The organism is Flavobacterium niveum, from assembly GCF_055231775.1.
In genome coordinates this window covers 403,700-461,370 of record NZ_JBUYSX010000002.1, presented here as the reverse complement: position 1 = coordinate 461,370, position 57,671 = coordinate 403,700, and the positions used below count along the sequence as shown (strand labels likewise).

General features: G+C 45.2%; 56 protein-coding genes (2 of these 56 running past the window's edge). 35 read left to right on the top strand and 21 right to left on the bottom strand.

Features of this window, described 5'->3' with window-relative positions; genetic code table 11:
- The 3 genes from ACZIX4_RS07475 to ACZIX4_RS07465 all read left to right on the top strand — a co-directional run.
- Positions 1–891 carry the 3' portion of a sodium/sugar symporter gene (locus ACZIX4_RS07475; RefSeq protein WP_463334995.1) on the top strand. It extends 783 nt beyond the left edge of the window, so only the last 891 of its 1,674 coding nucleotides appear in the window; its start codon lies beyond the left edge, outside the window; its stop codon occupies positions 889–891.
- A gap of 359 nt (positions 892–1,250) precedes the next feature.
- Entirely contained in the window at positions 1,251–3,020 is a 1,770-nt protein-coding gene (locus ACZIX4_RS07470) for a 1-deoxy-D-xylulose-5-phosphate synthase (protein ID WP_463334994.1), read from the top strand.
- Between the two features lie 63 nt (positions 3,021–3,083).
- The gene (locus ACZIX4_RS07465; RefSeq protein ID WP_463334993.1) at positions 3,084–4,037 is read left to right on the top strand and encodes a DUF3078 domain-containing protein; all 954 of its coding nucleotides are present in this window, start codon (positions 3,084–3,086) and stop codon (positions 4,035–4,037) included.
- Between the two features lie 113 nt (positions 4,038–4,150).
- On the opposite strand, the gene ACZIX4_RS07460 is transcribed toward ACZIX4_RS07465, so the two are convergent.
- The 5 genes from ACZIX4_RS07460 to ACZIX4_RS07440 all read right to left on the bottom strand — a co-directional run bounded on the left by ACZIX4_RS07460 (position 4,151) and on the right by ACZIX4_RS07440 (position 7,824).
- Positions 4,151–5,491, bottom strand: a complete 1,341-nt coding sequence (locus ACZIX4_RS07460; RefSeq protein WP_463335186.1) for a deoxyguanosinetriphosphate triphosphohydrolase — start codon at positions 5,489–5,491, stop codon at positions 4,151–4,153.
- A 73-nt stretch (positions 5,492–5,564) separates the two neighbouring features.
- Positions 5,565–6,113 (bottom strand): hypothetical protein, encoded by a 549-nt coding sequence (locus tag ACZIX4_RS07455; RefSeq protein WP_463334992.1) that lies wholly within the window; start codon positions 6,111–6,113, stop codon positions 5,565–5,567.
- Positions 6,113–6,688 carry a hypothetical protein gene (locus ACZIX4_RS07450; protein ID WP_463334991.1) on the bottom strand — a complete coding sequence of 192 codons (576 nt, stop codon included), beginning with the start codon at positions 6,686–6,688 and terminating at the stop codon, positions 6,113–6,115. Before ACZIX4_RS07450 ends, ACZIX4_RS07455 begins: the two co-directional genes overlap by 1 nt.
- Positions 6,689–6,808: 120 nt before the next feature.
- The gene (locus ACZIX4_RS07445) at positions 6,809–7,264 is read right to left on the bottom strand and encodes an RDD family protein (protein ID WP_463334990.1); all 456 of its coding nucleotides are present in this window, start codon (positions 7,262–7,264) and stop codon (positions 6,809–6,811) included.
- Between the two features lie 65 nt (positions 7,265–7,329).
- A complete protein-coding gene (locus ACZIX4_RS07440; protein ID WP_463334989.1) occupies positions 7,330–7,824 on the bottom strand; it encodes an RDD family protein in 495 nt (164 codons plus the stop codon).
- A 219-nt stretch (positions 7,825–8,043) separates the two neighbouring features.
- Here ACZIX4_RS07440 and ACZIX4_RS07435 point away from each other — a divergent pair, with 219 nt between their 5' ends.
- From ACZIX4_RS07435 to ACZIX4_RS07380, 12 genes are all read left to right on the top strand, one after another.
- On the top strand, positions 8,044–8,325 hold the full coding sequence (locus ACZIX4_RS07435; protein ID WP_463334988.1) for a DUF7674 family protein: 282 nt from the start codon (positions 8,044–8,046) through the stop codon (positions 8,323–8,325).
- 41 nt (positions 8,326–8,366) lie between these two features.
- Complete coding sequence (locus ACZIX4_RS07430) at positions 8,367–8,444, top strand: potassium-transporting ATPase subunit F (RefSeq protein ID WP_411428405.1); 78 nt, start codon at positions 8,367–8,369, stop codon at positions 8,442–8,444.
- A 3-nt stretch (positions 8,445–8,447) separates the two neighbouring features.
- Complete coding sequence (gene kdpA / locus ACZIX4_RS07425) at positions 8,448–10,151, top strand: potassium-transporting ATPase subunit KdpA (RefSeq protein ID WP_463334987.1); 1,704 nt, start codon at positions 8,448–8,450, stop codon at positions 10,149–10,151.
- 12 nt (positions 10,152–10,163) lie between these two features.
- Positions 10,164–12,203: a potassium-transporting ATPase subunit KdpB gene (gene kdpB, locus ACZIX4_RS07420; RefSeq protein ID WP_463334986.1), complete on the top strand. Its 2,040-nt coding sequence runs from the start codon at positions 10,164–10,166 to the stop codon at positions 12,201–12,203.
- A gap of 327 nt (positions 12,204–12,530) precedes the next feature.
- Positions 12,531–13,121, top strand: a complete 591-nt coding sequence (locus ACZIX4_RS07415; protein ID WP_463334985.1) for a K(+)-transporting ATPase subunit C — start codon at positions 12,531–12,533, stop codon at positions 13,119–13,121.
- Positions 13,122–13,244: 123 nt separating this feature from the next.
- Positions 13,245–14,564, top strand: coding sequence for an outer membrane beta-barrel protein (locus tag ACZIX4_RS07410; RefSeq protein WP_463334984.1), 1,320 nt, complete (start codon positions 13,245–13,247; stop codon positions 14,562–14,564).
- Between the two features lie 4 nt (positions 14,565–14,568).
- Positions 14,569–15,693, top strand: a complete 1,125-nt coding sequence (locus tag ACZIX4_RS07405) for a sensor protein KdpD (protein ID WP_463334983.1) — start codon at positions 14,569–14,571, stop codon at positions 15,691–15,693.
- A 2-nt stretch (positions 15,694–15,695) separates the two neighbouring features.
- Complete coding sequence (locus tag ACZIX4_RS07400) at positions 15,696–17,420, top strand: HAMP domain-containing sensor histidine kinase (RefSeq protein WP_463334982.1); 1,725 nt, start codon at positions 15,696–15,698, stop codon at positions 17,418–17,420.
- A 107-nt stretch (positions 17,421–17,527) separates the two neighbouring features.
- Positions 17,528–18,490 (top strand): SDR family oxidoreductase, encoded by a 963-nt coding sequence (locus ACZIX4_RS07395; RefSeq protein WP_463334981.1) that lies wholly within the window; start codon positions 17,528–17,530, stop codon positions 18,488–18,490.
- A gap of 150 nt (positions 18,491–18,640) precedes the next feature.
- Positions 18,641–19,429: a helix-turn-helix domain-containing protein gene (locus ACZIX4_RS07390; protein WP_463334980.1), complete on the top strand. Its 789-nt coding sequence runs from the start codon at positions 18,641–18,643 to the stop codon at positions 19,427–19,429.
- A 76-nt stretch (positions 19,430–19,505) separates the two neighbouring features.
- Positions 19,506–20,063: a hypothetical protein gene (locus ACZIX4_RS07385; protein WP_463334979.1), complete on the top strand. Its 558-nt coding sequence runs from the start codon at positions 19,506–19,508 to the stop codon at positions 20,061–20,063.
- 12 nt (positions 20,064–20,075) lie between these two features.
- A complete protein-coding gene (locus tag ACZIX4_RS07380; protein WP_463334978.1) occupies positions 20,076–20,615 on the top strand; it encodes a hypothetical protein in 540 nt (179 codons plus the stop codon).
- Between the two features lie 50 nt (positions 20,616–20,665).
- On the opposite strand, the gene ACZIX4_RS07375 is transcribed toward ACZIX4_RS07380, so the two are convergent.
- The 3 genes from ACZIX4_RS07375 to ACZIX4_RS07365 all read right to left on the bottom strand — a co-directional run bounded on the left by ACZIX4_RS07375 (position 20,666) and on the right by ACZIX4_RS07365 (position 25,031).
- Positions 20,666–23,071, bottom strand: coding sequence for a ribonucleoside-diphosphate reductase subunit alpha (locus tag ACZIX4_RS07375; protein WP_463334977.1), 2,406 nt, complete (start codon positions 23,069–23,071; stop codon positions 20,666–20,668).
- Between the two features lie 87 nt (positions 23,072–23,158).
- Positions 23,159–24,136, bottom strand: a complete 978-nt coding sequence (locus ACZIX4_RS07370) for a ribonucleotide-diphosphate reductase subunit beta (protein WP_463334976.1) — start codon at positions 24,134–24,136, stop codon at positions 23,159–23,161.
- A gap of 307 nt (positions 24,137–24,443) precedes the next feature.
- Positions 24,444–25,031 carry a DUF3109 family protein gene (locus ACZIX4_RS07365; RefSeq protein WP_463334975.1) on the bottom strand — a complete coding sequence of 196 codons (588 nt, stop codon included), beginning with the start codon at positions 25,029–25,031 and terminating at the stop codon, positions 24,444–24,446.
- A gap of 228 nt (positions 25,032–25,259) precedes the next feature.
- Between ACZIX4_RS07365 and ACZIX4_RS07360 the strand changes: the two genes are divergently transcribed.
- From ACZIX4_RS07360 to ACZIX4_RS07350, 3 genes are read left to right on the top strand one after another with little or no spacing between them, the layout of a single operon-like run.
- Positions 25,260–25,835, top strand: a complete 576-nt coding sequence (locus ACZIX4_RS07360; RefSeq protein WP_463334974.1) for a MarC family protein — start codon at positions 25,260–25,262, stop codon at positions 25,833–25,835.
- Positions 25,836–25,889: 54 nt separating this feature from the next.
- The gene (locus tag ACZIX4_RS07355) at positions 25,890–26,090 is read left to right on the top strand and encodes a hypothetical protein (protein ID WP_463334973.1); all 201 of its coding nucleotides are present in this window, start codon (positions 25,890–25,892) and stop codon (positions 26,088–26,090) included.
- A complete protein-coding gene (locus ACZIX4_RS07350; protein WP_463334972.1) occupies positions 26,090–26,701 on the top strand; it encodes an FAD-dependent oxidoreductase in 612 nt (203 codons plus the stop codon). Before ACZIX4_RS07355 ends, ACZIX4_RS07350 begins: the two co-directional genes overlap by 1 nt.
- A gap of 289 nt (positions 26,702–26,990) precedes the next feature.
- On the opposite strand, the gene ACZIX4_RS07345 is transcribed toward ACZIX4_RS07350, so the two are convergent.
- From ACZIX4_RS07345 to ACZIX4_RS07335, 3 genes are read right to left on the bottom strand one after another with little or no spacing between them, the layout of a single operon-like run.
- On the bottom strand, positions 26,991–28,571 hold the full coding sequence (locus tag ACZIX4_RS07345) for a S41 family peptidase (protein WP_463334971.1): 1,581 nt from the start codon (positions 28,569–28,571) through the stop codon (positions 26,991–26,993).
- The gene (locus tag ACZIX4_RS07340; protein ID WP_463334970.1) at positions 28,561–29,007 is read right to left on the bottom strand and encodes a deoxycytidylate deaminase; all 447 of its coding nucleotides are present in this window, start codon (positions 29,005–29,007) and stop codon (positions 28,561–28,563) included. The genes ACZIX4_RS07345 and ACZIX4_RS07340 overlap by 11 nt, the downstream gene beginning before the upstream one ends.
- A 48-nt stretch (positions 29,008–29,055) precedes the next feature.
- Entirely contained in the window at positions 29,056–29,643 is a 588-nt protein-coding gene (locus ACZIX4_RS07335) for a HupE/UreJ family protein (protein ID WP_463334969.1), read from the bottom strand.
- 156 nt (positions 29,644–29,799) lie between these two features.
- Between ACZIX4_RS07335 and ACZIX4_RS07330 the strand changes: the two genes are divergently transcribed.
- Both ACZIX4_RS07330 and ACZIX4_RS07325 read left to right on the top strand, forming a co-directional pair.
- A complete protein-coding gene (locus ACZIX4_RS07330; RefSeq protein WP_411408196.1) occupies positions 29,800–30,231 on the top strand; it encodes a tellurite resistance TerB family protein in 432 nt (143 codons plus the stop codon).
- 121 nt (positions 30,232–30,352) lie between these two features.
- A complete protein-coding gene (locus ACZIX4_RS07325) occupies positions 30,353–31,660 on the top strand; it encodes a pentapeptide repeat-containing protein (protein WP_463334968.1) in 1,308 nt (435 codons plus the stop codon).
- An 82-nt stretch (positions 31,661–31,742) separates the two neighbouring features.
- On the opposite strand, the gene fbp is transcribed toward ACZIX4_RS07325, so the two are convergent.
- The gene (gene fbp, locus ACZIX4_RS07320; RefSeq protein WP_463334967.1) at positions 31,743–32,765 is read right to left on the bottom strand and encodes a class 1 fructose-bisphosphatase; all 1,023 of its coding nucleotides are present in this window, start codon (positions 32,763–32,765) and stop codon (positions 31,743–31,745) included.
- A 112-nt stretch (positions 32,766–32,877) separates the two neighbouring features.
- Between fbp and ACZIX4_RS07315 the strand changes: the two genes are divergently transcribed.
- The 10 genes from ACZIX4_RS07315 to ACZIX4_RS07270 all read left to right on the top strand — a co-directional run bounded on the left by ACZIX4_RS07315 (position 32,878) and on the right by ACZIX4_RS07270 (position 43,233).
- Positions 32,878–33,369, top strand: coding sequence for an N-acetyltransferase family protein (locus ACZIX4_RS07315; RefSeq protein ID WP_463334966.1), 492 nt, complete (start codon positions 32,878–32,880; stop codon positions 33,367–33,369).
- A 25-nt stretch (positions 33,370–33,394) separates the two neighbouring features.
- On the top strand, positions 33,395–34,654 hold the full coding sequence (locus ACZIX4_RS07310; RefSeq protein WP_463334965.1) for an aspartate kinase: 1,260 nt from the start codon (positions 33,395–33,397) through the stop codon (positions 34,652–34,654).
- 1,850 nt (positions 34,655–36,504) lie between these two features.
- Complete coding sequence (locus ACZIX4_RS07305; protein ID WP_463334964.1) at positions 36,505–36,918, top strand: response regulator; 414 nt, start codon at positions 36,505–36,507, stop codon at positions 36,916–36,918.
- A 14-nt stretch (positions 36,919–36,932) separates the two neighbouring features.
- Positions 36,933–37,469 (top strand): heme NO-binding domain-containing protein, encoded by a 537-nt coding sequence (locus ACZIX4_RS07300; RefSeq protein WP_463334963.1) that lies wholly within the window; start codon positions 36,933–36,935, stop codon positions 37,467–37,469.
- 9 nt (positions 37,470–37,478) lie between these two features.
- The gene (locus ACZIX4_RS07295; RefSeq protein ID WP_463334962.1) at positions 37,479–39,410 is read left to right on the top strand and encodes a PAS domain-containing protein; all 1,932 of its coding nucleotides are present in this window, start codon (positions 37,479–37,481) and stop codon (positions 39,408–39,410) included.
- Positions 39,410–40,546 carry an FIST signal transduction protein gene (locus ACZIX4_RS07290; protein ID WP_463334961.1) on the top strand — a complete coding sequence of 379 codons (1,137 nt, stop codon included), beginning with the start codon at positions 39,410–39,412 and terminating at the stop codon, positions 40,544–40,546. Before ACZIX4_RS07295 ends, ACZIX4_RS07290 begins: the two co-directional genes overlap by 1 nt.
- Before the next feature lies 1 nt (position 40,547).
- On the top strand, positions 40,548–41,597 hold the full coding sequence (locus ACZIX4_RS07285) for a sensor histidine kinase (protein ID WP_463334960.1): 1,050 nt from the start codon (positions 40,548–40,550) through the stop codon (positions 41,595–41,597).
- Positions 41,570–41,887 (top strand): Hpt domain-containing protein, encoded by a 318-nt coding sequence (locus ACZIX4_RS07280; protein ID WP_463334959.1) that lies wholly within the window; start codon positions 41,570–41,572, stop codon positions 41,885–41,887. The genes ACZIX4_RS07285 and ACZIX4_RS07280 overlap by 28 nt, the downstream gene beginning before the upstream one ends.
- Before the next feature lie 14 nt (positions 41,888–41,901).
- On the top strand, positions 41,902–42,663 hold the full coding sequence (locus ACZIX4_RS07275; RefSeq protein ID WP_463334958.1) for a LytR/AlgR family response regulator transcription factor: 762 nt from the start codon (positions 41,902–41,904) through the stop codon (positions 42,661–42,663).
- A 156-nt stretch (positions 42,664–42,819) separates the two neighbouring features.
- Positions 42,820–43,233, top strand: coding sequence for a response regulator (locus tag ACZIX4_RS07270; RefSeq protein ID WP_463334957.1), 414 nt, complete (start codon positions 42,820–42,822; stop codon positions 43,231–43,233).
- Positions 43,234–43,432: 199 nt separating this feature from the next.
- On the opposite strand, the gene ACZIX4_RS07265 is transcribed toward ACZIX4_RS07270, so the two are convergent.
- The 4 genes from ACZIX4_RS07265 to ACZIX4_RS07250 all read right to left on the bottom strand — a co-directional run bounded on the left by ACZIX4_RS07265 (position 43,433) and on the right by ACZIX4_RS07250 (position 46,800).
- Entirely contained in the window at positions 43,433–44,374 is a 942-nt protein-coding gene (locus tag ACZIX4_RS07265) for a transporter family protein (protein WP_463334956.1), read from the bottom strand.
- Between the two features lies 1 nt (position 44,375).
- On the bottom strand, positions 44,376–45,413 hold the full coding sequence (locus ACZIX4_RS07260; RefSeq protein WP_463334955.1) for a cytochrome-c peroxidase: 1,038 nt from the start codon (positions 45,411–45,413) through the stop codon (positions 44,376–44,378).
- A gap of 4 nt (positions 45,414–45,417) precedes the next feature.
- Positions 45,418–46,221 carry an MbnP family protein gene (locus tag ACZIX4_RS07255; protein ID WP_463334954.1) on the bottom strand — a complete coding sequence of 268 codons (804 nt, stop codon included), beginning with the start codon at positions 46,219–46,221 and terminating at the stop codon, positions 45,418–45,420.
- Between the two features lie 210 nt (positions 46,222–46,431).
- Positions 46,432–46,800: a hypothetical protein gene (locus ACZIX4_RS07250; RefSeq protein WP_463334953.1), complete on the bottom strand. Its 369-nt coding sequence runs from the start codon at positions 46,798–46,800 to the stop codon at positions 46,432–46,434.
- Positions 46,801–46,910: 110 nt separating this feature from the next.
- Here ACZIX4_RS07250 and ACZIX4_RS07245 point away from each other — a divergent pair, with 110 nt between their 5' ends.
- Positions 46,911–47,444, top strand: coding sequence for a Spy/CpxP family protein refolding chaperone (locus tag ACZIX4_RS07245; protein ID WP_463334952.1), 534 nt, complete (start codon positions 46,911–46,913; stop codon positions 47,442–47,444).
- An 82-nt stretch (positions 47,445–47,526) separates the two neighbouring features.
- Positions 47,527–47,907, top strand: coding sequence for a hypothetical protein (locus ACZIX4_RS07240; RefSeq protein WP_463334951.1), 381 nt, complete (start codon positions 47,527–47,529; stop codon positions 47,905–47,907).
- A gap of 140 nt (positions 47,908–48,047) precedes the next feature.
- Here ACZIX4_RS07240 and ACZIX4_RS07235 read toward each other — a convergent pair whose 3' ends face one another.
- The 4 genes from ACZIX4_RS07235 to ACZIX4_RS07220 all read right to left on the bottom strand — a co-directional run bounded on the left by ACZIX4_RS07235 (position 48,048) and on the right by ACZIX4_RS07220 (position 52,331).
- Entirely contained in the window at positions 48,048–49,976 is a 1,929-nt protein-coding gene (locus ACZIX4_RS07235; RefSeq protein WP_463334950.1) for a T9SS type A sorting domain-containing protein, read from the bottom strand.
- Between the two features lies 1 nt (position 49,977).
- Entirely contained in the window at positions 49,978–51,324 is a 1,347-nt protein-coding gene (locus tag ACZIX4_RS07230) for a hypothetical protein (RefSeq protein ID WP_463334949.1), read from the bottom strand.
- A 152-nt stretch (positions 51,325–51,476) separates the two neighbouring features.
- On the bottom strand, positions 51,477–51,758 hold the full coding sequence (locus ACZIX4_RS07225; protein WP_463334948.1) for a hypothetical protein: 282 nt from the start codon (positions 51,756–51,758) through the stop codon (positions 51,477–51,479).
- 42 nt (positions 51,759–51,800) lie between these two features.
- A complete protein-coding gene (locus tag ACZIX4_RS07220; RefSeq protein WP_463334947.1) occupies positions 51,801–52,331 on the bottom strand; it encodes a YciE/YciF ferroxidase family protein in 531 nt (176 codons plus the stop codon).
- Positions 52,332–52,555: 224 nt separating this feature from the next.
- On the opposite strand from ACZIX4_RS07220, the gene ACZIX4_RS07215 reads away from it, so the two are divergent.
- Positions 52,556–53,047 carry a hypothetical protein gene (locus ACZIX4_RS07215; RefSeq protein ID WP_463334946.1) on the top strand — a complete coding sequence of 164 codons (492 nt, stop codon included), beginning with the start codon at positions 52,556–52,558 and terminating at the stop codon, positions 53,045–53,047.
- Between the two features lie 208 nt (positions 53,048–53,255).
- A complete protein-coding gene (locus tag ACZIX4_RS07210; RefSeq protein ID WP_463334945.1) occupies positions 53,256–54,104 on the top strand; it encodes a hypothetical protein in 849 nt (282 codons plus the stop codon).
- 177 nt (positions 54,105–54,281) lie between these two features.
- Here ACZIX4_RS07210 and ACZIX4_RS07205 read toward each other — a convergent pair whose 3' ends face one another.
- Positions 54,282–54,794: a hypothetical protein gene (locus ACZIX4_RS07205; RefSeq protein ID WP_463334944.1), complete on the bottom strand. Its 513-nt coding sequence runs from the start codon at positions 54,792–54,794 to the stop codon at positions 54,282–54,284.
- Positions 54,795–54,951: 157 nt separating this feature from the next.
- Here ACZIX4_RS07205 and ACZIX4_RS07200 point away from each other — a divergent pair, with 157 nt between their 5' ends.
- Positions 54,952–57,671, top strand: partial view of a 2-oxoglutarate dehydrogenase E1 component gene (locus ACZIX4_RS07200; protein ID WP_463334943.1) — the 5' portion only. It continues 85 nt past the right edge of the window; 2,720 of the gene's 2,805 nt are visible here — the first part of the coding sequence; the start codon lies at positions 54,952–54,954; its stop codon lies off the right edge, out of view.

Below are 57,671 nucleotides of genomic sequence, written 5' to 3'. Positions count from 1 at the left end.
TACTGGGGATGTAACCAGTACATAACACAGCGTGCACTGGGCGCCGACCTTAAAACCGCACGTGGCGGGCTACTGTTTGCTTCGTTCCTGAAGCTGATGATGCCGCTTATTGTGGTAATACCGGGTATCGCGGCCTACGTGCTGTACCAAAACGGCAGTTTCCAGAGTGAGATGATGCAGGCCGGTGAACTGAACCCTGACCGTGCATATCCTGTACTGCTAAACCTGCTGCCTGCGGGCCTTAAAGGGCTTTCGTTTGCAGCGCTTACGGCAGCTATTGTGGCTTCGCTTGCGGGTAAGGCAAACAGTATTGCAACCATTTTTACGCTGGATATTTACAAGAAGCGCATCAATGAAAATGCCGACGAAAAGAAACTGGTAAACGTGGGCAAAATCACCGTGGTTGCGGCTATGGTTATTGCTATCGTTATATCTCCGTTCCTTGGTATTGACAAAAAAGGAGGCTTCGAATTTATACAGGAGTACACAGGCTTCTTCAGTCCGGGTATCTTCGCCATGTTTATCCTGGGCTTCTTCTGGAAGAAAACCACCAGCAACGCAGCGTTGTTTGCTACAGTGGGCGGTTTTATCTTCTCGTGCTTCCTAAAGGCGCTGCCGGGGCTTATGGACCTATCGTTCCTGTACCCTATAGGATGGGCGGTACCAAATGCAGAGGGCATATACGAAATACCGTTCCTGGACAGGATGGCGCTGGTATTTGCGCTGTGCGTTATCGGTATGTTCTTTATCAGCGTTAAAGAAAACCAGAAAGGTGTTAAACCTAACGGACTTGAAATAGATACCACAATGTTTAAGGTAACACCGGCGTTTACCGTAGGTGCGCTTATTGTTACCGGCATTACAGCAGCACTCTATACCATATTTTGGTAGATTGTTTAATAAATGTTTTTTTACACACACAGAAGCGCGGCCTGCAAGCCGCGCTTCTACTTTTTTAGAGGAGGAAGCAATTGTAAAAAGTTTTACCACAAGGTTCACAAGGCTTTGTGGATAATGGCTTGTTCCAAGCTACCAAGGTCACGAAGCTTTGCGTGCCAGCCTTGTGTCCCTCAATCCCGATAATCGGGATTGAAACCTTTATCCAATAATTGTAAGCCTTGCCCCGTGTACTTCGCGAAAATACTTAGTGTACCTTGTGGTAAAATTATAAAGTCCCAAACTAAAACGTATTTATATGGACTCCTTTTAAAGGCCGATTATTTCGTGCAAAATATTCATAAATTTGCCCTATGGAAAACACGCTGCTCAGCACTGTAAATTCGCCTGCCGATTTGAGGAAACTCAGCCCGCAACAACTGCCGCAACTGGCTGCCGAACTGCGCGATTTTATTATTGACGTAGTATCGGTTAAGGGTGGCCACCTAGGTGCCAGCCTGGGCGTGGTAGAGCTTACCATAGCGCTGCACTACGTGTTTGACACGCCTGATGATCTGCTCGTTTGGGATGTAGGCCACCAGGCGTACGGGCACAAGATACTTACCGGCCGCCGCGATGTGTTTGCCTCCAACCGCGAGTTCGGAGGCATAAGCGGTTTCCCGAAACGCAGCGAAAGTGAACACGACACTTTTGGTACCGGCCACAGCAGTACCTCCATATCGGCGGCACTGGGTATGGCCATTGCCTCTAAACTACAGGGCGACACTGCGAAAAACCACATAGCCGTTATAGGCGATGCCAGCATAGCATCGGGTATGGCCTTTGAAGGGCTTAACCATGCAGGCGTAACGGATGCCAACCTGCTGGTGGTGCTAAACGACAACGCCATAGGCATAGACCCGAGTGTGGGGGCGCTGAAGCATTACCTTACCGAAGTAAAGGAAGGCCGCAACCCAAGGCAGAACAACATGATAAGTTCGCTTAACTTTGACTATACCGGTCTTATAGACGGGCATGATTTTACCGCACTGATACGCGAACTGGAGCGCCTGAAGCAGATACCGGGCCCTAAATTCCTGCATATAATTACCACCAAAGGCAAAGGACTGAAACAAGCCGAGGAAAACCAGGTGAAATACCACGCACCGGGCAAATTTGACAAACTTACGGGTGAGGTTTTGGCTATAGCCGAAAGCCACCTCCCACCTAAATACCAGGATGTTTTTGGCCTTACACTTACCGAGTTGGCTGCGCAAAACGACAAAATAGTAGGCATTACCCCCGCCATGCCATCGGGCAGTTCCATGAAGTTTATGATGGATGCCTTCCCCAAAAGGGCCATAGATGTGGGCATTGCAGAACAGCACGCTGTAACCCTTGCCGCAGGTATGGCTACACAGGGTATGGTGGTGTATTGTAATATTTACTCCACATTTTTACAGCGCGCTTACGACCAGGTTATACACGATGTAGCGTTGCAAAACCTGCCGGTTATCTTTTGCCTGGACCGTGCAGGGCTTGTGGGCGAAGACGGCGCTACCCACCACGGGGTGTTCGACATTGCGTACCTGAACTGCATCCCGAACATGATACTGTTTGCACCCCTAAACGAAACTGAATTGCGCAACATATTATATACAGCCCAACTTGGCCTGCCCCACCCTATTGCCATACGCTACCCACGCGGGCGCGGTGAGGGTACCGACTGGCAGCGCCCTTTTGAACCTATAGCTATTGGCAAGGCAAAACAGCTGAAGCACGGCAACAGGATAGCCATACTGAGCACCGGGACAATCGGCAATAATGTAACCAAAGCGCTCCACAATCTGGGGAATGAAGCGGTATTTTCGCACTGGCATTTCGGGTTTATAAAACCACTTGATGAAACGGCCTTGCACAGCATATTTTCGGCGCATAAAACTGTAGTTACCATTGAGGACGGAAACGTTGTAGGAGGCTTCGGCACAAACATTAACACTTTTGCCACAACGCACAATTATACTTTGAAAATCAAAAACTTAGGCATCCCAGATAGCTTCATTGAACACGGTTCGGTGAAAGAATTGCAACAAACCTGTAAAATAGACGTTAATTCTTTAAAGGATTTCTTTTCCGGCTTATAGTAAATGACGATTTTTGCACGATTTTTGCGCAGTTTTGCACGAACCGAAAAAACCTCAGGATCAATGATGAAGATTAAAGCCTGCTTTAGCGCTGTACTGCTTGTGTTGCTTTTCCAGCAAGGCCATGCACAGGCGCTGATAACGACTACCCTGCCCGACACCATTTCGCACTGGGAAAAAACCAATGCCGTGGGGCTTGACATTAACGAAATTGCTTTTGTAAACTGGAGCGTGGGTGGTAACAACTCTGTTACCCTGCTGGGCAAAGGGAACTTTACCCGCAAGTACACCAAGAAAAATGTAAACTGGCTGAATGAGCTTATAGTACGCTACGGCCACAACGCACAGGAGGGCCAGATGCCCCGAAAAACGGACGACCAGTTTCAGTTTAACTCCACTTTCGGATACAAAAAAGACAGCATATCGAACTGGTATTACAGTGCCAAGTTCAACTTTAACACGCAGTTTGCCAACGGTTATAACTACCCGAACAAAACACACGAAATATCGGCGCCGTTTGCCCCTGCTTACATCTTTCTGGGTGTCGGTGGTGAATACATCCGCAAGGACTGGGGCTTTAATGCCTATTTTTCTCCGCTAACCGATAAGACAACTTTGGTACTGGACCAATACCTTGCCGACCAGGGTGCTTTTGGTGTGGACAAAGCAGTAACCGACGCGGATGGCAATGTTATAAAACACGGTAAAAAATCACGTACGGAACTGGGTATACTGATGACAAACCAGCTGAAAAGGCAGATTTTTAAGAATATAATGCTGGACAACCGCCTTACGCTGTATACCGACTACCTGAACAGTTTTGGGAATGTTGACGTTAACTGGCAGTTTACCCTGGATATGACCGTAAACCAATACGTAAAGGCCAACATAGGTGCTAACGTGATTTACGACGACGATATTAAAGCCACCGAAGAACGCGACGGACAGGTGGTTACCGTAGGCCCTAAACTACAACTGAAGCAAATGCTGGGCGTGGGACTTAGTTATACTTTTTAAGATTAGTTAGATTTTTAGAACTTTAGATTATTGGATTTTTAGATTGGAACAACAAGATATTATGCCGTTCTAACAATCTAAAAATCCAATAATCTGACTAATCCAATTTAAAATCACTTCCCTCCCGTAACCGTATTATAGAGCAACACAGCATTGCCGTCGGTAAGGGTACTTACAAAATGGCTTATGTGCAGCAGGCGCTCGTATACCGTCATTTTATCGGTAATAAATTTCTCCGGCAGCAGCTTCAGGATAAGCTTATCGTAATTGCTTTCAACGCCCTCAAACTTGTTATTGTAGGCAGTACAAAACGCATCGAGCAGGGTATTGATAATGCGGTAACCCATTACCTCCTTTTCCACTACTTCGCGGCTTTGGTAAATGTTTTTTATGCTGATGTTAATAATGTCCTTCATCTGGGCGGTATAGCTACCCCTGTCGGTAAGCGCATACGGAAATTTACCCGCCAGTATGGCCTCTTCGTTTTCCATAAAAACACTCACGGCATCATTAATCAGCGAACCTATGGCCAGTGCCCGCAGGTAGCTTATGCGGTCTTCCTTAGTGGTAAGGCTCTTGTATTTTTCTACCTGTACATTGTCTTTGACCAGCTTTATAAGGTATTCCAGCGCATAATCTTCAGAGATAAGCCCAAGGTTGATACCGTCTTCAAAATCGATTATGGTATAGCAAATATCGTCGGCAGCTTCTACAAGGTAGGCCAACGGGTGGCGTTCAAAGCCTATATCATCCCCGGTTTTGTTAGGTATCAGGCCCATGTCCTCTGCTACATCCTGAAAGGATTGCTTATCCGCCTGAAAGAAACCGTACTTTTTATCGGCAATATTGCTTGTCGGCTTTTTCGGTAGCGACTCTTTAGGATATTTCATGAACGCACCCAGCGTAGCGTAGCTTATGCGCAGGCCGCCTTCTATGCCCGGGCGCGTGGCTGTAAGCAGGCTGAAGCCGTTTGCATTACCTTCAAACTCTACCAGGTCCTGCCACTCCTTATCGTTAAGGTGTGCGCGGTATTTAAAACCGTTGCCGTTTTTAAAGTATTCGCCTATCGCCTTTTCGCCGCTATGGCCAAAGGGAGGGTTGCCTATATCATGTGCCAGTGCAGCCGCAGCTACTATGGCACCAAAATCGTTCATGTGATAACCGTGCACTTCGGCAAGGTACGGGTGTTTCTCTATAATTTTTTTACCCACAAGGCGCCCCAAAGAACGCCCCACTACGCTTACCTCAAGGCTGTGCGTAAGACGGGTATGTACAAAGTCGGTTTTGCTTAGGGGTATCACCTGCGTTTTGTCCTGCAGGCTACGGAAAGCCGATGAAAATATAATACGGTCGTAGTCTACCTCAAAGCCAAGGCGTGTATCGTCCTGCTCGCGGCGGAGCCTTTTGGTGGTATCGCCCTGCCTTTTCAGCGAGAGCAGCTGTTCCCATTGCATCATTGCGTAGTGGTTATTTTACCCCAAAAGTACGCAATAAGGTTTAAAGGTAAAATGTTAAATCTGCTCCACGCTATTCAAACCCAAAAATGCCTGATATGTTCTTGCACGGGTCATTAGGGTCGCAATAAAATGTTTCTACAACCAATGATGTCCATCTCTTTTTACCACTTCTATATACCAATTGTGGAAAACAATTTTCATTACTCCCATAGCAAAGTAAAAACCTACGGCTATATCCAGCATCTGCTTTATGATAATTTTTATCATTTGAAAAGAGAATAAATTTATTATCAATCATTTGAAGTTCAATTGCAAGCTTTAGTTTTTTAGAAAAATTCCTACATAAAACATAGTAGTAATCTTTCTCCTTATCCGGAACATCGTGTCTGGTTACAACACCCTTTTCAATCGAAATTTTATCGAAAATAATCTTTTCATTTTCTCCGGCATCCGCTAACACGCCTGATATCTGCTGTTCAAGAAATGTTTTCAATTTAATCGTATCGGTAACAACAATAGGTTGCCCCTTTTGGAGGCAACCTATTTCAGCATTTATATAATTCTGAGAATATCCTAAAAAGGCAATCAACAGAAAACTTATTATAAATAAAAATTTCATTAATTCTGACTTATTTGTAACGGTGATTTTGTTGTTACTGTAACTTCTTTGGTACAGCCACTTCCGGTACCTGAAACACACGAAGTACAGCGCCATAACTTTTTACCATCTTTCTCGTACTCTTCGGGGTCACAGCCTTCACGGCAACCGCCATGACACACGCAGGTACCTACAGATAATAGATTTCTTGCAGAGTCATAAACAAAATTTACGTAAAAACTGTTCTGATTTAAGACAAGATCAACACCCACTTTAACACTTTCGTCAGTACTCATGCCAACAAGCTTATATAAGCCGGGAGTGTCTGCAGATGCCTGGATTGAGAAATTCTTTATTGTTTGTGTAACACCGAGGTTCCTAACAGCTGAGTTAATTGAATCTTTTAGTACAGATATATTTTCTGTTATAACAAAACTTCCATTTATTACTTCTCCTACTTTATCCTCAGGCACAATCCTTTGGAATAAAGATGAATTTGTATTTTGGTTATCACTTTGAGTCGAGCTATCTGAAGTACAACTTGCAACCCAGGCTACTAAAAATAAGAAGGACGCTAATATGAATATTTTTTTCATATTGAATTGATTTTTAATGTTAATAATTAATTTGATTGGATATCCAAGCCGAATTAACAAAAAAAAAAAAACGCCGTTTATCCCTATAAGTAGTGATTAACAAACTTTTAACACAGGCAGTTAAGTCCTTTTCCCCGTGCGCACCACAAAGGTTTTGCTCAAGCTGTCGTGCAGGCCAAAAGGCACAGGCCCCAGGAACGACAATGGTTCAAAGGGTATAAACCTCAGCAGGCTGCGCAGCAGTATATTCCATTCGGTAGGTACGGAACCATCAAAGCGTATTACACGCGTACCGGTAATGAACTTGCCAGGCGTACGTTGTAAAAACGATTCAAACAGGCCGTAATACATAATGCTTACCAGCCCATAGAATAATCCCAACCGGGGGTTAGGTACATCGGGGCTTATATTGCCTACGGTTAAAAAATCATATCCATAGGTTTTGGCTGCCCAGTTGCCGGCATCCATAACCAGGGTAAGTATAAAAATAATAAGTACAAAATCTATAAACCAGTTCAGCAACCTTTTGCCAAAGGGTGCCAGTAAAAAAGGCTGCGTGTTTTTGGGTTCTTCCATCCTTGCAGGTTAAAGCCGCAAAGGTAACGATTTCCCCGATGATTTATGCCAAAGCTGTTTTTGGCTTATAGCTCCTGCTGGCCTATCTGGTCGAAATCGTTGTTAAGGCTTAGCGATTCCTTAAGCTTTTTTACATCTACCACATACGTATTCGGGATGCTGTCGTGCCATCCGCGAGACGGCGTACCGAAAAACGAAAACACCTCAAAAGGGATAAGGCGGCTAAAGGTACGCCCCAGTGCCTGCCCTATTGAAAGCTTTTCGCCATACTCATTTACCACCGTAGTACCGGTAATAAACTTGGCAATGGTGCGGCCGGTAAGGGCTTCAAATATAAAATAGTAAAGCAGGAACAAAGAGATACTAACCACGCTACCCCCCAGGCCTTCATCGGTTAAAATCTCGTAAGGCTTGTGGACACCCACGCGTGTAAGGAATGCCGAAATTAAAATAAGGACAAAAAGGATTATGTAAAAAAACACAAGATCCAGCAGGTAGTTTAAAAAACGCTTGCCGGATGTAACCATAATGCTCTCATCGATTCTGTAGTACGTTGACATAATTAAAAATTTTATAATTGGTTCCAACAAATATAACGAAAAGGCTTTTGCATACACATTATCATTTTGGAATACACACCTTATCATTTTGATACGGTTTTCCACTTTGGCATAAAACCTTAAAACTGCAACCACCAATAAAACAAACACTTACCTCACTACTTTCACTTTAGGCATTCATTTTGGCATATACAGACAAAACGCAAATAGTTCCACAAAATGAAAAACCATGTAAAGACCGTTTCTACCAGGGCGGTACAGTTTGCAGAGCTTACTAAAGGTTTTATACGCAACGGGCAGATAAGCAGGGCAAAAAAATGCCTGGATATGGCCGAACTGCTCTTTAAAAACGGCAATGCCGAAACCCGAAACGCCATAGGCAATATCTACGTATCGTCTGTTTCCACCTTTATGGAGATACGCAACTGCTCTATAGCAAAGCTGTTTCCGCCGATGCTGAAAAAAGAATACGTAATGCAGGTTAATGCATCGGGCGTTTAATTTTTCAATCCTTCAATTTTTAAATCTTTCAATAAAGAATCATGACTGCACTTTTTATTATAGCCCTGCTGGTTTTTGCCTACATGTGCTACGTACTTGTAAAACCCGAAAAATTTTAACCCATGAACAGCGAAATCATAGGTATTGTAGTAATGTATGCACTGGTGCTGGCACTGGCTCTGCCGCTGGGCCGCTACATAGGCAAAATATTCAACTACGAACCTACCTGGGCCGACACGATTTTTAATCCGATAGACAAATTATTCTACAAGCTGGGCGGTATTAATGACACGGTGGAAATGACCTGGAAACAGCACCTGGCCGCACTGCTTACCATAAACGGGGTGTGGTTTTTACTGTCCATGTTTGTATTGCTTAATATGGACTGGCTGCCCCTGAACCCCGACGGCAACCCGGCTATGAGCATGGACCTGGCTTTTAACACCACAGTAAGTTTTATTACCAACACCAACCTACAGCACTACAGCGGCGAAACCGGGCTTTCTTACCTGGGACAGCTTACACTGATGCTGTGGCAGTTTATCAGCGCGGCCTGCGGTATGGCGGTGTGTGCCGTGGTATTTAAGGCCATGCAGGAAAAAACACAGCTTACGTTGGGCAACTTTTACAGCTATTTTGTACGCTCGGCTACCAGGGTACTGCTCCCGCTGTGCCTTGTAGTAGCTGCTATACTAGTATTTAATGGTACCCCGATGACCTTTGAGGGCAAGGACCATATTACCACCCTTGAGGGCAAAACTCAGGATGTAAGCCGTGGCCCGGTAGCGGCATTTGTTGCCATAAAACAACTGGGCACTAACGGTGGCGGTTTTTACGGCCCTAACAGTGCCAATCCCATGGAAAACCCCAACTACCTTACTAACCTTGTAGAAAACCTGAGCATAGTACTGATACCTATGGCGCTGGTTTTCGCACTGGGTTATGTACTGAAACGCAAAAAACTCGCGTGGACCATATACGGTGTAATGACCGTAGGTTTCCTGCTGCTGCTTATACCAACCATAATTGGCGAAGCGGGCGGCAACCCGGCCATTGATAAAATGGGCATTGCCCAGCCTACAGGGAGCATGGAGGGAAAGGAAGTACGCTTTGGTGCGGTGGCATCGGCCAACTGGGCTACGTACACTACTTGCACCAGTAACGGTTCGGTTAATGCCATGCACGACAGCTTTACCCCGCTGGGTGGCGCCACTACCCTGCTGGGCATGATGGTAAACTGCTTTTACGGCGGTATAGGCGTAGGGTTCCTTAACTTTTACATCTTCATCATACTCGCGGTATTCATCAGCGGGTTGATGGTAGGCCGTACACCGGAGTTCCTTGGCAAAAAGATAGAAGCCAGGGAAATGAAAATAGCCATGATGGTGGCACTACTGCACCCACTGCTTATCCTTGCAGGTACGGCACTGGCAAGTTACCTGTATGCAGGCAACCCCGAAGCTTATGCCGGTTGGCTCGCCAATCCCGGTTACCACGGCTTCAGTGAAATGCTGTACGAGTTTACCTCATCATCGGCCAATAACGGCAGCGGCTTTGAAGGCCTGGGCGATAATACCCCGTTCTGGAACATAGCCACCGGTATTGTAATGCTGCTGGCGCGCTACCTGCCTATTATAGGCCCCGTAGCCATAGCCGGTATACTGGCTGCCAAAAAGTACGTACCCGAAAGCGCCGGTACCCTTAAAACCGATACTTCAACCTTTGGTTTTATGGTGTTTGCCGTAATATTCATTGTGGCGGCACTGTCGTTCTTCCCGTCGCTTACACTGGGGCCTATAGCCGAGTATTTTTCACTATACCATTAATTTTCGAGATAAATGAAAAGCCAGAATACAAGCCTGTTCCAGAAAGACCTGGTACAGCAGGCATTGAAACAATCGTTTATAAAGCTGAACCCGTCTTCGCTCATAAAAAACCCGGTAATGTTTACCGTAGAGGTAGGCACGCTCATTATGCTCTTTGTATGCGTATGGGTACTGGTGGGCGAAAAGAGCCAGGGCAGCTTCGCATATAACTTTACGGTATTTATCATACTGTTAGTAACGTTACTGTTCGCCAACTTTGCTGAAGCCATAGCAGAGGCCCGCGGTAAGGCGCAGGCCGACAGCCTGCGCAAGACCCGCGAGGAAACCCCTGCCAAAAAAGTGGAACCCGTAGGCGAAATGTACGTAGACGAAATACAGGTAGTACCTTCATCTACACTAAAAAAAGGCGATGTATTTATCTGCGAGGCAGGTGATGTTATCCCTACCGACGGTGAAATCATAGAGGGCCTTGCCACCATAGACGAAAGCGCCATAACCGGCGAAAGCGCACCTGTAATACGTGAAGCCGGTGGTGATAAAAGCTCAGTAACGGGCGGTACCAAAGTATTATCGGACAAGATAAAAGTACAGGTTACCACCAATGCAGGCGAAAGCTTCCTGGATAAGATGATTGCCCTTGTGGAAGGTGCCAGCCGCCAGAAAACCCCGAATGAAATAGCACTTACCATACTTTTGGCGGGCTTCACGCTGGTGTTCATCATCGTGTGTGTAACGCTGAAACCCTTTGCCGATTACGCCAACATCCCCATTACTATAGCGGCGTTCATTTCGTTGTTTGTGTGCCTTATACCTACCACTATAGGGGGGTTGTTGTCGGCCATCGGTATTGCGGGTATGGACAGGGCGTTGCGTGCCAATGTGATTACCAAATCAGGTAAGGCCGTAGAAACCGCAGGCGATATCGACGTGCTGCTGCTGGACAAAACCGGTACCATAACCATAGGCAACCGTAAGGCCACACACTTTCATGCTGCTGCCGGTGTAGACGAACGCGATTTTATAAAAGCCGCCGTACTCAGCTCCATGAGCGATGATACCCCTGAAGGCAAATCCATTATAGAGTTGGCCGGAATTGAAGCCAAAGCCTTTAAGGTAGAAAACCCGCGCTTTATAAAGTTCACCGCCGAAACCCGCAGTTCGGGTATCGATTTTGCCGATGTACGCATCCGCAAAGGAGCCTTTGATGCCATTAAGAATTTAGTGGAAAAAGCAGGCAACCCGTTTGCCGATGAAGTAACCGAAGTGGTGAAGAAAGTGTCGGGCAATGGCGGTACACCACTGGTGGTTTCACAAAACGAAAAAGTACTGGGCGTAATAGAGCTGCAGGATATTATAAAAACAGGCATTGCCGAGCGTTTTGAGCGCCTGCGTAAAATGGGCGTGAAAACCGTAATGGTTACCGGCGACAACCCGCTTACCGCAAAGTTCATTGCCGAAAAGGCCGGGGTGGATGATTTTATTGCCGAAGCCAAGCCTGAGGACAAAATGAACTACATAAAATCCGAACAACAACAAGGCAAGCTTGTAGCCATGATGGGCGACGGTACTAACGATGCACCCGCCCTTGCCCAGGCCGATGTGGGTGTAGCCATGAACAGCGGTACACAGGCCGCCAAGGAAGCCGGTAACATGGTAGACCTGGACAACGACCCAACCAAGCTGATTGAAATTGTGGAAATAGGCAAGCAACTGCTCATGACCCGTGGTACGCTGACCACCTTTAGTATAGCGAATGACGTGGCGAAATACTTTGCCATAATCCCCGCGTTGTTCATTACCGCCATACCGGCATTACAGGGACTGAACATCATGAACCTGCACAGCCCTGAAAGTGCCATACTATCGGCAGTGATATTTAATGCCATCATCATCCCGATACTGATTCCGCTGGCGCTGAAAGGTGTGGCTTATAAACCGATAGGAGCTTCGGCACTGCTGCGCCGTAACCTGTTTATCTACGGCCTTGGCGGGGTAATAGTACCGTTCATTGGTATTAAACTGATTGATATACTGGTTTCTGTATTCTTCTAACCTTTAGTCAAATCTATAAAAAATGTCATGATTTAAAAGACACACCCCTAACCCCTCTCAAGAGGGGAATAGCTTCACTCTTGCTGATAAAATGACTGTGTTTTACAAGTCTGAGTAAGCACATCTGAGTGTTCCCCTCTTGAGAGGGGTTAGGGGTGTGTTATGTAGAAATGATTCAACTATAATGTAATCCAATGCGCATTCCATTCCGACTGGAGCGCAGCGGAACGGAGGAATCTCCTAAACAGTTTAAAATTGAGATTTCTCGACTCCGCTGCGCTGCGCCCGAAATGGAAGAACAGTACGCAACATTAAAAATAAACAAAAATGAAAACACATATTGTTCCCGCTATACGGTTAACCCTGTTCTGCGCCCTGTTTTTTTCAGGTATCTATACCATGAGTATTTTGGGCCTTGCCCAACTAACACCAAACCAGGGTAAGGGTTTCATAACCGAACACAACGGAAAGCGCTACCACACCTATGTGGCGCAGGGCTTTACCCAGGATAAGTACTTCTGGCCGCGCCCCAGTGCGGTAGACTATAACGCAGCCGGATCTGGGGGCAGCAACAAAGGCCCATCGAATCCGGAATACCTTGCCACCGTGCAAAGCCGTATCGATACCTTTTTGCTTAAAAACCCCGGTGTTGCCAAAAAAGACATCCCTGCCGAGCTGGTTACTGCCAGTGGTGCCGGGCTGGATCCGGATATTTCACCCGAAGCTGCAACCATACAGGTAAAGCGTGTAGCCAAAGCGCGTAACCTACCCGAAGCCGAAGTGGCAAAAGCTATTGAAGAAAACACCAAACAACCGCTGCTGGGCTTCATGGGGCCTGCAACGGTAAATGTCCTGAAGCTGAACCTGGCTTTAGACAACCAAGCCTCTCCCCAGCCCTCTCCAAGGGAGAGGGAGTAGCTTCACTCGCACGTTCCGTCATTGCGAGGAACGAAGCAATCTTATTAAAAATGAAGGTTTTAAAGCTGAACAGGCTTTAGACACCCTACGCAATTAACAAACAAATTTTAATACAAACAGAAAATGAGAACGCTAAGCACTTTAGCATTAACCCTTACTGCGGCATTTGCCATGCAGGCGCAAACGGATTCCCTAACGACTAAAAAAATACCTTTTGACGGTATGGACCTTGGCTGGATAAACGGACAGAACCGCCAGACGAATTTCCCGCTGACATTCCAGGACAAGGACGGCGAAACCATACTTACTGGTGTGGCCTACGTAGACGGCTACTACAACTATGACTTCAACAGGCCGAAAGACAATACCCATACCATTTCATCTTCTATAGGGCGCAGCAATGAGTTTACCATTAACATGGCAAGCGTTGGTATAGAAAGTAATTACAAGAATATTATAGGCCGCGTATGGCTGCAATACGGCCAAATGGCTGCCATAGTACAGGACCAGGACGGTACTGTAAACCACGGGCGCAACACCAGCGTTAATAACCTTAAGTACATACGCGAAGCCGCTGCCGGTTACCATTTTGATAAGTGGTATGGCGTAAATGTGGAAATGGGTATCTTCATGAGCTACATAGGCCTGGAAAGCTACGTGATAAACGAAAACTGGAGCTACCAGCGCAGTATGGTGTGCGATTTTACACCGTTCTACTTCCAGGGGGCAAGGGCACAGTTATATCCGTCTAAACATTTCAAGACCGAAATTTGGGTGATGAACGGCTGGCAAACCTACAACAGCTGGAACACCGGCCTTGCTGTAGGTTCGTCTAACTACTACAGGCCAAACGAAAACCTGCAACTGGTGGCTAACTTCTACCTTAACGGGAAAGACAACCGCAATGCTCCGGGCGTAAGGCGTTTCCACCACGATAACAGTGTGGTAGCGCGTTACTTTAAGGATAAGCAAAGCACCGGCATCAGCCAGGCAGCATTCAGCCTTAACACGCACTACGGCTTCCAGAGTGGCAGCGGCGTAAAATCGAAAGACAATTATATGCTGGGCACATCATTGGCCAATAGGGTGTGGTTCAACAAAAACAAAATGGCACTGACCCTTCGTGGTGATGTGATTACCAATCCCGGTGCGTACCTAGCGTTTTCACCATCGCCTGTAGCTGACAATGATTATAACGATGCGCTTGCAGCGGGCAAGGACCTGAAGATGTTACAGGGTACGGCTACCTTTGATGTAATGCCGAACGACTTTATTACCTTCCGCCTGGAGTACGGATACCGCAGCAGCAACATCCCTTACTTTGCAGGCAGGCAGGGTACCACAAGCCCTGACGGATGGATAGACACCCCTACCGATGGCTGGAGGCCCGACCTAAAGAAAACCGAAAACAGGATAACACTGGCCGTTAACTTCAGGCTGTAAAATTTTGGACACTGAAAAAGAAAATAATGTAAAACACTTCCTCGACCTGATACAAAAATCGAGGAAAGGTAAGTTTAAGGTCTACATCGGCATGAGTGCCGGTGTAGGCAAAACTTTTCGTATGCTACAGGAAGCGCACACCCTGTTGCGCAACGGTATCGACGTAAAGATAGGCTACATAGAAACCCACAACCGCAAGGAAACCCACGACCTGCTTGACGGGCTTCCCGTGGTGCCACGCCGCTCTATTTTTTACAAAGGCAAGTACCTGGACGAAATGGATGTGCAGGCGGTAATCAACCTGCGCCCTGAAGTGGTTATTGTAGACGAGCTGGCCCATACCAACATAGAGGGCAGCCGCAACGAAAAGCGCTGGCAGGATGTAATGGAGATACTCGACGCGGGCATTAACGTTATCAGCGCGGTAAACATTCAGCATATAGAAAGCCTGAATGACGACGTACGCGAGATTACCGGCATCGAAGTAAAAGAACGTGTACCCGACAGCGTACTGAAAGCTGCCGACGAGGTGGTAAACATAGACCTTACTGCCGACGAGCTGATTACCCGCCTTAAAGAAGGCAAAATTTACACCCCCGATAAAATACCCCACGCGTTATCGAACTTTTTTAAGGCCGAGCATATACTACAGCTCCGCGAGCTGGCACTGAAGGAAGTGGCCAGCCAGGTAGAACGCAAGGTAGAAACTGAGGTTACGGGCCTTAATGCCAAACAGGAGCGTTTTATGGCCTGTATAAGCAGCAACCCCGAAACGGCCAAAAAAGTAATACGTAAAACTGCAAGGCTGGCTAATTACTACCACAGTAAATGGATTTTGCTGTATGTGGAAACTCCTGCCGAAGCACCCGATAAAATAGCCCTGAGCCGGCAGCGCCACCTTATAAACAACTATAAGCTGGCCATAGAGCTGGGCGCCGAAATTATAAAAGTGGAAAGCAGCAGCGTAGCCACCGCCATAATGCAAACCGCCGAGGCAAGAAAGGTAACCACTATTTGCGTGGGCAAGCCGCACATAAACTTATTTAAGGTAATTTTGTCTACCAACGTTTTTAAGTCGTTGCTAAACAAACTGTCGAGCAGCGACATCGACTTAGTAATACTTTCATAAACATGAAAATAAGGACCAAACTGCAACTGGCGCTGGGCACGTTGTTTTTGCTCATAGCAGTGCTATCGGCATTTGCCATACGCCAGGTAAACCTTTTGGCACAAGATACCAAGAACATACTCGTGGCTAACTATAAGTCTCTTGATTACAGCCGCAACATGCTGAAGGCCATAGATGCCGACACGCTTACTGCTGCTAACCTGAAGCAATTTCAATACTACCTGCAAAAACAGGTGGCTAACATTACCGAAGTAGGCGAAAATGAATACACTACCGACCTGCAGCTGCACTATGCCAGCCTGCTGAAAGAACCTGCAAACAAAACCCACCTGCGGAACATCCGCGAGTCGCTGAACAGCATCATGAAACTGAACATGGATGCCATACAGCGCAAAAGCATCATCGCCGAAAAGACCGCCGATAATTCGGTGCTGTGGCTTACGTTTACCGCCGCGCTGTGTATCAGCATGGGTTTTTTACTGCTTATAAACCTGCCGGGCGCCATAGCTGCCCCCGTGCAGAAACTTACCGAAAGTATCCGCCAGATTGCCGAAAAGAACTATTCGCAGCGGGTGTACATTAAAGGGCACGACGAGTTTGCCACCATGGCAAATACCTTTAACTCTATGGCACAGAAGCTGGAAGAATATTCTGCAACTGACCTTGCCAAACTGATGACCGAAAAGAAACGCGTGGAAACGCTTATCAATAACATGGCCGACCCGGTTATAGGGCTGGACGAGCACAACAGCATTATTTTTATAAACGAGGAAGCGCTGAAAATTGCCGCACTGAAAAAGGAAATGGTTACAGGCCGCAACATAAGCGATATAGCCCTTACCAACGACCTGCTGCGCGACCTGAGCCGTGAGGCCGTACTGGGCGAAACCCAAAGCAGGCAGGTAATGAAAATTTATGCCAACGGGCGCGAAAGCTATTTCGAAAAAAACATACTCCCTATTCAGGTGGTGCCTACCGGTGAAACCGAAATGCAGCCCATAGGTTCGGTAATCATATTGCGGAACATTACGGCGCATAAAGAGCTGGATGAGGCCAAGACCAATTTTATCGCTACAGTGTCGCATGAGTTTAAAACGCCCATTGCCAGTATGAAGATGAGCCTGCAACTTTTGGAAAATGAAAAGACCGGCCCACTGAATGAGGAGCAAAAGGAATTGGTAACCAACATAAAAGACGATACGGCACGGCTGCTGCGCACTACGGGCGAGCTGCTGAACATTACGCAGGTGGAAACAGGGAAAACGAGCATCAATATAGAATCGTGTCATGTGGCTACGCTGGTGGAAGATGCCGTAAATGCGAATAAAATACAGGCCACAGCCAAGCAGATAAGCATACATGTAAATGTGGAAAACGGTTTCCCCGACGTGTTGGCCGACCGCGAAAAAACCACCTGGATTATCTCTAACCTTATATCGAATGCAGTACGTTATTCGTATGAAAATGCGCAGATAACCGTTTCGGCAGAGAAGCATCCGGGTACGGTGCAAATCACCGTTAAGGACAACGGTATTGGCATCCCTGAAAATTATATCGGCAAGATATTCGACAAATATTTCCGGGTGCCGGGCAGCCAGAAGGAAGGCACCGGGCTGGGCCTCGCCATAAGCAAGGAATTTATGGAAGCACAGGGCGGCACCATTACGGTAAGCAGCGTACCCGGCCAGGGCAGTACCTTTACCCTTACGTTTAAAAGAGGGTTTTAATCCCAAAAAATGGACTTCTGAACACAGAAAAGTTGAACTTTTCAACACATCCGGCGGTTGCCTAAATACTGAACTTTGTAGTGTTGTTAATTAAAAAACCACACACAATGGAAACAGATAAAACAGTATTGGTAACCGGCGGCACAGGGTTTATAGCCGTACACATCATCCTTAATTTACTAAAACAAGGCTATAACGTACACACTACCGTACGCAGCCTGGGCCGTTCGGGCGAACTTACCGAAGCGCTTAAATCAGTCGGTATCACCACCTTTGATAACCTTCATTTTTTTGAAGCCGACCTTTTGAAAGATGAGGGTTGGGCCGAAGCCGTAGCAGGAGCTGACTACGTACTGCACGTAGCTTCTCCGTTTATTGTTAGCGAGCCGCAAGACGAAAACGAACTTATTATCCCGGCACGCGAAGGTTCGCTTCGTGTACTTAGGGCATCGCGCGATGCGGGGGTTAAGCGCGTGGTGCTTACCTCGTCATTCGCAGCCATTGGCTACAGCAACAACACACCCGGACACGTTTTTACCGAAGAAGACTGGACCGACCCTACTGCCCCTGTAGGCGCTTACGTAAAATCTAAGACCATAGCCGAAAAGGCCGCATGGGATTTTATTGCCGCTGAAGGCAACGGGCTGGAGTTGGCCGTTATTAACCCGGTTGGGGTGTTTGGCCCGGCGGTGGGCGGCATTACATCTGCCTCTGTAGATTGGGTTATAAGGGATATACTGGACGGTAAAGCACAGACGTTTGATTTTGCCTTTGGTGCGGTAGACGTGCGCGATGTAGCCGATATACACATCACTGCCATGCTGCACCCCGATGCTGCAGGGCAGCGTTTCCTTGCTACAGATGAAGGTGCAATTGCCTTTTATGACGTGGCAGAACTGATACGTAAGGAACGCCCTCAGTATGCAGGCAACGTACAGGATTTTGAAAAACCGCATGCCGATAAGTACCCTGTATTATCTAACAAAAAAGCGGTAACCGTATTGGGGTGGCAGCCGCGCAGCAAAGAAGAAGCTGTACTGGCAAGCGTGGATAGCCTGAAGGGGGTTTAATAAACATCGTTGATAGAATTTTATACCTACAAGGTCTTAAAGACCTTGCAGGAAGCTAATCCAACAAGGCATAACAACCTGCAAGGCTTCAAAAACCTTGTAGGTTTCTTTTATACCAAAATACTATCTTTATACTACTAAATCATGGTTATGTACACCAGCAAAATACTATCATGCCATATAGGGCCGGAAATTTCGCCGGAGCACTTTATATCTGAGCACTTTTTTATGTACCTGATAGAAGGGAGCATTACGGCCTATGACGGTAAAGATACCTACACGGTGCATCCTGGTGAAATAACCATAGCCCGGAAAAACCATTTTGTACGCTACACCAAGCACAGCGCCAACAATGTTTTCCGTAAAGTGATTATAGCTTTTGATAAGCCTTTCCTGGATTATTTTTTAGAGCGGCACCCTGTTGAGGCCACTGCTTTTGTAAACACCGGGGCATTTGTGACCCTGCCCGATACCCCGCGCATCAGCAGTTATATACAGTCCATAGAGCCTTATTATACCGGCGACCTGGAAATTGAAGCGGGCTTTGAAGACCTGAAACGCGAGGAACTGATGCTGATATTGCTCAAATCAGAACCCTGGCTGGCCAATGTGTTCTTTAACTTTGCCGTGCCACAAAAGATAAACCTTGAGGAGTTTATGCACCGTAATTTCAGGTTTAATGTGAGCCTGGAACGCTTTGCATTCATGACCGGTCGCAGCCTTTCGGCCTTTAAACGTGATTTCATGAAGGTATTCGGGACTACACCGGGCAAGTGGCTCACGACCAAGCGTCTTGAGGAAGCCCATTTCCTGCTGAAAAACATGGGTGCAAGGCCGGGAGAGGTGTACAACGAGCTGGGCTTTGAGGATTTCTCGCATTTTTCATATGCGTTCCGTAAGCATTTTGGCATAACGCCAACAGAAGTTGTTGCGCTGTAAAATTTTGTAATAGTTGTTGATTGTTTTAGTACATTTATAATCAACACACTATACAACAACCAAAATTTACATATATATGGGATCAGACTACAGGCACGACTTACAGGATGCAATCAGTGTACGGCAGGAAGAACTAAACAGGGTAGCCACCATATTAGCCAGGAATGCCCATGTGTTCAGCCTAAGATGGACAACCTGCAAGGTAGCAGTTATAGCCCTGGGTGCTCTGGCAGCGACCAAAGGCACGTTTGATAAACTGCTTTCTTCAGATAATGAGTTTAACCTGGTTTTCTTTACTATTATAGGCCTGCTTGTAGCCATAATCACCGGTTTGGAAACCACTTTTAAGTACGAAAGCAAAACCACCGAACTTAAAATCCTGGCTGCCGAATGCCATTCTACAGCACGGCAAATAGACACAATGTGGTTCCAGAATATTGCTTTGGCACAAAATGACATTAACTATAGAGAAGAGGCTAAAAAGCTCCTGGAAATACAGGATGCCAAACTTTCGGACATTCAAACAAGGGCTACTAAAATAGGGATTAACCTTACCCTGCACATTAAAAATGAATTTACCCTGAATGATAATTCATATTCAGACAGTTCATCAAGCCATCTTTATAATGCGTAATATTGTCATGAAATGAAGATAATTGATGTACTTTTTGATGTTTTATTTATTACGGCCATACCATGCTTTTTTATAGTTTTCGGTTTCGTAATGGTATTCAAATTCCGCCAATTTGACAATCCGGATGAAAATGCAGATTTTTTATGGAAGAATAAGTATTTCGGGATTGCTTTCGGGCTTCTTGTATCTTCAATCATCGGTATATTTTGTGTTTCAGGTATAGCTTCCAAAATCAGCAGGGATGAGATTTCGCAAAAAACAGAAACGATGTCAGGTCAAGGATATACGCTTATTATAAATGACACCATTCGTCCCAAAAATGACAGCCTGATTGCAGCATTACAAAATATAAAAAAGGAAAGCAGCTCAAGGAATACCGGTGATCCTAAAATAGATGTGACTATAAAATTAATGGATGATATTATCCCTATTCGACTGGTTCGTGATTATAATAACAAATCCAGGTATTGGGTTTTCTACAATAAATACGGAATTACTTCGGGTAACTGCATTGGCGAAATCAATACCTCTTCATTAAGCCGGTACAAATAAAAAAAGGAGCCCTATAAAGGGCTCCCCATTGCATGTATATATTGGAAAGATTATGAGCCGCACATTTCGCAGTCATCCGGCTCGGCATTGCGGCTGCGTTGCAGCATAGCCTGGAATTCGCTAACAGCCATTGATTCTCCCTGCGCCGCTTCGGCAACAGCTTCCACAGCCACAGGTTCGGCTTTCTTCTCATTGTTAAGGGTAAATTTAATCGCATCCACCGCACTCTTGGTACGCAGGTAGTACATGCCCGTTTTCAGGCCGCTTTGCCACGCATAGAAGTGCATAGAGGTAAGCTTGGCGTAGGTAGCACCTTCCATAAACAGGTTAAGCGACTGGCTCTGGTCTATGAAATAACCACGCTGGCGGCTCATGTCTATGATGTCCTTCATACTCATTTCCCACACGGTTTTGTACAGGTCTTTTATGTTTTGAGGGATGATATCGATGTTTTGCACCGAACCGTTTGCCCTCATTATCTCCTGCTTCAGTTCTTCGTTCCAAAGGCCAAGTTCTACAAGGTCTTTCAGCAGGTGCTTGTTCACCACGATAAACTCGCCCGAAAGCACACGGCGTGTGTAGATGTTTGAAGTATACGGCTCAAACGCTTCGTTGTTACCAAGGATTTGCGATGTAGAAGCCGTAGGCATTGGCGCAAGCAACAGCGAGTTACGCACACCATGCTCCATAACCTCTGTACGTAGTGAAGCCCAGTCCCAACGGCCGCTAAGGTCGGTGTCTTTAAGGCCCCACAGGTTGTACTGGAATTCACCCTGAGATATAGGCGAACCCTGGAATGTAGAGTATGCGCCTTCTTCTTTGGCAAGCTCCATACTTGCAGTAACAGCGGCAAAGTAGATGGTTTCAAATATTTCCTGGTTAAGCTGTTTAGCCTCATCGCTTGTAAACGGCATACGCATCATGATGAAAGCATCAGCAAGGCCCTGCACACCAAGCCCTACAGGACGGTGACGCATGTTACTGTTGTATGCCTCCTCAATCGGGTAGTAATTGCGGTCTATAACCCTGTTCAGGTTTCGTGTGATGCGTTTGGTAACATCATACAGGTACTGGTGGTTAAAAGTGCCGTTCTCTACAAACATAGGCAGCGATATAGAAGCCAGGTTACATACCGCTACTTCATCTTCGCTGGTGTACTCCATAATCTCGGTACACAGGTTAGACGAACGGATGGTACCCAGGTTTTTCTGGTTGCTCTTACGGTTAGCCGCATCTTTGTACAGCATGTAAGGCAGGCCGGTTTCTATCTGGCTTTCAAGTATTTTCTCCCAAAGTTCACGCGCCTTTACAGTCTTGCGGCCACGGTTTTCAAACTCATATTGCAGGTACAGCGCATCAAACTCCTCGCTGTGTACGTTGTACAGGTTAGGACACTCGTTAGGGCACATTAGTGTCCACTCGCCGTCTTCCTGAACGCGTTTCATAAACAGGTCCGGAATCCACATGGCCAGGAACAGGTCGCGTGTACGCATTTCTTCCTTACCGTGGTTTTTGCGAAGGTCAAGGAAATCGAAAATATCAGCATGCCATGGCTCTATATACACGGCAAAGCTGCCTTTACGCTTACCGCCACCCTGGTCTACATAGCGGGCAGTATCGTTGTATACCCTAAGCATAGGCACAATACCGTTACTGGTACCGTTAGTACCGCGGATGTACGAACCCGTAGCCCTTACGTTGTGGATAGACAGCCCTATACCACCGGCAGACTGCGATATTTTAGCCGTGTTTTTCAGCGTATCGTAAATACCGTCTATGCTGTCGTCTTTCATAGAAAGCAGGAAGCAGCTCGACATCTGTGGCTTTGGCGTACCTGAGTTAAACAGCGTAGGCGTAGCGTGGGTAAAGTATTTTTTACTCATCAGCTCATAGGTTTCTATGGCCGATTCTATATCGTTAAGGTGAATACCTACAGATACACGCATAAGCATGTGCTGCGGGCGCTCTACTATACGTCCGTTTATACGCAGCAGGTAGCTGCGCTCAAGGGTTTTAAACCCGAAATAGTCGTAGTTAAAGTCGCGGTTGTAAATAATTTTACTGTCCAGTATTTCGGCATTGGCCTTAATTATTTCATACACCTCATCACTTAATAGAGGCGACTCCTGGTTGGTACGCGGGTTTACGTAGTTGTACATCTCTGTCATAGTTTCAGAGAATGACTTCGTGGTATTTTTATGCAGGTTACTCACCGCTATACGCGCTGCAAGCAGGGCATAATCAGGGTGGGTAACAGTCATAGAGGCGGCAGTTTCGGCTGCAAGGTTATCCAGTTCAGAGGTGGTTACCCCGTCATACAATCCTTCAATAACGCGCATGGCTACCTTAACCGGGTCTACCAGGTCGTTAAGGCCATAACACAATATCCTTACCCTGTCGGTTATCTTGTCAAACATGACAGGCTCTCTTCTTCCGTCTCTTTTTACTACATACATAAGGCTATAAATTAAGGTTAATAATCCCCCGGGAGAACCTGCAGAAGCAGCATCTCCCAAAAACAAAATCGTTAAAAAAACTATATATTAAAAGTCAGCGTCGAAACTGATCTTCTGTGAATCCGTATCTTTATTCATTACACCCGCTTTCTGGTATTCAGACACCCGCTTCTCAAAGAAGTTGGTCTTACCCTGTAGCGAAATCATATCCATAAAGTCAAATGGGTTAGCTACGTTGTACACCCTTTCGCAGCCCAGCTCTACAAGAAGCCTGTCGGTTACAAACTCCAGGTACTGTGTCATCAGGGCCGAGTTCATGCCTATAAGGCTTACCGGTAATGATTCGGTAATAAACTCACGCTCTATATTCAGGGCATCTACAATAATTTCTTTAATACGGGCCGCAGGCACTTTGTTTACCAGGTGGTTGTTGTGCAGGTGCACAGCAAAGTCGCAGTGTACGCCTTCGTCACGGCTTATCAGCTCGTTACTAAAGGTAAGGCCCGGCATAAGGCCGCGCTTCTTCAGCCAGAAAATAGAACAGAACGCACCCGAGAAGAAAATACCCTCTACCGCTGCAAAAGCAATAAGCCTTTCGGCAAAAGAATCACTTTCTATCCATTTCAGTGCCCATTCTGCTTTCTTTTTAATGGCCGGGAATACATCAAGTGCATTAAACAGCTCGCTTTTTTCAGCTTCGTCCTTTACATAGGTATCAATCAGCAGCGAGTAGGTTTCGCTGTGGATGTTTTCCATCATAATCTGGAAACCGTAGAAAAACTTCGCTTCCGGGTACTGCACCTCGTTCACAAAGTTTTCGGCCAGGTTTTCGTTCACAATACCATCTGAAGCAGCAAAAAACGCAAGGATATGCTTTATAAAATACTTCTCTTCTTCTGTAAGCTTATTGTTCCAGTCGTTAAGGTCCTGGTGCAGGTCTATTTCTTCAGCCGTCCAAAAGCTCGCTTCCATTTTCTTGTACCAATCCCATATGTCGTGGTGCTTGATAGGAAAAATCACAAAGCGGTTTTTATTTTCCTGAAGTATAGGCTCTATTGAAGACATAGTATTTTGAGTTTTATTGCTTTAGGGTTTTCGAATTTTCTAACGGTCGTAGAATACAAAGGTTGGCAATTACATTAAAAATTCAAACACATAGTTATCCACAATCGCGGATAGTTTTTAACAATAAAGCAAATATGTTAAGGCTTTCATAAAAATCACACAATGCTGAATATCAAAATATTACAAAATGTTAAACATTTCACAAATCAGTGATTTCGCCTGTAAAATAGGAGGGTTTTATAAACTTTTCAGAAGCCCTGAAATCGTCAGGAGACTATAGATTTAAAAAACAAGAACAAAAGAAATTTTATCTCCTCCTCTTTGGTCCGTCCTTTTTTAAATCCTCGGCTATTTTTTCCAGTTCGGTATACCAGTCGATGCCGAAACGGCGGATGAGTGCTTCCTTTACAAACTTGTATACCGGCACCTCCAGCTCCTTACCCAGGCTGCAGGCAGGGTCGCAAATTTCCCAACGGTCGTAGTTTACCGCTGCAAATTCTGAATAGTCCTTTATACGTATGGGGTACAGGTGGCAGCTTACGGGTTTTTTCCACTGCACTATACCCTGGTTATAAGCCTGCTCTATGCCGCACAACGCGGTTTTCCCGTCGAAAATAACATAGGCGCAGTCTTTATTGTCTATAAGCGGGGTTTCCAGTTCGCCATCGGTGCCTACCACCCAGGTGCCCTGGGCTTCTATGGCTTCAATCCCCTCTTTACGCAGGAATGGCTTTACCAACGGGTAAATTTCCTCAAGTATCTTGGTCTCCTCTTCAATAAGCGGTGCACCCGCATCGCCATCTACACAGCACGCGCCTTGGCAGGCACTAAGGTTGCACACAAATTCCTTCTCCAGTATGTCCTCAGACACTATCGTTTTACCCAATTGAAACATGCCGCAAAGATAGTGTTTATTCTTTGAAAAAGAGGCCTCACCCCAGCCCCTCTCCAAAAGAGAGGGGAGCAGCTTCACTCATATACAAATGCCTTATCACTTTTTCTTTTGCCTTATCCCTTTTGCCTTGTATCGCTCAGAAGCTTTTCTTGTTAAATTTTATCATAAAAATATTGCTGTTTGTGATTTTGCGCAGTAATTTTGCGCCGCGAAAATACACCTAATACTATGATTGTTAACTGGAAAGATGTTTTTACCGTAAGCATGGTACTGTTTGCCGTGATAGATATAGTGGGCAGCATACCCATTATTGTAAACCTGCGCAGCAAGCTGGGCCACATACAAAGCGAAAAGGCTTCGATAGTAGCATTGGTTATCATGATTGCCTTCCTTTTTGTGGGGGAAGAAATCCTGAAGCTTATAGGCATCGATGCCAACTCCTTTGCCGTAGCAGGTTCGTTCGTGCTGTTTTTCCTGGCGCTGGAAATGATACTGGGCATCAACCTGTATAAGGAAGACAACCCCAGCACGGCATCTATAGTACCCATAGCTTTCCCGCTTATAGCCGGGGCAGGTACCATGACCACGCTGCTTTCATTACGCTCGCAGTACGACAAGGTAAACATTATCATAGCCATAGCCATAAACGTCGCAGTAGTGTATGTAGTACTGAAATCATCGGCCAAGATAGAACGTATACTGGGCAATAACGGCCTGGGGGTAATCCGTAAGGTGTTTGGGGTGATACTACTGGCTATTGCTGTTAAATTATTTGCATCGAATGTAAAGCAGTTGTTTGTTTAACATTTATATTGACTAATTTTACGGCCAGTTATTTCATATTTAAGCAATACTACAATGAAAGTATTCATTTATATCCTTATGGGGCTTACTGCTGCCCTGGCGGTGTTTAACCTTACACAGGTAAACTTTGAAAACCCACTTGAAAAAAACAGTGCTGTAGCACTTATCTGCTCGCTGCTTTCGGTATGCGGGCTGCTGATACTGCTGATTTTTAACAGCGCAAAAAAAATTGACCAGAAAATCCGTAAACACTAATGTTTGATGTACTTATTATAGGCGGGGGCGTTGCCGGCGTTTCCTGCGCACTTATTATTGGCTCAGGCCTTAATAAACCATATGCCGAAGGAAAAACCGCGGCCATACTTACCCACCAAAAAGCCTCGTCGCTGCAAAACGGTTTGTATAACAATGCTTACGGCATAGCACCCGGCACCACAGGCCAGGAGTTGCTGCAAACCAGCCTTGACAACCTGAGCAAAACCTACCCTGCTGTAACGCAGATAGCCGACGAAAAGGCCATGAAGATTGAAGGCACTGCCGGAGATTTTACCGTAACCACTAATAAAGGCAACGCGTTTAAGGCCAAAATTGTAGTAGTAGCCGTAGGCTCTGCCCCGATTATTGGCATTGAAGGCCTGGACCAGTATATAGAGCCTAATAAACGGGCCATACCTGAAAAGAACCGTATACAGCTGCGTAACGACGACCACCTGGTAACCGAAGGCCTATATGTAGCGGGCACCCTTGCCGGATGGCGCAGCCAGCTTGCCATAGCAGCAGGCAGTGGCGCATCGGTTGCTACAGACATACTCACCCTGTGGAACGACGGCAAACCAAGCCAAAGCCACGACAGTGTACCTAAGTAATTTTTAGATTTCAGAAGGTAGATTTCAGAATTCAGAATGAGCTTCACTCACACGGACGGTCATTGAACGCAGTGCAGCGGAGTGTGGCAACCTAAAACAACAAAGCCCATAAGCGATAAACTTATGGGCTTTGTTATTTTATTTATGAGATTACTTCGTCGTACCTCCTCGTAATGACGGAGCGTGAAGAAAGTAACGTATAGGTATAACACATTCTAAATTATAGGATGTATGAGTGAAGCTACTGCTTACTGCGACTTTACCCTATCAACTATTCCCCCTTTGAGGGTTAGGGGGCTATTACCGTCTTCACCATATTATCCTGTTTCAGTACCAGCTTATAGTAGGCCGCTTCATTTATCAGCTGGCGTACAAACTCAGCAGCAAGGTATTCCTTCACGCGTTGCTTGTGTTTTTCCAGTTTAAATACAAGCCCGTTGCCGGCCAGGTAGGTATTAAAAGCATTATAGTACGTATCGCTTTCGGTAATGCGTTTTTCTATCGCGGCCTGGTCAAGGTTATTGAAAATCTTGCGGCCTTCCTTATCCAGCTGTTCAAACACAAAATAACTCACCATGCCACTTTGCATCAGGGTGGTGATGTTTTCATCGCCATGCTTACCGTCCAGCGGCACAAACGTATCGGGAATAATACCGCCGCCGCCGTACACTATACGCCCTTTGAGGGTCTTATACTTCAGTGTATCGGCTATTTTTATGCTGTCGGCGGCGTAAAGCTCGCCACTTTCAAAACGCTTTTGCAGGTCGTTAAAATACGCATCGCCGCCCTCTTTATAGCTGCGTTGTATACTGCGCCCCGAAGGCGTGTAGTAGCGTGCCACGGTAAGGCGTACGGCACTGCCATCGCCCAGTGGCATTTCACGTTGCACCAGCCCTTTACCAAATGAACGGCGGCCCACTATAGTACCCCTGTCGTTATCCTGTATGGCACCGGCAAATATTTCGCTCGCCGAAGCACTGTTTTCGTTTATCAACACATAGAGTTTGCCGCTTTCAAACAGGCCTTTTTCGGTAGAACGGTTAACGTCCACACGGCCTTTCTTGTTTTTGGTCTTTACAATCACGCGGTCTTTCGGCAGGAACTCGTCGGCCATTTCCACAGCCATTTCCATGTAGCCGCCACCATTATCCCGAAGGTCTACAATCAGCTCTTTTGCTCCCTGTTTTTTCAGGTCAGCAATAGCTTTATGGAATTCGGTTTCGGTAGTTTCGGCAAAGCGGTTCACCTTAATGTAGCCCGTACCCGGTTGTACCATTACGGCAGCGTCTACGCTTTTTATAGGCACCACATCTCGGGTAATGTTTACATTAAACTTGCGGTTTTCGCTTTTGCGGAAAATAGTAAGGGTAAGCTTACTGCCTTCTTCTCCTTTTAGTTTACTAAAGAGCGTATCGTTTGGCAGCTTACGTCCGTACAGCTTATAATTATCGGCAAAAAGGATGCGGTCGCCCGCGCGTATGCCTGCTTTTTCGCTGGGGCCGCCCGGTATGGGCTTTATTACCGCGACCGAATCTTTATACATATAAAAGTTGACGCCAATGCCTACAAAGTCGCCCTTCATGCTTTGGCTTACCTGTTCCATTTCGCCTTTGTCTATGTATACGCTGTGCGGATCCAGTTTTTCCAGTATGCTGTTTACGGTAAGGTCTACAATACTGTCGGTATTTACATCGTCTACGTAGTCGCTTTCTATGAAATCCACCAGCTTGTTCAGCTTGCCTTTGCCTGAAGTGTTGCCGCCAATAAGCGTACCCTGGTGCGCCGGGTAATTCAGCAGGCTGCCTATAACTATCCCCAGGGCCAGCACTGTGGCCAGCACTACGGGGAGGAATATTTTGTTAATCTTCATTTTTAATACTATCCTGTTCAGATACCTGTACTACCGCTACACCTGCCTTCTCCAGGAAATCGATCCCTGAACGGTCTTTGTACAATGACTGGTATACCACACGGGTTATGCCCGCCTGGTGTATCAGTTTGCTGCAGTCTTTGCAGGGCGACATGGTTATGTACAGCGTAGCGCCTTCGCAGCTCTGGGTAGAGCGAGCCACCTTAAGTATGGCATTGGCCTCGGCGTGCAGTACGTACCATTTTGTGGTGCCCTCATCATCCTCGCAGCAGTTTTCAAAGCCCGACGGTGTACCGTTGTACCCATCTGAGATGATCATCCTGTCTTTTACAATAATTGCGCCAACTTTTTTTCGTTTGCAGTACGAAAGCTGGCCCCACTCGCGGGCTATCCTCAGGTAAGCCCTGTCATATTTATTCAGTTTGTCGTGTATCATGTGCAGTGCCCGCTGCCTGCGCTGCGGGACTTTAAAATTACGTATAAATTACCAAAAACGGTGGCTAATGATTAGGGGCAATGAAATACCTGCCACAAAAGCCGAAAGCCCCAGCTGCCAGTCGCGGCGGTTTACCTTAAGCCCGTCTGTAACCAGCAGTGTAATGATAAGAACGGCTAAAACGGCAATAAGTTGTGCCACCTCTATACCCAGTGTAAATTCTAAGAGTGTAACGAATACGCGCTGCTTTTGCCCGGCAATGATCATCTTGAAGCCGTGCGAAAAACCCAGCCCGTGCACCAGCCCAAAAAACAACGCGGTTAATGCCGTAAAATTCAACATGCCTGATGCCGAACGGTTTTTGGTAAAGAAAATATTGGCCAATGCCGTTGCAAATATGGTTATGGGGATTAGGAACTCTACAGGCCCCAAATTTACGTTTACCAGCCCGTATACCGAGAGTACCAGCGTCATGGTATGCCCCACGGTGAAAAGTGTAGACAGCAGCAGTACCTGTTTCCAGTCTTTAAAGCTGTAAGGTAATGCCAGCATGGCAAGGAATAAAAGGTGGTCGAACCCGTCAAGGCTCAGCACATGCTGAAAACCGAGGGTAAAGTATAACTGAAAATCGCTCATCAGCCGAAAAATTCTTAAGATTTAGTTAGGAAATGTAAACTTACAGCTTTTTTGCGCCGCAATGGCACATATAATGATAACTATTAAAAAATGTTTTCATAAATTTATTGAACGCAAAAAAGTTTTTAGAAGAAAGTAAACGAAACACAAAGAATTATGTCTATCTCAGATTTATTTGACACAGGATTTAAGCAACGTAACCAGGGGCATTTTGCCTCTATCGTTAGGGTTGCCATGGAGAACGGCCACCTCAGTGTAGAGGAAAGGGCGTTTATTGATAAGTTAGCTAAGAAATTAGAGATTTCGGAGGAAGACTACAAGCTGATACTGGCTAACCCGTATAAGTACCCCGTAAACCCGCCGCACCTGTATGTGCAGCGACTGGAAAGACTGTACGACCTGAGCCGCATGGTGTACGCAGACCACGTACTGGGGCCTAAGCAAAAAGAAATACTTACCCGTTTTTCGCTGGCACTGGGCTTTACCCCGGGCAACGTAAAGTATATTGTAGACAAGGCGCTTTCGTTACTGGTTATGGGCGTAGACAGCGACACCTTTGTATACGAAATGCAGCACATGAATAAGTAAGAATTTACTCGACAATAAAAACAGGAGGATAAGTATTTATCCTCCTGTTTTTATTTATACATTTATCAACTGACTACCAATAAGCATTTTATATTCATTTCAAACACAAAACATTTCCGGGATGCCTAAAAACATTTTACTGACAGTACTATGGCTTGCAGGCATAACCATAACTTTTGCCCAGACAAGGCCGGGAGAAAAAACAAAAGCCACACTGGATTTAAGCCGACAGGAAACTTTCACAAATGAGGTTAGCATCAAAAATGCTGATTTAGATATTTACATCTCAGACGATTATTCATTTGATTTAGACGAAACATTTAAAAAACCGTTTAGTGTAGAGAACTGCATTGTTACCAATCCTGAATTTCGTGATTTGGCATTTAACGATGCGGCTGATTTTTCAGATTGTGATATGACAGGCGAAACAGATTTCCATAGTTGCAAATTCAATTCGGCTACGTTTTTTCACGTCCGTTTTTTTGACCGGGTTTATTTTAGCGGCGAGGCTGAAGGAAATTTCACTGAGTTTAAACAGGACGTAACCTTTGTAGCTTCAACGTTTGACAAGCATACAGAATTTATGTTTACCGAATTTCACAAGGCTGCAAATTTTTATGGTTGTGCTTTTAATTGGTCGGTTTCCTTTCAGGATGCAATTTTCCACAAAAGACTAAATATTATTGGCCTTCGAGCCGATAAAAAAATCAACATTTCCTTTGGAAATGCAACATTACCGGACACCCTTGATTTTTCTGGCAATGACGGACATGACTTCAGGATTGAGCTTACATCTGCGTCATTTAAAAAGAATAAAACCCACTATATAAAGCTTGATAACACCGATGTTTCAAAAATAGAATTTGACTATTTCCACTTTAAGCTACTGCTTACGGATGATAACGGCAAACCCCTGGAAACTGATAAAGCAAGGCGTATATATGAAGCCGTACTAAAAAGCTTTAAGGAAAAAGGACAAATAGAAAGCTATGAACTGCTTGATGTAGAGTACAGGAAGTTTTGCGACAAATCGTATATGAAATGGCAAAGCCGCTTAAATGAATTGTGGTGGAATTTTGGTTATGACAAAACCAAGGTTGTGTTTAATTCCTTTATACTACTGATGTTTTTCAGCTTTATAAACATGCTGATTTTTAACCGTATTATTAAAGAAGGTTTTTTCATAGAAGAAATAGACAAAGCCAATGAACGCGTAATTAACAATACCGCAATAAGCACACCCAGGAAATTCTTTTTACGGTATTTTTACTGCTTCTATTTTACCAACCACATTTTCTGGAGGATACGCCTGGATATAGAAAACATTAAGCTTAACAATGCTTTTATTGCTTTATGGATATTGTTCCAGTACTTAATAGGCTTGGTATGCCTGGCATTTGTGGCCAACCTTATCGTTGGGAAAAGCTGATAAAAACAAAAACCTGCGGTGGCTAATCCGCAGGCTTTCAGAAAAAAATCAGGAAACTAATATAAAAAAGGTTTGGTTATAGTTATGCCTGTTGTTCTACATACAGTGCCATAAACTCCTCGGCTTTGGCTACCATATTATAGCTTCCGCAAAAGAACGGCACGCGCTGGTGCAGCTCTGTAGGCTTTATTTCCATAATACGCTGGAAACCGTCTGTAGCCCTGCCCCCCGCCTGCTCTGCTATAAAAGCCATAGGGTTGCACTCGTACAGCAGGCGCAGCTTGCCCTTAGGCGCTTTGCTGCTGGTAGGGTATATGTATATGCCGCCTTTAATCATGTTGCGGTGTATATCTGCCACAAGGCTGCCTATATAGCGGCTGGTATAGGGGCGGTTAGCCTCTTCCTTCTGGCAATACTTTATATAATCTTTCACCCCCTGCGGAAAATGCACATAGTTACCCTCGTTTATAGAGTAAATATTACCGTTCTTCGGGAATTTCATATCCGGGTGGCTTAGGTAAAACGTGCCAATGGCCGGGTTTAGTGTAAAGCCGTGTACGCCGCGGCCTGTAGTGTACACCAGCATGGTGCTGGTGCCGTAAATCACGTAGCCGGCAGCCACCTGTGCGTCGCCGGGCTGCAGAAAGTCTTCAATAGTTACCGGGGTGCCTTGTGGGGTTACCCTGCGGTAGATAGAAAAGATGGTACCTACGGGTACGTTTACATCTATGTTGCTTGATCCGTCCAGCGGATCCATAAGCACCACGTACTTGTTGTTGTGGCATTCGTCCATGCCCTTGATTTCAATGAACTCATCGTTCTCCTCGCTGGCTATACCGCACACAATTTCACGGTTTATCAGCGTTTGCATAAAGGTTTCGTTTGCAAACACATCCAGTTTTTGCTGGTCTTCGCCCTGGATGTTTTGGTTTCCGGCTGCCCCGGTAATGTCTACAAGCCCGGCCTGGTTTACTTTATAGTTTACCACTTTTGCCGCCAGGCGGATAGAATTGAGCAATCGGGAAAGTTCGCCGGAGGAATACTTAAAGTCCTCCTGCTTTTCGATGATGAACTCACCGAGGGTTAAGTTTCTTTCTTCTTCCATCGAAATCGATTTAGTTTGGGTTGGCACAAATATGCGAATTTTTGTGATATGAAAATAATTTATTATTTAGCAGTTTGTTAAACTTGTATTTTTGCCAAAATATCACAAAACGATGACCATAAGAAGGGGACAGAAAGAAGACATGCCTGCCGTACTGGAACTGATACGCGAACTGGCTATTTTTGAAAAAGAGCCGGATGCCGTAGTTATAACCGTAGCCGACCTGGAGCGCGACGGTTTTGGCACGCAGCCGTTATTTGAAACGTATGTAGCCGAACAAGACGGCGAAATTATAGGCATGGCGCTGTTTTACTACCGCTACAGCACCTGGAAAGGAAAAACCATACACCTGGAAGACCTTATTGTAAAAGAAAGCCACCGCCGCACCGGGGCCGGCAGCGCACTGTATACTGCCGTAATGCAGTATGCAAAACAGCTGGGGCTGCGCCGCGTGGAGTGGGCCGTGCTGGACTGGAATACGCCTGCCATAAACTTCTACGAAAAAAGCGGTGCCAGGATACTGGAAACCTGGCGTACCGTGCAGATGGACGAACAGGGCCTTATAGCTTTTACGGCCACACTGACCGAAAAACACCTTAACTAACTATACAAGAACACCAAAATTATACATGAAAGTATTTAAATTCGGAGGGGCATCGGTTAAGGATGCCGACGGCGTAAAGAATGTGTACAGCGTGCTGCAACAGGTGGGCCATGAAGATGTGCTGCTGGTTATAAGCGCCATGGGGAAAACCACCAATGCCTTTGAGGTGGTTATAAAAAATTACTTTGACAAATCTGCCGGGCTACAGGCCAGCATACAGGAAATAAAAAAATACCATAACCAGATATTGCTGGAGCTTTTTGAAGACGACAAGCATGCCGTGTTTACTGCCGTGGGCAATATATTTACGGGGCTTGAATCGTTTTTACAGGGCAATAAATCGCCAAACTACAACTTTGTGTACGACCAGGTGGTAAGCCTTGGCGAGGTGATTTCAACCACTATTGTAAGCCACTACTTTAACCACGTAGGCCTGAAGAATACCTGGCTGGACGTGCGCGAACTGATAAAGACCGATAACACCTACCGCGATTCTGTTGTAGACTGGGACAATACCAAAAAGAATATTACCAAAGTGGTAAAAAAGAAGAACCTTAACATTACACAGGGTTTCCTTGGTAGTGATGAGAACAACTTTACTACCACACTGGGCCGCGAGGGTAGCGACTATACTGCCGCTATATTTGCCTACTGTGTGGGTGCCGAAAGCGTAACCATATGGAAAGACGTGCCGGGCGTAATGAATGCCGACCCACGCTATTTCCAGAATGCGGTGCTGCTGAACCAGATAAGCTATCGCGAAGCCATAGAGCTGGCGTTTTACGGCGCTACGGTTATCCACCCGAAAACGCTGCAACCACTGCAACGCAAGGAGATTCCGCTTTACGTAAAATCGTTTATAAACCCATTATTGCCGGGCACCAGCGTAAGCAAAGGCGCCGACCTGGAGCCGCAAACCAGCTGTTTTATCGTTAAGAAAGACCAACTGCTTATATCGCTGTCGTCGCTTGATTTTTCTTTCATTATGGAAGAGAACATCAGCGAAATATTTGCGCTGCTGCACAAGTACCGCATGAAGGTGTCGCTGATACAAAACTCGGCCATCAGCTTCTCGGTTTGCGTAGACGATAAATTTGGTAACTTTGCCGAGCTTAAAGCGGTGCTTTCCAAAAAGTTTAAGGTAACCTACAACGACGGTGTGTCGCTGTATACCATACGCCACTTTAACGACAATTCAGAAGCTACGGTAACACAGGGCAAAGACGTACTGGTAAAACAAACCAGCCGCGAAACGCTGCAAATTGTTACTAAAGATATTCAGTAGTACTACTGGACAATACGTTTATTTTTTTTAAATGTAAAAACCTGCGGTGGGGGCTCCGCAGGTTTTATTTTTTTGGGGACTTAAATAACGTTGCATTAGCAAAATGTGCTCCTAAAAATTTTGGGGCTTTTTAGCAGCCTTTGTATCGACTAACAGGCTTTTGTTGTAGTGTGTACACCTGTTGTTTGTTCTTATTTACATGGCAAAGATAGGGCGGCATTGCAGGCTGTACGGGCTATTTTCGATAAATGGAATGCAACAGCCGTTATCCACACAGGCATAATCGACGAACGGTAAATTCTATACTGGCGGCTACGCCTTTGCGAGAAATTTGATCACCAATGATTCGTGAGACGTTGCGGTGAGACGTTGCAGTGCAACGTCTCTACAAAACCGGTACGATATAAAATAAAAAAAACCGCGTTGGGGTTAGCGGTTTTTTGGGGGACTATAAATGAAGTTGCATTAGTAATATCTTCTAAAAAATTTTGGGGCTTTTTTCAGAAGCTGTATTTTAAAACCGAGGCTTTTAGAAACCGTCCGTTTTGTTTTTGTTACAGCAAAGATAGGGAGGCATTGCAGGTTGTACCGGGCTTTTTCGACCATAACGGGATTTAATGCCGTTACATGCAGGCTAACTATCGACGAATGGTAAATTCTATACAGGCGGGGCTGCGCCTTTACGAGAAATCTTATCACCAATGATTCGTGAGACGTTGCGGTTAGACGTTGCAGTGCAACGTCTCTACAAAACCGGTACGGTACAAAATAAAAAAAACCGCATTGGGTTTAGCGGTTTTTTTGGGGACTATAAGTGAAGTTGCATTAGTAAAAATTTCTTCTAAAAAAATTTAGGGGGGCTTTTTTAGAAGCTGTATATTTTAAAAACAGGTTTCGTTTATATTTCAGCCTGTATGTTTGTTCTTATTTACATGGCAAAGATAGGACGCGATTACAGGTTGCGGGGCTATTTTCGACCATAACGGGATTTAGTATCGCCGTGTATGTAGTAACTGTCGACGAACGGTAAATTCTATCTTAGCGGCTCTGCGCCTTTGGGAGAAATTTTATTCCAATCATCCGTAGGGACGTTGCAGTGCTACGCCTCCACAAAACACATCCATAAAACCGGTACGATACAAAATAAAAAAAAACCGCATTGGGGTTAGCGGTTTTTTTGGGGACTATAAGTGAAGTTGCATTAGTAAAAATTTCTTCTAAAAAAATTTAGGGGGGCTTTTTTAGAAGCTGTATATTTTAAAAACAGGTTTCGTTTATATTTCAGCCTGTATGTTTGTTCTTATTTACATGGCAAAGATAGGGCAGCGTTGCAGGCAGTACAGGGTATTTTCGGCGATTAAGGGCTTAGTGTCGGCAAAACCGAAAAAACTGTCGACGAACGGCATTTAACAAAGTAATTACCTACAAAACCATAAAGTATTCCTGAAATAAAAAAGCCTGCACCGGGGGCAGGTGCAGGCCGAAGTTAAATGTAGTTGTTTCTGTAACCCTATACCGGAAGTTTCCTGAAAACTCAACCCATATTAGCCATGGGCTTTTGTATTGTTTACACGGGCAAAATTATCATGATTGCTGCAATACCTGATATTTATTAGACGAAGTGTAGGAATTTAGAGACGAACGTGTATTGGCGTGTCGACAAATAACACATATCATCGTTAAGATATATTAATAAATTGTTAAAACCACACCGTTCATCTACGACAAAATACCATTCACCGAAAGTTAACCGCCATCCACCGAAGCAAACCCCTCCCATAACGAAGATTAACGATTTTATGCTTTTACATTTCCTATTTTTGCTATCTATCCATATTACACAATTTACAATGTCAAGGGTGCTTACTATTTTACTCATAGAGGATGACGCTATAGAGGTTATGAAGTTTAACCGCGTGCTGAAAACACTGGGCCTGAACCACAAGGTTATTGAGGCAGGCAACGGTGAGGAAGCGCTGCACCTGCTAAAGCAGCAAAACATTATACCCGATATTATACTGCTGGACCTTAATATGCCGAAGATAAACGGCATAGAGTTTTTAGGCATACTGAAGGCAGACGAGGTACTGCGCTACATACCTTCTATAATACTGAGTACCAGCAACAACCACAGAGATGTACTGGAATGCTACCGTATAGGCATAGCGGGCTACCTTATAAAACCGCTGAAGTATGAAGAGTATACCGAGCGTATAAAGAAACTGCTGGAATACTGGAGCACAAACGAACTAACCTCGCAATAAAAAATTACCTTGCTATGTACGGGATGATATATGTAACCATAAAGGATTATGCTAAAGCTGCTTATGGCGATGCCGCCTGGCAGGAAATAGCCTCCCGCATAGACCGCAATATAAGCTTTACCGCTACCGAACAACCTTACAGCGAACAGAATGTGTACCATATAGCCGGCCTTACCGCAACCGAAACCGGCGAAGACATAAACAAGGTGTTGTACGGCTTTGGCTACCACACCCCGGTAACCATTACCGAAAAATATCCTGAAGTAATGCTCTCAAGGGGAGACAGCCTGCAGGAATATTTACTAAATTTACCAGCATATCATAACCGTATGAGCCTTATTTACCCTCACCTCGGCGCACCCGAGTTCAGGATTACGGCCAGTACTGAAAATTCTTTGGAAATAGAATACCAGTACAAGCAAGACGGCATAACGCCATACGTGTTAGGATACCTTACCGGCATAGCGCACCATTTTGACAAAGGCAGTACCGTTACCGCCCTACCCGAAAAGGGCACCCGCCGGACTTTAGTATTTAATGTTAGCTGGTAAAAAAACACAATGGATAGTAAGACATTTTCATTTACAAAGGATAATTTTGGCAAACTTTTTCCTTTCTACCTTCTTATAGGCCATAATATGGAAATACAATCCTTCGGAAGGAGTATTTCTAAACTATATCCGGAAATTGCATCCGGCACCCTTTTCCCAGATATTTTCGACTTTAAGCGGCCTTTTGTGGAAGAAATAAACGCAGAATCGTTAGAGCAAAACTGTAATAACCTGGTGATACTGGAAAGCATTGCAGGATCTGAAGTGATACTAAGGGGGCAGTTTGAACAGCTGGGCGACTGCTTTCTGTTTGTAGGTTCGCCATGGTTTGTATCTATGGAAGAGGTAAAAGGCAGAAGCCTAAACCTCTCTGACTTTGCCAGTTATGACCCGCTCCTGGATTTGCTACAGTTGCTTAAAACGCAGGAAATAACCACCCTCGAACTACGCAACCTGCTTAAGATAAACAACAGCCAGCGCGAGGAACTTCGTAAAGACCGCGAGGAGCTGAACCGCCTTTCTCTGGTGGCCAGCAGCAACAACAACGGCATTATATTTACCACGCCCGATGCCAAGATATTTTGGTGTAACGATGCCTATACGGAGCAAACCGGCTTTACCCGCGAGGAAATTATAGGCCGCACCCCGGTGCAGGTGGGTAACAACCCTGCTATAGCACGGGAGGCGCTTGATAAAATGGTGAACCTGTTTTACAGCGGCGAGGCTTTTGATGTGGAAATAACCCACGGGCGTAAAGACGGCAGCTTTTTCTGGACGCGTACACAGGGGCAGCCCATATACGACGATACCGGCAAAGTTACACAGTACTTTGCCATGATAGAAGACATGACCGAGATAAAGGCGAAAGACGAGCAGGTAAAGTTGCTTTCGCTGATATCGGAAAAAAATATAAACTCAATCGTAATTTGCGATAGCGACGGCCGTATAAACTGGGCGAACAAACGCTATAGCGAAATGACAGGGTTCAGCCTTGCCGACCTATTGGGTAAAAGGCCGGGTGACCTACTACAAGGAGTTGAAACCGACCCCGTAACTACGCAATACCTTATAGACCAAATAGACCAGGGCAAACCCTTCAGCTGCGAAATACTTAACTATAACGCCAAAAGGCAACCGTTCTGGACGTACATACAGGGGCAAACGCTGTATGACGAGCGTGGTGAAATAAAAGGGTATTTTGCCGTAGCCGAAGACATCAGCCAGCGTAAGAAATTCGAGCAGCAGAAAGAAGAACTACTGGAAAGCCTTGAAAAGAGTAACAAGGAGCTTGAGGACTATGCACAGATAGTATCGCACGATTTGAAGTCGCCACTGCGCAGCATCAACTCGCTTATTGCATGGATACGCGAGGAAAACGAAGGCACCATGAGCGAGCAGACCTCTATGTACATGAATATGATAGAGAACAAGCTCGAAAAAATGGACAGCCTTATACAGGGCGTACTTACCTACTCGCGTATAGACCGTACCGATGTGGGCCGCGAACGCATAGACCTGGACGAGGTGGTATCTAACATCATCCACATTATAGACATACCACACCACATACAGGTAAAGGTAGACAACAAGCTGCCTACCGTGCTGGCCGACAGGTTCCGTATGCAGCAGCTGTTCCAGAACCTTATAGGTAATGCCGTAAGCTACATAGACAAGCCCGAAGGCTTTGTAAACATAGGCTATGAAGAAACCCCGGTAGACTATACGTTTTATGTAAAGGATAACGGCCCCGGCATAGCGCCTGAAAATCACGAAAAAGTATTTAAAATATTCCAGTCGCTGGTTAAAAACGAGCGTTCTACCGGGCTGGGGCTTTCCATTGTAAAAAAGGTGGTAGACCACTACAAAGGAAAGGTATGGATAGAAAGTATTGTGGGCCAGGGCACCACGTTTTTTGCCCGATTCCCTAAAACATCTAAATAATGAAAGCAGTACAGGCACTTTACACCCGCGCTAAAGGATGGGACTACATTACCGAAAAACAACAGTTGCAAAACCCGTTGGTCCTGGTATTTGCAAACCGTTTGTTGCTTGATGATTCAGGAGTTTTAGAAGAATTGCAAAAAGAATTTGCCTATCCCGAAATTGTATACATATCTACCGCCGGAGAAATACTGGGCGACCACGTATACGACGAATCCCTGTCGGTAACAGCAATGGAATTTGAAAAAAGCACCTTCAGGATAGAGACGGACAGCCTGCAAAACCACAATGGCGATGCTACCGCAATGGCACGCGCACTGTGTGCTAAAATGCCTATTGACAATCTGAAGCACCTGCTTATATTTGCCTCCGGGCATTTCCTTAACGGCAGCGCCCTTGTTCAGGGTATTGCAGATAGCCCGCTAGCCAATATAGCCACTACCGGCGGCCTTAGCGGCGACGATAACCGTTTTGAAAAAACCATTACCGGCTACGGCACCGTACCCATGGAAGAAGGTACTGCCGTGCTGATAGGCCTGTACGGTGGCAACCCTGAGATAACGCATGCCAGCTTTGGTGGTTTCCAGCCGCTGGGCCCGGAGCGTAAGGCCACAAAAGCAGAAAAGAACGTAGTATACGAAATAGACGGCAAGCCCGCGCTTGACCTGTATATAGCCTACCTGGGCGACCGTGTAGAGCAAAAAATGGAATCATTATTAGCATTCCCACTACAGATAACCCCTCCGGGTAAAAACTTTGCGCTGGTACGCACCGTATTACAGATTGACACTACAGACGGTTCTGTAGTACTGGCGGGTGACTGCCCTGAAGGCAGCCGCATACAGCTGCTTATGGCCTCTATGCACGGTATTAACGACGGAGCCATAGAAGCCGCAAAACAAGCCACCCTAAACCGTAAAAACCCTGCCGAACTGGCACTGCTGGTTAGCTGCATGGGCCGCAAGGCCATTATGGGCCTTCGCATAGAGGAAGAAGTGGAACTGGTACGCGAAGTGGTGGGCGAACAGGCCGCCATGGCCGGTTTCTATTCATATGCAGAGATAGCGCCTTTTTATGCCAATAATGTGTGCGAACAACACAACCAAACCCTTACGCTAACCTTAATCAGTGAGTAACATGAATTCGCTGCTGGCAAGGCAACTCAAGAAACACCTCCCCGGGGCCGACCTTGCCGCGTTGGAGCCGTTCCTTTCTGCCGTAAGCGGTGCATTTGACCATTATGAAGACCAGGTGGCACTATTACAGCACGCCCTCAGGCTGAGTTCGGATGAATTGTTTGAAGCCAACGAAAAGCTGCGTAGCGAAACCGACACCCTTAAGGAACTGAATAACGACCTTAATTCCATATTATTTTCCATGAAACTGGCGGTAGCCAATACTGCCGATGACCACTTTAACCCTGCCGAACACATAAAGGAACAGGCCGAGGAAATCATTAAAATAAATGCCCAGCGCGAAGAACTGCTGAAAAACCTTGCCGAGCAAAACCAGGAGCTGAACGACTATGCCCATATGGTAAGCCACGACCTTAAGGCGCCGCTGCGCACTATAAACACGCTTATTACCTGGGTAGTGGAAGACAACCGCGACAAGCTGGATGAGGAAAGCCTGAACTCGCTGAACCTGGTTCTTTTCAATACCGAAAAGATGGACCTGCTGATTAAGGGCATCCTGGAATATTCGTCTATAGACCGCCATGAAACCGAAAGCCGCCCGGTAAACTTTAATGAGGTGCTGCACGAACTGCTGCTTACCATAGGCAGGCCGAACGGCGTGCAGATAACAGTAGCCCCTAACCTGCCCCGTATAGAAGGCAACTACTACCGCTACAGGCAGCTGTTCCAGAACCTGATAGAAAATGCCATAAAATACAACGACAAGCCACAGGGAATTATAGAGGTGGGCTTTGAAGACCAGCCCGGCAACTACCTGTTTTTTGTAAAAGACAACGGAAAAGGCATCCCGAAAATGTACTTCGAGAAAATTTTTAATATATTTACAAAGCTTGACAATAACAGCCAGTCATCGGGCATCGGGCTTTCTATCGTTAAAAAGATTATAGCCCGCTACGAAGGACGCCTTTGGCTGGAAAGCGTAGAAAACGAAGGAACAACTTTTTATTTTACTTTACCTAAAAAATGGAACAGCCTAACCTGGACTATATAAATACCCTGGCCGGGGACGATGAAGATTTTAAGGCCATCCTCATAAAAACCATTAAAACAGAACTTCCGCAGGAAATAGCAGCCTACAACAACAGCTACACCGGCGGCGATTATAAAGCATCGGCAGAGCATGTGCACAAGCTGAAGCACAAAATCAGCATTTTAGGATTAGAAAAAAGTTACTATCTTGCCGCAGATTTTGAAGACCAGTTAAAGAACAACGAAACTACCCTTGCGCCTGATTTTGAAGCCGTACTGAACAATATGGCTGCATTTACGGCCGGGCTATAGCATTTTATCCAACTATGAATTGCATTATTGTTGACGACGAAACACTGGCACGCAACATCCTTGAAGGATTGGCTGCTAAAGACCCTGAGCTTACCATAGCAGGTACTTACAGCAACGCCATGCATGCCATGAAGCACCTGAACCAGCATGAAGATACCGACCTTATCTTCCTGGATATACACATGCCCGACTTTACGGGGTTTGATTTTATACAAACCATAAAGAACCCACCGGCTGTGGTACTGGTTACTTCAGACAAAAACTTTGCCACAGAGGCTTTTGAATACGACTGTATTGTAGACTATTTGGTAAAACCCATTACAGAGGAACGTTTCTTCAGGGCGGTACGCAAGGCCAAATCGCTAAGGGCATCGGCACCGGCACCATCGGTTACGCCGGTAAGCGGCGCCACGGCACCGGCTCCTGCAACCGACGCGCCTACACAGGTAGCTCCGGCAGATACGGCTACCGAGTTCTACGTAAACATAGACCGCAGGCTTATTAAGATAGACATACCGTCGGTAAACGTGGTGGAGGCCAAAGGCGACTACATCCACATAAAAACCGAAACAAAAAACTATATAGTACACAGCACCCTTAAAAAGATAGAGGAAAAACTGCCTGCCAGCCTTTTCCTTAAAGTGCACCGTACCTACATAATCAATACCAAAAAGATTGTGGATATAGAGGACAACAGCGTGCTTATAGGCAAGGATGTAATCCCGGTAAGCCGTGCCAACAGGCCCGAGCTGATGAAGCGCCTGAACATGCTTTAGGCAATATTCAATTCTTAATTAAATCTTAAAGTTTTAGCTAAAAAACAGCTTAACGTCTTTAAACTACCGTTCAACGACACTCAGGCACTGTTAAGCTAAAACTGACAAAATAAACTTTAAGGGCTTTGTACATTTGTTCCTATAAAACGGAAAGAAATGTCAAGGCCCTTAAATATATTATTAGTAGAAGACGATGCAATCGAGGTAATGAAATTCAACAAAGTTGTGAAGAACCTTGAACTGCACCACAAGATTGTGGAGGCCAATGATGGTGCCCAGGCCCTTGAGATACTCAAGGACAGGGAAGTAAACCCGGACATCATTATCCTGGACCTGAACATGCCTAAAATGAACGGCATCGAGTTTCTTAAAATACTGAAACAAGACGACAGCCGTAAAACCATACCTACCGTAATACTTACTACCTCTACAAACCATACTGATATTAAAGAATGTTATAATATAGGTATAGCAGGCTATGTGGTAAAACCGCTAAAGCATGAGGAGTATATGAGCAATACCAAAAAGCTTATAGAATACTGGAGCACTAACGAGCTTATAAACAGCTAACACTATTTAACGATACATCACCGCAGGAAAATCTAAAATCTTGTACGAAGACACTGGGCACCACGAGGGGTGTCCTTTGTTATTTAGAGAAGTTGCTTAGCAATAATAGGCAAAAGGGATAAGGCAAAAGTAGCTTCACTCGTGCATCAAACACTTTTGCCTTATCCCTTTTGCCTTTTGCCTATCATAAAACAGCCCCCTACAAACTATAATTAACATTTACAGACCAGCGGTAATTGGCCTCTACCCTGCCCCCGGTAAGGTTCTGGCTTATAGGCAGCATGCCGTTTACGCCCAATGAAAATTTACCCAAACCGGCTTCTACTCCTGCTTTGGCAAAAAGTATATCGCCTTTGGTTTGGGGTACATCCTGCCCGTACTGCCTGTTAGTGGCATATACTTCGCCTGCCACACCTGCCTGTGGCGCCAGCACTACCTTACCGGCCTCAGTAGTATAAAAGGCCGTAGCGGCATAGTTTACCTGGTTGCCAAACTGGTAGTGCTTACTGTTCTCTGTCTTATAAATATAAGTACCCATGGCATTAAGCCCCCAGCTGTTATAGCGCAGCACATATTCGGCTACGGCGAGGTAATCCCAACTGCCGGTACCCAACTGGAAACTGGGGTTTACACTACCGTTATTGGCAGCATCGTACTTGCCCACAGGCGCTTTTACACCACCGCCCAGTTGCAGTACGTGGCTTACAGCAGCACTGTCTTTTTTGGTTTGGTAAGCCGTGTACAGCCCCAGCACGGTAACATCACCCATGCCGTTAACGGACTGGTAGCCCGTACTGAGGTCGCGGTCAAAGAAATGGTACGGTACCTGCGCCGATACCTGTGCCTTTTTGGCCACCGGTATACGCGCCCACAGCTGCACGGTATTGAAGTTTTCATTTACCCAGGGCGAGTTGTTAAAGATGCCGTTACGGCTGGTGTAGCTTTGGTAAAAATAGCGTAGCCCCACAAAATTACGGTCTATCATAGAGCTGAAGCCCATGCCCCCGCCACTGGCCGAGCAGCCACAGGCATCGCAGTCAAATTCTTCGAGGAAGTGCTTAAAATCAGGTGGTGGCGTAGTGGTGGCATTGGCCTTTGCGGCAACAAACGTAAACAACAGGGCTAAGAAAATATGTTTCATTTTACTGGAAATTATAATTTGGGTTACTGATAAACTCCTCATCAGTAAGGGTATTAAGAAAGGCGATTATGGCCTGTTTTTCAGCATCGGTAAGTGGTATGCCGGGGGTACCGTTTTGCTTCAGCAGTGGGTCCAGCGTAGGGCTGTCCTGTATACCGGTACTGTAATGGTTCAGCACGCTTTGCAGCGAACCGAAACGCCCATCGTGCATGTAAGGTGCAGTAAGGGCTACATTCCGCAGGCTGGGCACGCGGAATTTATAATAGTCGGCATCCTGTTCGGTAACCTTATAGCGGCCCACATCGTTTACCAATGGGTTTACGGTAAGGCCGTTGTTGCGATAGCTGCCGTCGGTTTGCAAATCGGTAGCGTGGCAGGAAGCGCACTTTTGAGTGAAAAGATTATAACCTTCCATCTCCTCTGCTGTAAGTGTACCGCCCGTTTCGCCACGGCGGTATTTATCAAAACGCGAATCAGCCGAAACCAGCATCACCATAAACTGCGACATGGCTTTCAGCATGTTTTCTACCGTAATCTCCTCATCAGGAAATGCCTGCGCAAACAGTTTACGGTACTCCTTATCGGCCTTCATCATATCAAGTATTGCATTCAGGTCGCCCTGCATTTCCACCTCGCTGGTCAGCGGTATCAGCGGTTGCAGGTCCAGGTGGGTGGTAACGCCGTCCCACATATAAGACGACATAAATGCCATGTTTTGTATGGCAGGCGCATTTCGGGTACCCATACGGTTGTCTACCCCGTGGCTCACGGTGTGCCCGTGGTGAGTAAAGGCATCTTCCTGTATGTGGCAAAACGCGCAGCTTACCAACCCATCGGCACTAAGGCGGCCGTCATAAAACAGCTTGCGCCCCAGTTCGAAACCCTTTTGTGTAAGTGGGTTTATCCCGGTATCGTAGGTCATGGCAGGGAAGTTGGCCGGCTGCCGTGCGTCAAGCGGTATATCGGTATAATCGCTGTCGCTGCCCCCGCATGATATAAGCAGGGGCAGTGCTACAGCAACAAGGTAATAAAGCTTCATGGCATTAATCATTATGCACGTGGTCTACCGTAAACGCCCCGGTAACATTTGCCATAATCAGCGGAAGCTGGTCGCCACCCATAATCATGGCGCCCATACCCATAGCATTGTTATCGGTAAGGCTTATCTTGTTGGTGCCGTCGGTAAATTTGGCCACATTGGTAATAATGTGTACAACCGGGTTTATATTTTGGCGTACCAGGGCTTTAGTAGGCATATCCAGTGTTACCTCCACATAGTTGTAGTCGGTACCCGTTTGGCCGGTATGTACCATAAATGAAGTATCGGTAGTTACCGTAGCCGACGTAAATGTACCTTCGTACGCCACAAATTTATAGCCTGCACTCCAGCTCCACAGCATGTCTTCGGCTTGTGCAGTGGCAAGGAAATTACCCTGTCCGTCAGCACCCTGGTTAAACTGCTCCTGGTCTACGCCGATGCCAAATTTCACTTTGGTATAATCGCCCGCAGGCACACCGGTAAGGTGCAGTATATGAGTGTTGGCATTGGCTTCGTTCACAATAAAATAGCTTTCGCTTTTCGGGTAGGTATAGGTGGTACCATCGGCTTTGGTAAGCACTATGTTGCTGATGATGTATTTTACGGTGCTTATCTTCAGGGTTTCGTTAAGCGACGTAGTGTACGGGCTGCCCAGTATAAGGTCGTCGCCGTTAAAAGCATTGTCAAACTCTACATCGAGTGCACCGGTGCCGGTAGTGTCGTTTATGGTATCGTCGTTGTTATTACATGATGTACACGCAAATGCTGCTACAGCAAGTGCAGGGAAAAGCAGGTTTCGGAATTTCATCCTTTTTAAAATTAATGTGATGTTATTGATTAAATAATTTTCACGGCAAAGACTGAATCATCATGCCGTAAGATAAAGCCGTGCTATTCCTCCCAAAAATTACAAACCCTCGCAAAGACGCGAAGACGCAAAGTTTTTGGGTATAACAATATCAATAGAAACGCTACGCTTTAGCTTCTCTACATGACATTTAACATGGCCAATAATTTTTTAAGCAATAACAGCAGGCGGATGGAATACCGATGCTAATGAAAGGTGTGAGTAATGGTTATGGTAATAAACCTGTGTTTTTTTCGGGGCGAAAACCGGAGCCAAAAAAACATAGCCTGTAAGTGAGTGGCAAAACAGTACTTCCGCTTCAGCGTGTGCCGATTTTTTGTCAGGGGCAGGTTTTTCCTGTTCGGCGGCTTTGGCCAGCTGTTTCATAAGATGACACTTACCGTTACAGTGCATTTGGGGCTTTGCCTTGTTTTCGCACAGTTCTTTGGCTATGTAATCGTAATTAATAATGTATTCCAGCACGGGCATTACAGGCCGTGCCATAATAAAGAATACTATTACGAAAACAAGGTTTTTCACGGATGCAAAAGTACACCCCAAATGTTAAATAAACAGGATAAATGTCATATTAATTAAACTTTTTTGCAAAAACGTCGTCAAAGAGGTATAACAATTAAATTGGAAAAAAGATGAGAACGTTAATTGCAGCAATTGCTATGATGGCAGCCTTTACCGTGGCTGCCCAGGAAGAGAGGGGTTTTGATGAAAGGCATGCAGGCCCGGGTACAGACGGTGCAGATGTGGCGTTTTATGACGAAGGAATGGGTGGACCCGAATTTGAAGCCGATGGCCCTATGAGGGGAGGCAAAGAAAAACTAACCCCGCAGCAACGTGCCGAACTGAAGGCCAAGCGCCTTACCCTGGCACTGGACCTTACCGATAAGCAGCAAAAAGATATACAAAAGCTGGTACTGGACCGCGAACTGAAAAAACAGGAAGCACACGACAAAATGAAAGCCGACCGTGAAGCCGGTAAGGTGCCCACTGCCGACGAACGCTATGCCATGAAGAGCAAAATGCTGGACGAGCAGATAGCCATGAAGCGCGAAATGAAGAAGATACTTACCCCTGAGCAGTTTACAAAATTTGAAAAACTGCATAAGGAACGTGCTGCAAAAAGGCCGGAAGGCGGTATTAAGGCAAAAAAAGCGCACAGAAGGTAAATTTTATGTGTTAAAGTTTTGTGTTGTTTTGTAAATTAATTAGATTTGACGAAATAAACACTAAACAAAAACTATAATTGTCATGAAAAAAATAATTGCTTTGATTGCTCTTTCGCTTGGTGTTGGCTTCACAGCTTCAGCACAGCAAAAAAAGGCCGCTGCGCCTGCTACTGTAAAAACACAAACTCAGCTAAGCGATGCTGACATTACAAAAGCTGCTAAAAATGATGTAGCCAGCCTTAACACTGTAGTTACCCTTACAGACAGTGAGAAATCTACTTTCCAGGAGCTGTTTACAACTAAATACCGCAATTTCCGCGAAGTAGCCGTTGCCAATGGAAGCCCTGAGCGCAATGCTATTATTTCTCAAAGTATAGAGGCTAAACTAAGGGCTACCCTTAGCGCTGACAAAATGGCCAAGCTTGATGCTAACCAGGAAGTACTTAAGAAAATTACCCACTAAGATTTTATAAACTTAGATATACTAAAATCCCCACGCTTAGCGTGGGGATTTTTTGTTTTTATATACCTTAAAATAAGAGAAACAAAAATCCCTGTTATAATTTATAACAGGGATTGAATAATTGAATATAATAACCTTAGTTACCTTTTCACAATTTTACGAGTGGTTACTACACCATTTGACGTGGTAACAGACACCATATAAATACCTTGTGTTAAGTGCGACAGGTTTATGCTATTTGTACCCGCATTATCTTCTGGTGTATTAGAATACACAAGTTTACCATCTATACCATAAATACCCACCTTTGTAACAGTGAGTCCACCGGCTTCTATTGTAATTTCACTATCTGTCGGATTCGGGTAAATTACAATATCAGCGCCGTTACTGTTTACCTCAACAAGGTCTATCTTTGGTTTTACTTTTGGAAGAACAACCTGCCTTAAGACATAAGTTTCAGGATTTGTACAGCCTAATATGTAAAAACGGCTTTTACTTTCACTAATTGCATCAAACCCATCTTCAAGCAATATATATTCACCTGCATGATATACTGCTTCCGTACTACTACCGGCAATTGTATTTGAAGCTTTTATGCAAACTTTTGATTGAACATAATCTGTACCTGACGAAACATCAGTAGTTATAACCGGGCAATCAACACAATCTGTAACGCAATTGGTAATATCAAGATCCGGCCCTACCAACGAAGAAGTGTATGTAACCGAATAATTATTACCCAGTACTGTGAAATTTGCAGTGACACTATATTCGTACTGCAGGATAGTACTACTTAAATCAGTTTCATCAACTTCAAAATAAAATTGACTGTCAGTTAAATAATCTGCAGAACTACTGGTATAAACCATATTTGTCATACCTGTGCCATATTCATACACATTAAGTACAATGTTATTTAAAGTTCCGTATACAATAGGGTCTGTATTGGTTGTATATGGCAGTGAATAATATCCGCTAACTTTTACTGGCCATGGCATGCATTTGGTATTATCAGCATACAAACGTATTGCACCTACCTTAGGGCTACATCCTCCATTATAATCGCATATATCATCTATATATACTGTACTAAAGAAGTCTTTAACAACAGCATCTGTAACAGTAAACTCCAGTATAGCTTCCTCTCCTTCTTCTAAATCACCTAACGGCAACACTGCACATTGCCAGCCGGTATATACCAAAGGAGCAGTAATAAGTGGATTAGGATCTGCGACATGGTCAAACTGTAAAGTGTTTGCCGCATCAGCATATAAACAAATCTCTTGTACCAATGTGCCATCAGGCAAAATAACACGTGCATTAAAATGAGGTCGCTCATCTATAGCCCCACCAGGGTCATGCCCGAGGAAAGAATATGAAAAACTTATTTCACCAGAGCTTACTATAAATGGCCTCCTCATAGTAGTAACTGTATTATTACCGGCATTGTCATTTAATTTTATGGCGGTAGTACCACTGTTTATCCGTGCCACATCTACCCCAGCTGCTTCAAGCGTTGGGTCAAAGCCATTAGAAACTGTTGTATTATCATCCACAAGTGTAGCAAAACCTGTAAAATCATTAATCGTAGCCGATGGCACAATCGCTGTAGATGGCTGTGTGGCACAATCATATGCAGTAGCAAAAACAGGGTCTGACACAAAGTCGTAATCATCTGTTACACCATCATCAAAACTACCGTTATTGCATATAAAATGAATTTCTTCCTCTTCTACACTATACACTCCGCGAGCGGCTGAATATGTTTGAAAATATAATTTCCTCAACTCAACACGTTTTACTTCGACAATATAATCTTCAATTAAAAGAGAATTATCAGTAGTTTTATTTTTAACACGGAACTTTTTGTTTATCTGTGCTAACTTATCGGTTGTCAAATCATACTTAGACATGTTTTCCGATATAAAAACCTCAATATCTTTTTCAGTCGCCTGTGCTTTGACAATACGTTGCTTTGAAGAACTTAACTGCTCTCTTACCTGAGCAAAAGACTGTAGCCCTAACAATAAAAAAGCAACAAGCAACAATTGCTGTATATGCTTTTTCATATTATTGTTTGTTTAGCAGTTGGTTTACTTTTTCTTTTAGCTCTTCAAGTTCTTTATTTTGCTTCTTCAGTTGCTCTACTTGTTTGTTTAGTTCAATAACATGGAGAGTAAGCTCTTCTATTTTCTCCTGCTGTAGTTTTGCTATTGTTCCAAGCTCTATTCCAGAAGTTGCCACTTCCACTGCCGATGGCATGTTAGGAAGGTGTCCGTTTTTTGTTATATATTTTTCAGTTTCTGAAAGCGGCATCAGGTTATAGCCTTTTTCAAACACATAGTCTGCCCAGGCAGTCCTCACCCTTATTTCTTTAGCCAATATACCACCTTTTACAAAAAGCCTGTAATCAGAAAGGTTAGGAACAACAGTTGTAGTAGCATCAAATGCCCCAAAACCTCCTGATTCATAACCTATACCTACCTGTTTTGCATTAAACTTTAATACCGCCGGATTACTTCCATTAGCAAATTCACCGTAAATAAGCGGGTTTGACGTATCTGAATTTGCAATAAAAAGTTTATTATTTACAGCAGTCTGGCTTTTACCGGCATAGTATCCTAAAAAAACATTATTCGACCCTGTTAAATCTTGTCCTGCCCTACAGCCAAGCAAAACATTGCCGTTTCCGGCATTCTGACCTGTATTATTTCCTACAAAAACATTTTGCTTGGCAGCCGTTGATATTGCCCCGGCTGATGTACCTACCATAGTATTCTCAATACTTGTTGTAAGTGTAATATAGCGGCCTGCATATGTTCCGATATAAATATTCCCAGTAGCAAGGTTATTTTGTCCGGCACAAGTTCCAAAGAATGATGATTGTGATGCCGAACTCGGATTTGCCGCACTGGCCTGGCCTGCTAAAAACCCAACAATTGTATTATAATTGTTACCACCGGCATATTGACCCGCAGCATAACCTACAAAAACATTATATGAAGCGGTGGCATTTTGTCCGGCTAAAGCTCCTATTGAAGTATTTTGTGATGCAGTACTGGATTGGCCCGCCTGTAATCCTAAAAAAGTATTAGAGCCTCCCAGGATATTATTTTCTCCGGCAGCAGAGCCTATAAATGTATTACCTCCCGCAGTCGTATGGTTTTGCCCGGCATGGTATCCTACAAATGTACATGATCCAGCCGCTTCATTTTCTTTGCCAGCTTGGTATCCTACAAATACATTGGCAATTCCTGTATTATTAACATCTGAACCAGCATAAGAACCAACAAAAACATTATTAGTTCCATAAGTTCCAGCAGGATTTGTTCCTGTAGTAGGTAATGATGTCGTTTGTGCATACAATGCCCCACCCGCCGCAAAAAATACGGCAGCAAAAAGAAGTTTTGCTTTCATAAAAATTAGATTTTGTTTAGATTGATTGTAAAAATTTACCTATCAAATCTAATTCTTTTTTTTAACAAAAAAAGTTAAATATTAGTTAACAAAAAAAGACATTGCCTTAATAAACAATGTCTTTTTCGTTAATTTTAAGATTTTAGGTTTTTTTACATAAAGCCATCAGGGTCCGGCGCGGTATCGGTACGCACTATATTACGGCCCTCGCGTACCGGCGATTGTTTTACGCTTACTATACGCGTTTCACTTTCATTTTCTATCTGCTGCGCATCTACTTTTTTAGCCGCCCTCGGGAAACTGGCCAGCTCCTCTGGGTTTACTAATGCCGGATCTTCATAGGGCAATGTAGTATCAGGCGCCATATGCCTTATTTCCTGAAGCCTTTCCATTTCATCTTCGTGGGTATACACCCTTTTATCATTCGTTTCCATAACTGTATTTATTTAGGTTAAACTAATTACTTAGATTATTTTTTATACTTCCTTATCGGCAGCTTCTATATTTATGTGCGACTCGGCAATACCCGTAAGCAGCAAGTCGGCGCCCTTTTCATCCTGCAGGGTAAGTTCCAGCAGTATTACGGCTTCCTCCTCGCGCAATGCCAGCGCAAAGGCACGCATGGTGCCGTAACTGGCTATTTCATAATGCTTAAACTTTTGCAGCAGCCCTATAATACCGGCATCGCGTACCACACCCTGGCGGGTACTGCGTATAAATTCTTCGGTTTCCTCTACCAGGCATTGCAGCGCATTGTAAGGCAGCTGCTCGGGTATTATACCGGTAGACACAAACACGTCGCTTAGCCGGTGTATGTGTGTAGCCGTATCGGCCAGGTGCTTATCCAGTATTTTCTCCAGGTCGCGGCTGGATGATTGCATAATAATCCCTTTCAGCAGGTTTTCTGTAATATGTTCTGTCCAGTACAGTTCCTTCAGCTGCTTTTCAAAAAGGCTGCGTAGTTCTCCCGTTTCATTACCCTCGTATTTTTCTACTACCGAATGCATAATTATATGAGTTTGGCAGTCAGGAAATATCTGCTTGCCCGTTTATAATCATAAAGTTAGCCCGCACCTTTGGCAATGCCTATGCAATTAACGCAGGGTTAACAGCCAATAAAATCCTAAAGCAAACCATTGGACGTACAAAACGCACTATTTAACGTTTTTTTAAGGATTTACCAAAAAAGTATATTCCGCATTTTTACATTTACAAAAATAAAGCCCTTAAAATGAAGAAAATACTGACATTGATGATGATTGCCGGACTAATGGCTGCCTGTTCTACAGACGAAGACACAATTAACGACAACACTGCACTAACAGCTAAGGAAACCGATGCCACCGTAATGAAAGATGGCCAGCTTATTAACGAATGCTTTAGCAACCTTACCGCTTATTACAGTAATACCGGTTCTTTTGAATACCCGGTGTGGACGTTTACCGCTAATATACCTGCGGGTGCAGGCCGCACAAGCGGTTACAGCGTACAGCTTGAAATACAGGCTACCGACTGCGAAGATATAACCGTAGGATACGGAAGCATAACATCGTACCCCGGCGGCACGTTTTATGACGCATCTAACAACCTGCCTTTTGTAACAAAGCCACAATCGCAATTACCTGCCTGCTACCGCTGGAGGCTACGCATAACCGGCCCGGGTGAAACTAAAAACAGCAGCTGCATGCAGGTAACCCAGTGGTATGATATGCCGCTGGCATAAGTACCCGCTGCCTTTAATCGGTAAAATACGCCTATAGGCGATTATAAAGGCAAACTATTGTAATTATACCGGCATAATGCTTAACTTTAAGTTGCCAAAACGCGTAAGGTTGCATCCTTACAAAAAATATTTTGATTATTCCGCCGCACAGGTTTCAGCCTGTGCGGCTTTTTTGTTGGTTTACCCGCTTTTAACTACCTTTATGGCTATGAAGAAATTATTGCCTGGTGCCTGCATACTGCTTGCCGCCGCCATTACCTGCTGTGCCGATAAAAAAACTGATTCCCCAAAAATAGATATACAGGAAATAGCCACCCTGCACCTTAAAGAGGTATCGGGGCTGGAATATGTAAACGGCACCCTGTGGGCGCACGAAGACAGCGGTAACGATGCTTCGTTATACATTATTGACCAAAAAACAGGCAAGCATACCGAAGTACCGGTAACCAATGCCAAAAACCACGACTGGGAAGACATTACAAGCGACCCGCAGGGCAACCTGTACCTGGGCGATTTTGGCAATAATGAAAACGACCGTACTAACCTGGCTATTTATACCCTTGGCAAACCCGGAAAGGATGTAGCCGTTACTGCTACTACTGCTTTTAGCTACCCGGATCAGAAGGATTTCCCGGCGAAGAAGAAAGACCGCAACTTCGACTGCGAGGCATTTTTTGAGTATAAAGGCAGCTTTTACCTGTTTAGCAAAAACCGCTGTGTACCTGCCGACGATATTGTCATGGTACGCAAAGTAACCAAACAGGGCAAAATCACCACGTTAGGCAGCTTTAGCACCTGCGATAATTTCCGTAAATGTGCCATAGCGGGTGCCGACATTAGCCCCGACGGCAAAACCGTAGCCCTGATAAGCGGCGCCAAACTGTGGTTGATTACAGGTTATAAAGGCGATGATTTTACCCATGGCAACATACAATCCTACGATTTAGGAAAGACTACACAAAAAGAAGCTATTTGCTTTACGGATAATAAAACCCTGCTGGTAGCCGACGAAAAAGACAAAAAAGACGGCGGCAAGCTATACCGTATACGGTTGTAGGTTATTTGGCGATGCGGTTATTCGGAACACCGATGACACTGATTTAGTGGATTTTCACTGATTCTATTAGAATATTACCTGCCTGTAACCTGTGCACATCTGTAAAATCAGTGTCATCAGTGTTCCCTTTCGGTTACTTCCGAATTAACGAATAACCGCATCACCGGATAACCTTCGCTAAAAATACACCCTTACAAACGGCATCAGTGCATCGCCGTATATAAAATCATTTTCATGGTACAGCACATTGTAACGCAGGCCTATGGTAACACCGTCTGAACTGTAGCCCAGCCCCAAAAACAAACCGGTGTTCCAGAAGTTTCGCTTGTTGTTTGCATCAGTAATACCCGGCGGGTACACCCCGTTATTATTGAGGTAAAAGCTTTGGTTTATATGCAGTTGCTGCACCTCTGCAGAAAGCTGTATTTCCGGTATCGGGTTGCCCAGCACAATTACAGAACCGCCGTACATGGCATTCCTGTACCAGTCGCGCTGGTAGGTATAGCTGCCCTGGAGTGATGACCCCGCGGCTATGTATTGGTTAAACCAGTAAACAGCCCCCGGCGAAAGATTTACATCGATATAGCCGCTACCGAAACCTACACCCAAACCACCACCAAATTGCACTTTGTCCCAAAATGCATTATCCTGTGCAGTTGCCGTGCTAAAATGTAAACATAATGTAAACACAGCTGTTAATTTTGTTAAAAAAATGAAAAAGCTTTGACGCATTTTGGCAACATGGTATTATCAGAGGGCATAAATGTATAAAAAACGTTGAAAGATTATTAGAAATAGTGTACTTTTGCATAAATTTTTTATAACGCACCGTCACAAACACATAAGTATGGACAGGTTTTCCTTTTTAAATGCAGCAAATACTGCATTTTTCGCTGATTTATACGATCAATATATTGAGAACCCCGACAGCATAGAGCCTTCTTGGAGGGCTTTTTTCCAGGGTTTTGACTTCGCAGCAGCCGATTACGGTTCTGGCGCTACAGAAGTAGTTGCCGCTGCACCCACTGCTACAACTACAGCTGCACCCGCAGCTGCCCCAACAGCCGACTATTCAGGCATCCCTGAAAAGCTTCAGAAAGAATTTAAGGTACTTAACCTCATAGAGGGCTACCGTACCCGCGGCCACCTGTTTACCAAAACAAACCCGGTACGCGAGCGCCGTACGTTTACCCCTACGCTGGACCTTGAAAACTTCGGGCTTAGCAGCGCCGACCTTAACACGGTTTTTGACGCCGCCAAGGAAATTGGCCTTCAGCCTTCTACCCTTAGCGACATTGTAAGCTACCTGCAAAGCATTTACTGCGGCCACATCGGTATCGAGTACATGTACATCCGCGACCCTGAGGTACGCAAATGGATACAGGACAAGCTCGCCGTGAACAGCAACCAGCCCTCTTTTGCCGCTGAGCAGAAGAAGCGCATCCTTGAAAAACTTAACGAGGCGGTTTCTTTCGAGAACTTCCTTCACACAAAATACGTAGGCCAGAAACGTTTCTCGCTTGAAGGCGGCGAAACGCTTATCCCTGCGCTTGATTTCCTTATAGAAGCCGCTGCCGATAAAGGCGTGGAGCAGTTTGTTATGGGTATGGCACACCGTGGCCGCCTTAACGTACTTGCTAACGTGTTCGGTAAGAAAACGGCTGATATCTTCAGCGAGTTTGACGGTAAAGACTATGACGACGATGCCCTTTTTGACGGTGACGTAAAATACCACCTTGGCCTTACTGCCGACAAAAAGACCCAAAGCGGCAAAAGCATCAACGTGAACCTTGCCCCTAACCCGAGCCACCTTGAAACCGTAGGTGCGGTAATAGAAGGTATAGCCCGTGCCAAACAGGACAGGCATTATGCCGATGATTTCCGTAAGGTGCTTCCTATTGCCCTGCACGGTGACGCTGCTGTTGCAGGCCAGGGTATTGTATACGAAATTGTACAGATGGCTAAGCTGGACGGTTATAAGACCGGCGGTACCATCCACGTAGTAATAAACAACCAGGTAGGCTTTACCACCAACTACCTTGATGCACGTTCGTCTACCTACTGTACCGATGTGGCTAAAGTTACCCTTTCACCGGTACTGCACGTAAATGCTGACGATGCCGAGGCAGTGGTACACGCTACGCTTTTCGCACTTGAGTACAGGATGGAGTTTGGCACTGACGTGTTTATCGACCTACTGGGTTACCGTAAATACGGCCACAACGAAGGTGATGAGCCGCGCTTTACACAGCCTAAGCTTTATAAAATCATTGCCAAGCACAAAAACCCACGCGACCAATATGCAGAAGTGCTTATAAACGCAGGTGTTATAGGCAACGACTTTGTAAGCGGCCTTGAAAAGCAGTACAAAGAAAACCTTGAAGAAAACCTTGAGGCTTCGCGTAAGCGCGACCTTACCATTATAACCCCGTTCATGCAAAATGAGTGGGAAGGCTACAATCAGGCCGACGAGCAGAAAATGCTTGAAACTGCCGACACTACTTTCGACAAGGCAAAACTTGACGAAATAGCCAAAACCATTACTGAGCTTCCGGCGGATAAAAAGTTCATCAGCAAAATACAAAAGCTGATAAACGACCGTAAGAACATGTACTTTGAAACCGATAAGCTGGACTGGGCCATGGGTGAGCTTCTTGCTTACGGTTCTCTACTTACTGAAGGTTTTGATGTACGCATCAGCGGGCAGGACGTAGAGAGGGGTACATTCTCTCACCGTCACGCTGTAGTGAAGGCGGAGGAAAGCGAAGAAAAAGTAACCCTGCTGAACCAGCTGAAAGACCAGAACGGTAAATTCTACATTTACAACTCGCTGCTTTCAGAATACGGTGTGCTTGGTTTTGAATACGGTTATGCCCTTGCCAGCCCTAAAACGCTTAACATTTGGGAAGCGCAGTTTGGCGACTTCGGTAACGGTGCCCAGATTATGATAGACCAGTACATTAGTGCTGCCGAAGATAAATGGAACAACCAGAACGGTATTGTGATGCTACTTCCACACGGTTACGAAGGCCAGGGCGCAGAGCACAGCAGCGCCCGTATGGAGCGTTTCCTACAGATGTGTGCTAACCACAACATGTATGTGGCAGACGTAACTACTCCGGCTAACTTCTTCCACCTACTTAGGAGGCAGCTTAAAACGGATTACCGCAAGCCGCTTGTAGTATTTACCCCTAAGAGTTTGCTACGCCACCCGTCGGTAGTTTCTTCTGCTAACGAGCTTGCCACAGGCAGCTTCCAGGAAGTACTGGACGACCCTATTGCTGATGCTGCAAAAGTAAAAACACTGGTATTCTGTACCGGTAAGTTCTACTACGACCTTGTGGCCGAACGCGAAAAACTGGGCCGTGACGATGTGGCTTTTGTACGCCTGGAGCAATTGTTCCCGCTGCCTACAGAGCAAATCAAGGAAGTACTTGCCAAATATACCAATGCCGACGACTACGTGTGGGCGCAGGAAGAACCACGCAACATGGGTGCTTACGGCTACATGCTGATGAACTTTACCGAAGTGAAGTTCCGTGTGGCATCGCTTAAAGCATACAGCGC

Coding starts and splice junctions, on each gene's coding strand:
- ACZIX4_RS07450 (WP_463334991.1), bottom strand. CDS start 6,688: ATGAAAAAAATATTCATATTAGCGTCCTTCTTATTTTTAGTAGCCTGG.
- ACZIX4_RS07255 (WP_463334954.1), bottom strand. CDS start 46,221: ATGAAATTCCGAAACCTGCTTTTCCCTGCACTTGCTGTAGCAGCATTT.
- ACZIX4_RS07265 (WP_463334956.1), bottom strand. CDS start 44,374: ATGAAACATATTTTCTTAGCCCTGTTGTTTACGTTTGTTGCCGCAAAG.
- ACZIX4_RS07440 (WP_463334989.1), bottom strand. CDS start 7,824: ATGTCAACGTACTACAGAATCGATGAGAGCATTATGGTTACATCCGGC.
- ACZIX4_RS07330 (WP_411408196.1), top strand. CDS start 29,800: ATGTCTATCTCAGATTTATTTGACACAGGATTTAAGCAACGTAACCAG.
- ACZIX4_RS07445 (WP_463334990.1), bottom strand. CDS start 7,264: ATGGAAGAACCCAAAAACACGCAGCCTTTTTTACTGGCACCCTTTGGC.
- ACZIX4_RS07310 (WP_463334965.1), top strand. CDS start 33,395: ATGAAAGTATTTAAATTCGGAGGGGCATCGGTTAAGGATGCCGACGGC.
- ACZIX4_RS07415 (WP_463334985.1), top strand. CDS start 12,531: ATGAAAACACATATTGTTCCCGCTATACGGTTAACCCTGTTCTGCGCC.
- ACZIX4_RS07435 (WP_463334988.1), top strand. CDS start 8,044: ATGAAAAACCATGTAAAGACCGTTTCTACCAGGGCGGTACAGTTTGCA.
- ACZIX4_RS07290 (WP_463334961.1), top strand. CDS start 39,410: ATGAAAGCAGTACAGGCACTTTACACCCGCGCTAAAGGATGGGACTAC.
- ACZIX4_RS07430 (WP_411428405.1), top strand. CDS start 8,367: ATGACTGCACTTTTTATTATAGCCCTGCTGGTTTTTGCCTACATGTGC.
- ACZIX4_RS07220 (WP_463334947.1), bottom strand. CDS start 52,331: ATGCATTCGGTAGTAGAAAAATACGAGGGTAATGAAACGGGAGAACTA.
- ACZIX4_RS07315 (WP_463334966.1), top strand. CDS start 32,878: ATGACCATAAGAAGGGGACAGAAAGAAGACATGCCTGCCGTACTGGAA.
- ACZIX4_RS07280 (WP_463334959.1), top strand. CDS start 41,570: ATGGAACAGCCTAACCTGGACTATATAAATACCCTGGCCGGGGACGAT.
- ACZIX4_RS07275 (WP_463334958.1), top strand. CDS start 41,902: ATGAATTGCATTATTGTTGACGACGAAACACTGGCACGCAACATCCTT.
- ACZIX4_RS07235 (WP_463334950.1), bottom strand. CDS start 49,976: ATGAAAAAGCATATACAGCAATTGTTGCTTGTTGCTTTTTTATTGTTA.
- ACZIX4_RS07455 (WP_463334992.1), bottom strand. CDS start 6,113: ATGAAATTTTTATTTATAATAAGTTTTCTGTTGATTGCCTTTTTAGGA.
- ACZIX4_RS07230 (WP_463334949.1), bottom strand. CDS start 51,324: ATGAAAGCAAAACTTCTTTTTGCTGCCGTATTTTTTGCGGCGGGTGGG.
- kdpA (WP_463334987.1), top strand. CDS start 8,448: ATGAACAGCGAAATCATAGGTATTGTAGTAATGTATGCACTGGTGCTG.
- ACZIX4_RS07210 (WP_463334945.1), top strand. CDS start 53,256: ATGAAGAAATTATTGCCTGGTGCCTGCATACTGCTTGCCGCCGCCATT.
- ACZIX4_RS07340 (WP_463334970.1), bottom strand. CDS start 29,007: ATGATACACGACAAACTGAATAAATATGACAGGGCTTACCTGAGGATA.
- ACZIX4_RS07240 (WP_463334951.1), top strand. CDS start 47,527: ATGAAAAAAATAATTGCTTTGATTGCTCTTTCGCTTGGTGTTGGCTTC.
- ACZIX4_RS07470 (WP_463334994.1), top strand. CDS start 1,251: ATGGAAAACACGCTGCTCAGCACTGTAAATTCGCCTGCCGATTTGAGG.
- ACZIX4_RS07400 (WP_463334982.1), top strand. CDS start 15,696: ATGAAAATAAGGACCAAACTGCAACTGGCGCTGGGCACGTTGTTTTTG.
- ACZIX4_RS07285 (WP_463334960.1), top strand. CDS start 40,548: ATGAATTCGCTGCTGGCAAGGCAACTCAAGAAACACCTCCCCGGGGCC.
- ACZIX4_RS07350 (WP_463334972.1), top strand. CDS start 26,090: ATGTTTGATGTACTTATTATAGGCGGGGGCGTTGCCGGCGTTTCCTGC.
- ACZIX4_RS07395 (WP_463334981.1), top strand. CDS start 17,528: ATGGAAACAGATAAAACAGTATTGGTAACCGGCGGCACAGGGTTTATA.
- ACZIX4_RS07385 (WP_463334979.1), top strand. CDS start 19,506: ATGGGATCAGACTACAGGCACGACTTACAGGATGCAATCAGTGTACGG.
- fbp (WP_463334967.1), bottom strand. CDS start 32,765: ATGGAAGAAGAAAGAAACTTAACCCTCGGTGAGTTCATCATCGAAAAG.
- ACZIX4_RS07305 (WP_463334964.1), top strand. CDS start 36,505: ATGTCAAGGGTGCTTACTATTTTACTCATAGAGGATGACGCTATAGAG.
- ACZIX4_RS07465 (WP_463334993.1), top strand. CDS start 3,084: ATGATGAAGATTAAAGCCTGCTTTAGCGCTGTACTGCTTGTGTTGCTT.
- ACZIX4_RS07460 (WP_463335186.1), bottom strand. CDS start 5,491: ATGCAATGGGAACAGCTGCTCTCGCTGAAAAGGCAGGGCGATACCACC.
- ACZIX4_RS07335 (WP_463334969.1), bottom strand. CDS start 29,643: ATGAGCGATTTTCAGTTATACTTTACCCTCGGTTTTCAGCATGTGCTG.
- ACZIX4_RS07325 (WP_463334968.1), top strand. CDS start 30,353: ATGCCTAAAAACATTTTACTGACAGTACTATGGCTTGCAGGCATAACC.
- ACZIX4_RS07360 (WP_463334974.1), top strand. CDS start 25,260: ATGATTGTTAACTGGAAAGATGTTTTTACCGTAAGCATGGTACTGTTT.
- ACZIX4_RS07345 (WP_463334971.1), bottom strand. CDS start 28,571: ATGAAGATTAACAAAATATTCCTCCCCGTAGTGCTGGCCACAGTGCTG.
- ACZIX4_RS07390 (WP_463334980.1), top strand. CDS start 18,641: ATGTACACCAGCAAAATACTATCATGCCATATAGGGCCGGAAATTTCG.
- ACZIX4_RS07370 (WP_463334976.1), bottom strand. CDS start 24,136: ATGTCTTCAATAGAGCCTATACTTCAGGAAAATAAAAACCGCTTTGTG.
- ACZIX4_RS07245 (WP_463334952.1), top strand. CDS start 46,911: ATGAGAACGTTAATTGCAGCAATTGCTATGATGGCAGCCTTTACCGTG.
- kdpB (WP_463334986.1), top strand. CDS start 10,164: ATGAAAAGCCAGAATACAAGCCTGTTCCAGAAAGACCTGGTACAGCAG.
- ACZIX4_RS07375 (WP_463334977.1), bottom strand. CDS start 23,071: ATGTATGTAGTAAAAAGAGACGGAAGAAGAGAGCCTGTCATGTTTGAC.
- ACZIX4_RS07225 (WP_463334948.1), bottom strand. CDS start 51,758: ATGGAAACGAATGATAAAAGGGTGTATACCCACGAAGATGAAATGGAA.
- ACZIX4_RS07355 (WP_463334973.1), top strand. CDS start 25,890: ATGAAAGTATTCATTTATATCCTTATGGGGCTTACTGCTGCCCTGGCG.
- ACZIX4_RS07410 (WP_463334984.1), top strand. CDS start 13,245: ATGAGAACGCTAAGCACTTTAGCATTAACCCTTACTGCGGCATTTGCC.
- ACZIX4_RS07380 (WP_463334978.1), top strand. CDS start 20,076: ATGAAGATAATTGATGTACTTTTTGATGTTTTATTTATTACGGCCATA.
- ACZIX4_RS07295 (WP_463334962.1), top strand. CDS start 37,479: ATGGATAGTAAGACATTTTCATTTACAAAGGATAATTTTGGCAAACTT.
- ACZIX4_RS07270 (WP_463334957.1), top strand. CDS start 42,820: ATGTCAAGGCCCTTAAATATATTATTAGTAGAAGACGATGCAATCGAG.
- ACZIX4_RS07365 (WP_463334975.1), bottom strand. CDS start 25,031: ATGTTTCAATTGGGTAAAACGATAGTGTCTGAGGACATACTGGAGAAG.
- ACZIX4_RS07215 (WP_463334946.1), top strand. CDS start 52,556: ATGAAGAAAATACTGACATTGATGATGATTGCCGGACTAATGGCTGCC.
- ACZIX4_RS07260 (WP_463334955.1), bottom strand. CDS start 45,413: ATGAAGCTTTATTACCTTGTTGCTGTAGCACTGCCCCTGCTTATATCA.
- ACZIX4_RS07300 (WP_463334963.1), top strand. CDS start 36,933: ATGTACGGGATGATATATGTAACCATAAAGGATTATGCTAAAGCTGCT.